The 56,555-nt window shown below is 56.5% G+C and carries 60 protein-coding genes (1 of these 60 running past the window's edge); 49 read left to right on the top strand and 11 right to left on the bottom strand.

Features of this window, described 5'->3' with window-relative positions:
• The 10 genes from F0155_RS16640 to tolA form a co-directional block, all read left to right on the top strand.
• Positions 1-717: the 3' portion of a metal ABC transporter substrate-binding protein gene (locus tag F0155_RS16640; protein ID WP_150525674.1), read on the top strand. Its footprint begins 186 nt before the window's first position; only the last 717 of its 903 coding nucleotides appear in the window; the start codon falls outside the window, past its left edge; its stop codon occupies positions 715-717.
• A gap of 55 nt (positions 718-772) precedes the next feature.
• Entirely contained in the window at positions 773-1,645 is an 873-nt protein-coding gene (locus F0155_RS16635) for a manganese/iron ABC transporter ATP-binding protein (RefSeq protein WP_150525673.1), read from the top strand.
• Positions 1,642-2,532: a metal ABC transporter permease gene (locus F0155_RS16630; protein WP_150525672.1), complete on the top strand. Its 891-nt coding sequence runs from the start codon at positions 1,642-1,644 to the stop codon at positions 2,530-2,532. Before F0155_RS16635 ends, F0155_RS16630 begins: the two co-directional genes overlap by 4 nt.
• Entirely contained in the window at positions 2,533-3,381 is an 849-nt protein-coding gene (locus tag F0155_RS16625) for a metal ABC transporter permease (protein ID WP_150525671.1), read from the top strand.
• Positions 3,382-3,507: 126 nt separating this feature from the next.
• Positions 3,508-3,828 carry a DUF2218 domain-containing protein gene (locus F0155_RS16620; protein ID WP_204934510.1) on the top strand — a complete coding sequence of 107 codons (321 nt, stop codon included), beginning with the start codon at positions 3,508-3,510 and terminating at the stop codon, positions 3,826-3,828.
• A complete protein-coding gene (locus tag F0155_RS16615; RefSeq protein WP_150525670.1) occupies positions 3,825-4,295 on the top strand; it encodes a hypothetical protein in 471 nt (156 codons plus the stop codon). Before F0155_RS16620 ends, F0155_RS16615 begins: the two co-directional genes overlap by 4 nt.
• Before the next feature lie 9 nt (positions 4,296-4,304).
• Positions 4,305-5,024, top strand: coding sequence for a MotA/TolQ/ExbB proton channel family protein (locus F0155_RS16610; protein WP_150525669.1), 720 nt, complete (start codon positions 4,305-4,307; stop codon positions 5,022-5,024).
• A complete protein-coding gene (locus F0155_RS16605; RefSeq protein ID WP_150525668.1) occupies positions 5,014-5,394 on the top strand; it encodes a biopolymer transporter ExbD in 381 nt (126 codons plus the stop codon). Before F0155_RS16610 ends, F0155_RS16605 begins: the two co-directional genes overlap by 11 nt.
• 4 nt (positions 5,395-5,398) lie before the next feature.
• Entirely contained in the window at positions 5,399-5,809 is a 411-nt protein-coding gene (locus tag F0155_RS16600) for an ExbD/TolR family protein (protein ID WP_150525667.1), read from the top strand.
• The gene (gene tolA / locus F0155_RS16595) at positions 5,806-6,768 is read left to right on the top strand and encodes a cell envelope integrity protein TolA (RefSeq protein ID WP_150525666.1); all 963 of its coding nucleotides are present in this window, start codon (positions 5,806-5,808) and stop codon (positions 6,766-6,768) included. The genes F0155_RS16600 and tolA overlap by 4 nt, the downstream gene beginning before the upstream one ends.
• Before the next feature lie 19 nt (positions 6,769-6,787).
• Here the strand turns inward: tolA and F0155_RS16590 are convergent, their stop codons facing one another.
• Genes F0155_RS16590 through F0155_RS16580 form a run of 3 tightly spaced genes read right to left on the bottom strand, consistent with a single transcriptional unit; the run spans position 6,788 to position 9,127 of the window.
• Positions 6,788-7,810, bottom strand: a complete 1,023-nt coding sequence (locus tag F0155_RS16590) for a LacI family DNA-binding transcriptional regulator (RefSeq protein WP_150525665.1) — start codon at positions 7,808-7,810, stop codon at positions 6,788-6,790.
• A 37-nt stretch (positions 7,811-7,847) separates the two neighbouring features.
• On the bottom strand, positions 7,848-8,348 hold the full coding sequence (locus tag F0155_RS16585) for a gluconokinase (RefSeq protein ID WP_150525664.1): 501 nt from the start codon (positions 8,346-8,348) through the stop codon (positions 7,848-7,850).
• A 5-nt stretch (positions 8,349-8,353) separates the two neighbouring features.
• A complete protein-coding gene (locus F0155_RS16580; RefSeq protein ID WP_150525663.1) occupies positions 8,354-9,127 on the bottom strand; it encodes an SDR family oxidoreductase in 774 nt (257 codons plus the stop codon).
• Positions 9,128-9,268: 141 nt separating this feature from the next.
• Between F0155_RS16580 and F0155_RS16575 the strand changes: the two genes are divergently transcribed.
• Entirely contained in the window at positions 9,269-10,300 is a 1,032-nt protein-coding gene (locus F0155_RS16575; protein WP_150525662.1) for an L-idonate 5-dehydrogenase, read from the top strand.
• A gap of 7 nt (positions 10,301-10,307) precedes the next feature.
• Here the strand turns inward: F0155_RS16575 and F0155_RS16570 are convergent, their stop codons facing one another.
• Positions 10,308-11,975: an amidohydrolase gene (locus tag F0155_RS16570; protein WP_150525661.1), complete on the bottom strand. Its 1,668-nt coding sequence runs from the start codon at positions 11,973-11,975 to the stop codon at positions 10,308-10,310.
• 123 nt (positions 11,976-12,098) lie between these two features.
• Here F0155_RS16570 and F0155_RS16565 point away from each other — a divergent pair, with 123 nt between their 5' ends.
• The 8 genes from F0155_RS16565 (at position 12,099) to F0155_RS16530 (ending at position 23,134) form a co-directional block, all read left to right on the top strand.
• Positions 12,099-13,205: an ABC transporter ATP-binding protein gene (locus F0155_RS16565; RefSeq protein WP_150525660.1), complete on the top strand. Its 1,107-nt coding sequence runs from the start codon at positions 12,099-12,101 to the stop codon at positions 13,203-13,205.
• A gap of 3 nt (positions 13,206-13,208) precedes the next feature.
• Entirely contained in the window at positions 13,209-14,135 is a 927-nt protein-coding gene (locus F0155_RS16560) for an ABC transporter permease (RefSeq protein WP_150525659.1), read from the top strand.
• Positions 14,128-14,928: an ABC transporter permease gene (locus tag F0155_RS16555; RefSeq protein ID WP_150525658.1), complete on the top strand. Its 801-nt coding sequence runs from the start codon at positions 14,128-14,130 to the stop codon at positions 14,926-14,928. Before F0155_RS16560 ends, F0155_RS16555 begins: the two co-directional genes overlap by 8 nt.
• A 33-nt stretch (positions 14,929-14,961) precedes the next feature.
• Positions 14,962-15,993: an ABC transporter substrate-binding protein gene (locus tag F0155_RS16550; protein ID WP_150525657.1), complete on the top strand. Its 1,032-nt coding sequence runs from the start codon at positions 14,962-14,964 to the stop codon at positions 15,991-15,993.
• Between the two features lie 324 nt (positions 15,994-16,317).
• Positions 16,318-18,207, top strand: a complete 1,890-nt coding sequence (locus F0155_RS16545) for an ATP-binding protein (RefSeq protein ID WP_208999325.1) — start codon at positions 16,318-16,320, stop codon at positions 18,205-18,207.
• On the top strand, positions 18,204-19,547 hold the full coding sequence (locus F0155_RS16540) for a sigma-54-dependent transcriptional regulator (protein ID WP_150525656.1): 1,344 nt from the start codon (positions 18,204-18,206) through the stop codon (positions 19,545-19,547). The genes F0155_RS16545 and F0155_RS16540 overlap by 4 nt, the downstream gene beginning before the upstream one ends.
• A 262-nt stretch (positions 19,548-19,809) precedes the next feature.
• The gene (locus F0155_RS16535; RefSeq protein ID WP_150525655.1) at positions 19,810-20,793 is read left to right on the top strand and encodes a TAXI family TRAP transporter solute-binding subunit; all 984 of its coding nucleotides are present in this window, start codon (positions 19,810-19,812) and stop codon (positions 20,791-20,793) included.
• A gap of 100 nt (positions 20,794-20,893) precedes the next feature.
• Complete coding sequence (locus tag F0155_RS16530) at positions 20,894-23,134, top strand: TRAP transporter permease (RefSeq protein ID WP_150525654.1); 2,241 nt, start codon at positions 20,894-20,896, stop codon at positions 23,132-23,134.
• An 88-nt stretch (positions 23,135-23,222) separates the two neighbouring features.
• On the opposite strand, the gene phnF is transcribed toward F0155_RS16530, so the two are convergent.
• Positions 23,223-23,960: a phosphonate metabolism transcriptional regulator PhnF gene (phnF, locus tag F0155_RS16525; protein ID WP_342212480.1), complete on the bottom strand. Its 738-nt coding sequence runs from the start codon at positions 23,958-23,960 to the stop codon at positions 23,223-23,225.
• Positions 23,961-24,075: 115 nt separating this feature from the next.
• On the opposite strand from phnF, the gene phnG reads away from it, so the two are divergent.
• The 14 genes from phnG to phnN all read left to right on the top strand — a co-directional run bounded on the left by phnG (position 24,076) and on the right by phnN (position 36,379).
• Positions 24,076-24,537 carry a phosphonate C-P lyase system protein PhnG gene (gene phnG / locus F0155_RS16520; protein WP_150525652.1) on the top strand — a complete coding sequence of 154 codons (462 nt, stop codon included), beginning with the start codon at positions 24,076-24,078 and terminating at the stop codon, positions 24,535-24,537.
• Complete coding sequence (gene phnH / locus F0155_RS16515; protein WP_150525651.1) at positions 24,537-25,166, top strand: phosphonate C-P lyase system protein PhnH; 630 nt, start codon at positions 24,537-24,539, stop codon at positions 25,164-25,166. The genes phnG and phnH overlap by 1 nt, the downstream gene beginning before the upstream one ends.
• Complete coding sequence (locus F0155_RS16510; protein ID WP_150525650.1) at positions 25,150-26,247, top strand: carbon-phosphorus lyase complex subunit; 1,098 nt, start codon at positions 25,150-25,152, stop codon at positions 26,245-26,247. The genes phnH and F0155_RS16510 overlap by 17 nt, the downstream gene beginning before the upstream one ends.
• On the top strand, positions 26,244-27,128 hold the full coding sequence (locus F0155_RS16505; protein WP_150525649.1) for an alpha-D-ribose 1-methylphosphonate 5-phosphate C-P-lyase PhnJ: 885 nt from the start codon (positions 26,244-26,246) through the stop codon (positions 27,126-27,128). Before F0155_RS16510 ends, F0155_RS16505 begins: the two co-directional genes overlap by 4 nt.
• Positions 27,129-27,142: 14 nt before the next feature.
• On the top strand, positions 27,143-27,964 hold the full coding sequence (phnK, locus tag F0155_RS16500; RefSeq protein ID WP_150525712.1) for a phosphonate C-P lyase system protein PhnK: 822 nt from the start codon (positions 27,143-27,145) through the stop codon (positions 27,962-27,964).
• A gap of 3 nt (positions 27,965-27,967) precedes the next feature.
• Positions 27,968-28,669, top strand: a complete 702-nt coding sequence (phnL, locus tag F0155_RS16495; protein WP_150525648.1) for a phosphonate C-P lyase system protein PhnL — start codon at positions 27,968-27,970, stop codon at positions 28,667-28,669.
• A 1-nt stretch (position 28,670) separates the two neighbouring features.
• Complete coding sequence (locus F0155_RS16490) at positions 28,671-29,285, top strand: DapH/DapD/GlmU-related protein (RefSeq protein WP_150525647.1); 615 nt, start codon at positions 28,671-28,673, stop codon at positions 29,283-29,285.
• 105 nt (positions 29,286-29,390) lie between these two features.
• Positions 29,391-30,269: a phosphonate ABC transporter ATP-binding protein gene (gene phnC, locus F0155_RS16485; protein WP_150525646.1), complete on the top strand. Its 879-nt coding sequence runs from the start codon at positions 29,391-29,393 to the stop codon at positions 30,267-30,269.
• 70 nt (positions 30,270-30,339) lie between these two features.
• Positions 30,340-31,248: a phosphonate ABC transporter substrate-binding protein gene (gene phnD / locus F0155_RS16480; RefSeq protein ID WP_150525645.1), complete on the top strand. Its 909-nt coding sequence runs from the start codon at positions 30,340-30,342 to the stop codon at positions 31,246-31,248.
• Positions 31,249-31,347: 99 nt separating this feature from the next.
• The gene (gene phnE, locus F0155_RS16475; RefSeq protein WP_150525644.1) at positions 31,348-32,337 is read left to right on the top strand and encodes a phosphonate ABC transporter, permease protein PhnE; all 990 of its coding nucleotides are present in this window, start codon (positions 31,348-31,350) and stop codon (positions 32,335-32,337) included.
• Entirely contained in the window at positions 32,337-33,929 is a 1,593-nt protein-coding gene (phnE, locus tag F0155_RS16470) for a phosphonate ABC transporter, permease protein PhnE (protein WP_425299982.1), read from the top strand. The genes phnE (F0155_RS16475) and phnE (F0155_RS16470) overlap by 1 nt, the downstream gene beginning before the upstream one ends.
• Positions 33,930-33,931: 2 nt before the next feature.
• Entirely contained in the window at positions 33,932-34,597 is a 666-nt protein-coding gene (locus F0155_RS16465; RefSeq protein ID WP_150525642.1) for a DUF1045 domain-containing protein, read from the top strand.
• 2 nt (positions 34,598-34,599) lie between these two features.
• On the top strand, positions 34,600-35,778 hold the full coding sequence (locus F0155_RS16460; RefSeq protein ID WP_150525641.1) for an alpha-D-ribose 1-methylphosphonate 5-triphosphate diphosphatase: 1,179 nt from the start codon (positions 34,600-34,602) through the stop codon (positions 35,776-35,778).
• Positions 35,771-36,379: a phosphonate metabolism protein/1,5-bisphosphokinase (PRPP-forming) PhnN gene (phnN, locus tag F0155_RS16455; RefSeq protein WP_161599823.1), complete on the top strand. Its 609-nt coding sequence runs from the start codon at positions 35,771-35,773 to the stop codon at positions 36,377-36,379. The genes F0155_RS16460 and phnN overlap by 8 nt, the downstream gene beginning before the upstream one ends.
• 122 nt (positions 36,380-36,501) lie before the next feature.
• Here the strand turns inward: phnN and F0155_RS16450 are convergent, their stop codons facing one another.
• The 3 genes from F0155_RS16450 to F0155_RS16440 form a co-directional block, all read right to left on the bottom strand.
• Complete coding sequence (locus F0155_RS16450; RefSeq protein WP_150525639.1) at positions 36,502-37,221, bottom strand: hypothetical protein; 720 nt, start codon at positions 37,219-37,221, stop codon at positions 36,502-36,504.
• A gap of 98 nt (positions 37,222-37,319) precedes the next feature.
• Entirely contained in the window at positions 37,320-38,381 is a 1,062-nt protein-coding gene (locus F0155_RS16445; RefSeq protein ID WP_150525638.1) for a hypothetical protein, read from the bottom strand.
• A gap of 280 nt (positions 38,382-38,661) precedes the next feature.
• A protein-coding gene (locus F0155_RS16440; protein WP_150525637.1) for an IS3 family transposase occupies positions 38,662-40,013 on the bottom strand; the annotation gives its coding sequence in 2 pieces (ribosomal slippage) (positions 38,662-39,677 and positions 39,677-40,013; 1,353 coding nt in all).
• A 22-nt stretch (positions 40,014-40,035) separates the two neighbouring features.
• On the opposite strand from F0155_RS16440, the gene F0155_RS16435 reads away from it, so the two are divergent.
• From F0155_RS16435 to F0155_RS16420, 4 genes are read left to right on the top strand one after another with little or no spacing between them, the layout of a single operon-like run.
• A complete protein-coding gene (locus tag F0155_RS16435) occupies positions 40,036-40,848 on the top strand; it encodes a metal ABC transporter solute-binding protein, Zn/Mn family (RefSeq protein WP_150525636.1) in 813 nt (270 codons plus the stop codon).
• 52 nt (positions 40,849-40,900) lie between these two features.
• Positions 40,901-41,773: a manganese/iron ABC transporter ATP-binding protein gene (locus F0155_RS16430; RefSeq protein WP_280177009.1), complete on the top strand. Its 873-nt coding sequence runs from the start codon at positions 40,901-40,903 to the stop codon at positions 41,771-41,773.
• Positions 41,770-42,657, top strand: a complete 888-nt coding sequence (locus F0155_RS16425; protein WP_150525634.1) for a metal ABC transporter permease — start codon at positions 41,770-41,772, stop codon at positions 42,655-42,657. The genes F0155_RS16430 and F0155_RS16425 overlap by 4 nt, the downstream gene beginning before the upstream one ends.
• Positions 42,658-42,660: 3 nt before the next feature.
• On the top strand, positions 42,661-43,509 hold the full coding sequence (locus F0155_RS16420; protein WP_150525633.1) for a metal ABC transporter permease: 849 nt from the start codon (positions 42,661-42,663) through the stop codon (positions 43,507-43,509).
• A 3-nt stretch (positions 43,510-43,512) separates the two neighbouring features.
• Here the strand turns inward: F0155_RS16420 and F0155_RS16415 are convergent, their stop codons facing one another.
• Together F0155_RS16415 and hpaR are read right to left on the bottom strand one after the other, a co-directional pair.
• Positions 43,513-43,713 carry a hypothetical protein gene (locus tag F0155_RS16415; protein ID WP_150525632.1) on the bottom strand — a complete coding sequence of 67 codons (201 nt, stop codon included), beginning with the start codon at positions 43,711-43,713 and terminating at the stop codon, positions 43,513-43,515.
• A gap of 250 nt (positions 43,714-43,963) precedes the next feature.
• Complete coding sequence (hpaR, locus tag F0155_RS16410) at positions 43,964-44,416, bottom strand: homoprotocatechuate degradation operon regulator HpaR (RefSeq protein ID WP_150525631.1); 453 nt, start codon at positions 44,414-44,416, stop codon at positions 43,964-43,966.
• Between the two features lie 103 nt (positions 44,417-44,519).
• Between hpaR and F0155_RS16405 the strand changes: the two genes are divergently transcribed.
• The 12 genes from F0155_RS16405 (at position 44,520) to F0155_RS16350 (ending at position 56,089) form a co-directional block, all read left to right on the top strand.
• A complete protein-coding gene (locus tag F0155_RS16405; protein WP_150525630.1) occupies positions 44,520-44,906 on the top strand; it encodes a 5-carboxymethyl-2-hydroxymuconate Delta-isomerase in 387 nt (128 codons plus the stop codon).
• 3 nt (positions 44,907-44,909) lie between these two features.
• Positions 44,910-46,424, top strand: coding sequence for a 5-carboxymethyl-2-hydroxymuconate semialdehyde dehydrogenase (gene hpaE, locus F0155_RS16400; RefSeq protein WP_150525629.1), 1,515 nt, complete (start codon positions 44,910-44,912; stop codon positions 46,422-46,424).
• A 37-nt stretch (positions 46,425-46,461) separates the two neighbouring features.
• Positions 46,462-47,316 carry a 3,4-dihydroxyphenylacetate 2,3-dioxygenase gene (gene hpaD / locus F0155_RS16395; RefSeq protein WP_150525628.1) on the top strand — a complete coding sequence of 285 codons (855 nt, stop codon included), beginning with the start codon at positions 46,462-46,464 and terminating at the stop codon, positions 47,314-47,316.
• Positions 47,317-47,336: 20 nt separating this feature from the next.
• The gene (hpaD, locus tag F0155_RS16390; protein ID WP_150525627.1) at positions 47,337-48,317 is read left to right on the top strand and encodes a 3,4-dihydroxyphenylacetate 2,3-dioxygenase; all 981 of its coding nucleotides are present in this window, start codon (positions 47,337-47,339) and stop codon (positions 48,315-48,317) included.
• A gap of 12 nt (positions 48,318-48,329) precedes the next feature.
• Complete coding sequence (locus tag F0155_RS16385) at positions 48,330-49,796, top strand: NAD-dependent succinate-semialdehyde dehydrogenase (protein ID WP_150525711.1); 1,467 nt, start codon at positions 48,330-48,332, stop codon at positions 49,794-49,796.
• A 6-nt stretch (positions 49,797-49,802) separates the two neighbouring features.
• Entirely contained in the window at positions 49,803-50,654 is an 852-nt protein-coding gene (locus tag F0155_RS16380) for a fumarylacetoacetate hydrolase family protein (RefSeq protein WP_150525626.1), read from the top strand.
• Entirely contained in the window at positions 50,651-51,451 is an 801-nt protein-coding gene (hpaH, locus tag F0155_RS16375; protein ID WP_150525625.1) for a 2-oxo-hept-4-ene-1,7-dioate hydratase, read from the top strand. The genes F0155_RS16380 and hpaH overlap by 4 nt, the downstream gene beginning before the upstream one ends.
• A 9-nt stretch (positions 51,452-51,460) precedes the next feature.
• Positions 51,461-52,279 carry a 4-hydroxy-2-oxoheptanedioate aldolase gene (gene hpaI, locus F0155_RS16370; protein WP_150525624.1) on the top strand — a complete coding sequence of 273 codons (819 nt, stop codon included), beginning with the start codon at positions 51,461-51,463 and terminating at the stop codon, positions 52,277-52,279.
• The gene (locus F0155_RS16365; protein WP_150525623.1) at positions 52,279-53,313 is read left to right on the top strand and encodes a TRAP transporter substrate-binding protein; all 1,035 of its coding nucleotides are present in this window, start codon (positions 52,279-52,281) and stop codon (positions 53,311-53,313) included. The genes hpaI and F0155_RS16365 overlap by 1 nt, the downstream gene beginning before the upstream one ends.
• Positions 53,313-53,834, top strand: coding sequence for a TRAP transporter small permease (locus F0155_RS16360; RefSeq protein ID WP_150525622.1), 522 nt, complete (start codon positions 53,313-53,315; stop codon positions 53,832-53,834). The genes F0155_RS16365 and F0155_RS16360 overlap by 1 nt, the downstream gene beginning before the upstream one ends.
• A gap of 1 nt (position 53,835) precedes the next feature.
• A complete protein-coding gene (locus F0155_RS16355) occupies positions 53,836-55,191 on the top strand; it encodes a TRAP transporter large permease (protein WP_150525621.1) in 1,356 nt (451 codons plus the stop codon).
• Between the two features lie 307 nt (positions 55,192-55,498).
• A complete protein-coding gene (locus F0155_RS16350) occupies positions 55,499-56,089 on the top strand; it encodes a histidine phosphatase family protein (RefSeq protein WP_150525620.1) in 591 nt (196 codons plus the stop codon).
• Positions 56,090-56,285: 196 nt separating this feature from the next.
• Here F0155_RS16350 and F0155_RS23660 read toward each other — a convergent pair.
• A partial coding sequence (locus F0155_RS23660; protein WP_204934508.1) for a hypothetical protein occupies positions 56,286-56,555 on the bottom strand: 270 nt, incomplete at its 5' end.

Here is a 56,555-nt window from a genome sequence, read left to right as displayed (position 1 = left end):
GGATATCAACCGACTCCTCGGGATATTGTCGGGGCCGTTGACGCGGACCTGGTGCTTCGCAACGGAATGAACCTGGAGCTCTGGTTCGAACAGTTCCTGCGCAATTTGGGGGATGTTCCCTCCGTGACGCTCACAGACGGGATCGAGCCGATTGCAATCCGCTCCGGATCCTATGAGGGCAAGCCCAACCCGCACGCCTGGATGGGCCTGGAAACCGCACGGATCTATATCGACAACATTGCAAGGGCATTCGCCGAGCAGGATCCGGACAATGCGGCGCTCTATCAGCAGAATGCAGCCAACTACAAGAAGAAGGTCGAAGAGACGATTGAGCCCTTGCGCCAGAAGGTTCAGGCTCTCCCGGAGGACAAGCGGTGGCTTGTGACATGTGAGGGCGCATTCAGCTATCTTGCGCGCGATTTCGGGCTGAAGGAGCTTTATCTCTGGCCGATGAACGCCGATCAGGTTGGCACGCCGCAACAGGTCCGCAAGGTCATTGACGGGGTGAAGGAAAACGCGATCCCGGTCGTCTTTTGCGAGAGCACGGTGAATACCGCTCCGGCTCAGCAGGTCGCGCGGGAAACCGGCGCGTCCTATGGCGGTGAGCTTTATGTGGATTCCCTCAGCGAGGCCGACGGCCCCGTGCCGACCTATCTCGATCTTTTGCGTGTGACGTCCGAACGGGTCGCGAACGGCCTTGCATCCACTTCCAATTGACAAGCATGATGATGGTTCGGGAGATGCCTCTCCAGGCTGCAAGCAGGAAAATTCGGTGAACCAGACACATACTGACCCGTTGGATGGGATACGGGCGCGAAATGTCACCGTCACCTATCGAAGCGGGCTCACGGCCCTCCATGATGCAAGTTTCGAGATCCCGAAGGGGTCTGTCACCGCCCTTGTGGGTGTGAATGGCGCCGGAAAGTCCACGCTTTTCAAGGCAATCATGGGCTTTGTGCCCACCTCGCAAGGCGAAATCACCCTGCTTGGCAGGAGTGTTCCCGAGGCGCTCAAAAGCAATCTGGTTTCCTATGTGCCTCAGTCCGAGGAAGTGGACTGGAGCTTCCCGGTGCTGGTGGAAGATGTCGTCATGATGGGACGCTACGGCCATATGGGCTTTCTGCGGCGTCCTTCTGCGCGTGATCGCAAGGCTGTCGATGACGCTCTGGCGCGCGTCAACATGCAGGACCTCCGAGGGCGCCAGATCGGCGAATTGTCCGGTGGGCAGCGCAAGCGTGTGTTTCTGGCGCGCGCGCTGGCTCAGGACGGACAGGTGATCCTGCTTGATGAACCTTTCACGGGTGTCGATGTGAAAACCGAAGAGCAGATCATTGCCCTCTTGCGGGAACTACGCAGCGAAGGCCGGGTCATGCTGGTGTCCACCCACAATCTCGGTTCCGTGCCGGAGTTCTGTGACCGGACGGTGTTGATGAAAGGCACTGTTCTTGCCCACGGGCCAACCGAAAAGGTGTTCACGCCAAAGAACCTGGAAAAGGCCTTTGGCGGGGTGCTGCGTCATTTCACCATCGGCGGCTCCGACCTGCACGACGATGACGACACGCGCCAGATCACCATCCTGACCGACGATGAACGCCCATTGGTGCGCTATGGCGAACGCACGGTCCACAACGAGGGGCGCGAATGACAGCTGCGCTTCTTGAGCCATTCACCTATTCCTACATGGTCAATGCCATGTGGGTCTCGGCACTCGTCGGCGGGGTCTGCGCGTTTCTCTCTGCCTATCTGATGCTGAAGGGCTGGTCCCTGATTGGCGATGCCCTTTCGCATTCGGTGGTGCCGGGGGTCGCGGGCGCTTACATGCTCGGCCTGCCGTTCTCCGTTGGTGCCTTTCTGGCGGGGGGGCTTGCCGCCGTTGCCATGCTCTTTCTGTCGGAACGATCCGGGCTGAAAGTCGATGTCATCATTGGCATCATCTTCACGTCCTTCTTCGGGCTCGGCCTTTTCATGGTGTCGCTCAGCCCGACCTCGATCAGCGTTCAGACCATTACAATGGGCAATATTCTCGCCATCACGCCGGAAGACACGCTGCAGCTTGCAGTGATCGGTTTTGTGTCTCTGGCTGTCCTGCTCCTGAAGTGGAAGGACCTGATGGTGACATTTTTCGACGAGAGTCACGCCCGCTCGATCGGCCTGAACACGCCGTTGCTGAAGGCTGTGTTTTTCGTTCTCCTGTCCGCGTGCATTGTTGCGGCCATGCAGACGGTCGGCGCCTTTCTGGTCATTGCCATGGTCGTGACACCGGGAGCTACGGCCTATCTGCTCTGCGACCGGTTCTCGCGGCTGCTGATCCTGTCTGTTTCCATCGGCGCCGTGACGAGTTTTACCGGGGCCTATGTCAGCTATTTTCTGGACGGAGCCACCGGCGGCATCATCGTGACGCTGCAGACACTGGTCTTCCTTCTGGCCTTCGTGTTTGCCCCAAAGCACGGCCTTTTGGCGGCGCGCAGGCGTGCTGCCCAAGCGCTCTCTCCCGCGGTAGACGGGCAGTCTCTTGGCAGGGAGGGCCGCTAGATGGGTATCGACGCGCTGCTGCTGCCGTTCCGCTTTCCCTTCATGCAGGATGCCTTCCTGATCTGCCTGATCGTTGCAATTCCGACCGCGTTGCTGTCCTGCTATCTCGTCCTCAAGGGCTGGGCATTGATGGGCGATGCGGTCAGCCACGCGGTTCTTCCCGGTGTGGTCCTTGCCTATGTACTGGGTATGCCGCTGATCATCGGGGCCTTTGCCGCGGGAATGGGAAGCGCGCTCCTCACCGGTTATCTGGCAGAGAACAGCCGCGTGAAGCGCGACACCGTGATGGGGGTGGTCTTTTCCGGCATGTTCGGCATTGGTCTGGTTCTCTATGTCTCCATAGACACCAATGCCCATCTTGATCACATCCTCTTCGGCAACATCCTCGGCGTTGGGTCGCAGGACCTGTGGACGGCAGGGTTGATCTCGCTTCTGGTGTCCGGACTTATCCTGCTGAAATGGAAGGACCTGCTGTTGCACAGTTTTGACCCCGCGCAGGCCAGAACTGCGGGCTTGCCGGTCAATGCCATGCACTACGGACTGTTGGCTGCACTCTCGTTGACGATCGTTGCGACCCTGTCTGCCGTCGGACTCATTCTCGCTGTCGGCCTGTTGGTGGCCCCCGGCGCCATTGCCTTTCTGCTGGTTCGAAGCTTCGGCTGGATGCTTGTTGTTGCCGTTCTGGTCTGCGTGGGTTCAATGCTGGCAGGAACCTATCTCAGTTTCTTCCTGGACAGCGCTCCCGCCCCGACGATCATTCTGGTCATGACGGTTGTATTCATCGCTGCATTTATTCACCGTCAAATAAGGATCAAGGCCGCGACCGGCACTCCTCGGCTCGGGTTCTGATCCGTTAGCGTCCCTTGCAAACTCCCGCAATTCCGCCAGCTATGGGCGAGAAAGCGGGAGGCGCTTGCCATTCACTTAAAACTTGAGTATTTGAATCAAGTATAAGCTTGGGCCAGCTGGCTCGGCATGTTTGATAGTGAAGGATTGATCATGGGCGCTCAGGCCTTCCAGGGCACGGTCTCCACCGGTTTCGCTTCAAAATATCTCCAGCAATTGTGCAAGCATTTTGCCCACAAGGTGCCTGCCACATGGTCGCCGGACGCGGGCACAGTCGAATTTCCGTTCGGAGACTGCCAAATCACGGCAACGCAGACGGATCTGCGCTTTGCCTGCAAAGCAGAGCCGGGCGAACAATCCGAGCGGCTGAAGCAGGTCGTTGAGAGCCATCTTGTGCGTTTTGCCTGGCGCGAGACGCTCACCATAAATTGGGATGGAGGCACAAAATGAGCCTCCCAAGCGTGACCTGCCGGGGGGAAGGTCTGCCCCGGTTTGCCAAGGTCCTACCGCTCGTTGCGATGCTGGCAGCAGGAACGGCCTGCCTGCCAGCGGCCGCGGAACCGGCAGAGGGACGCCTGACCATTCAGCTGAACAAGGCCGAAACCATCGCCGGGTCCTGCCGCATTACCCTTGTAGCCCGAAACGGCATGGCAGGGGATCTCGCCGGACTGGGGCTCGATCTCGTGGTGTTCGACAAGGCGTCGGCGGTGGTCGGCTATGCGGCGATTGATATCGGCGTTCTGCCGGAGGGAAAGACGCGTGTTCGCCAGTATGACGTGGCGACGTCCGAGTGTTCGGCCATCGATGGCATTCTCGTCAATGAGGTACGGCACTGTGGCAGCCCTGATGCACCTTCAGCGTCATGCCAGTCCGCCTTGTCGGTCTCGTCCCGCTCGGAAATCGATTTTTTCCTATGAGGTCCTGCAATGAATATCGGCACGCTTTCCCTGCCCGTAGACCGCTTTGACTCGCTCTTGAGCCTGTTGGAGCAAGGTGGTCCGGTCGTGACCCTTCTTCTGGGGCTTTCGATCATTGCGGGAGGCCTCGTCATTACAAAGCTCGTCCAGTTCCTGCGAACCGGCGTCGGGCGATATCGGTGTTCAAGCGAAGCGCTTTCCCTTTGGCTGTCCGGTCAGCGATCGGAGGCAGAAGCAATGGCGGCGTCCTCCGATGCCTTGATGGCGCGGACACTTCTGCAGCTGATGCGTGCCAGTCAGAAGTCCGGTTGGGAGGAGAGGCAGTTGAAGGAGGACATCGAGCGGGTCTGTGCCCGCGAGATCCTGATCCTTCGTCGGTTCCTGAAACCGTTGGACATGATCGCCCAGACTGCCCCGCTCATCGGGTTGTTCGGGACGGTTCTGGGGATGATCGAGGCCTTTCAGGCCATGCAGGGAGCAGGCGCTGCTGTGGATCCGTCAGTCCTTGCCGGGGGCATCTGGGTTGCTCTTTTGACCACTGCAGTTGGTCTTGCTGTCGCAATCCCCGTGTCTGCGATCCTCGGCTGGCTGGACGCTCGGGTGGAGCGGGAACAGGCTGAAATGGAAAGCGTTGTGACGGCGTTTTTCACCGGTGCGCCCCTGGGCGAGCCGTCATCAGGACAAAACGCATTTGTCCTTGCCCGGTCAGGTGCGGCACATGCGCTTTGAACCAACACCCCAGCGCAAGGCGCTCGGTCTGACATCATTGATCGATGTCATCTTCTTGCTGCTGCTCTTTTTCATGCTTGCCTCCAGCTTCACGCGTTATCAGGCAACACAAATGGCAAGCGGGGCGTCGGGTGGAGGGGCCGAAGTTCGCCCAACCTATCTCCGTCTTCATGGCGACGGTCGCATGGACCTCAACGGGCGAAGCGTTTCGCCGGACGAATTGGAGGAACGCACGAGAACACTGGCTGAAACCAAAGGTGCCCTGCTGGCGATCTGGAGCGGGCCAAACGCAACCATTCGCGATGTTGTCATGGTGACTTCTCTGGCGCGTGCCGCCGGATTGAAGACCGTTCTGGTGACCGGGAACTGAGCCGATGAAACTGTCCGCAAAACCGGAAAGACGCCCGCCGGAAAACACCATTCCCCTCATCAATGTCGTTTTCCTGATGCTGATCTTCTTCCTGTTTGCAGGGTCGATCGCACGCGATGACGCCAGACGGGTCGAGCCACCAATCGACATGGTCGAGGATGAGGTGATCCGCTCCACAGATGCCTTGGTTATCGATCGCGGTGGCGAGCTTTATTCCCGCGGCGAACCGGTCGAGCTGGAAAGCTGGGTGTCGGAAGCAAAAACCGCGGACGGGCCTATGGCTCCTGAAATGCCCATCAAGATTGCGGCGGACGGCGACCTGCCAGCCGACAGGCTTGAGGAGATCATGAAGCAACTCAAACAGGACGGACTTGAGGATATCGTTCTCATCACCCGGCGGGGGACAGGCCAATGAAACTGCATCGCTTACTGGCTCTTGGGCTCGTGGTTTCCTTCAGCGCCCATGCTGCCGGTTTCAGCTATTTCGGTGAAGCCGATCACGAAGCCGATGCAATCGTTGCCCAAGGCGGCGAAGTCTCAATTGTCGGCTCTCTGGAAGACTTGATGGTTGGTGCAACTGCATCTGTGGTCACTCACGTCACCACGCTCCCGACTGTGCAACCCGTCCAGCCGAATGTTCAGCTTGCCGCCATTGCTCCGATGCAGGTTCCAGCCCCCGCCGTCCAAAAGGTGATGGCAAAAGGCGTTACGGATATCGCCCCGGCAAGTCCTGAACCTGTCGTGGCGCTCCAAAGCGCAAGCATCCAGCCAAATGTGCGGGGCAAGGTGTCACCCCTCCCGGTTCCTTCAAATACAGCCAGCCTTCCGAAAGCCCTGCAGGTCATGCCTGAGGCGGCAGTCATTGAGCCGGTTGGTGAGGCCGTCTCTTTAGCTCCGCGCCTGAAACCAGAGCTACGCCGCGAGACGAGGCGAGAGCTGGCGCAAAAGCCGACACCTGCGAAAGCTGAATCGAGATCAGCTCGTCAGGGTGCAGAACACGCGGCGAAAAGAGGTGGGGAGCAGATCACCGCCAAGACCGGGCGTTCCAACGCCAACGGGCATTCCAAGGCCAAGGGGAGTGATGGCGGCAAGGCGGCAAGCTCGAAATATGGCGGCGTGGTGCGAGCCCGGGTTAATCGCGCAAAGAGATACCCGGGCGGAGCCGGTCAGCGTGGCGGTACCGCCGTGCTTCGTTTCACGGTCAACAAGTCGGGCGGAGTTTCGGGGGCAAGCGTTGTTCGATCATCCGGCAGCCCGGTCTATGACCGCGAAGCACTTGCCACCCTCAAGCGCGCCAAACTTCCACCGATCCCAGATGAAATCGGCCGTGCATCGCTCGTCTTCACCCTGCCGATCCGCTTCGGAAAAGGGTGAGCACGGGTGTCCTGAAAACCTACACACATCCGCTGGTGCTCTCGCGGATCAGCAGCTCATAGCGGGTCTCGTGATTGATTGGCACTTCTTGCGCAGCTTCGCCCGCCAAAAGTGCGGCAATAAGGTCTGCAGTTTTTTGGCCGATTTCTGAAGGTTTGGCATCAACGGTCGTAAGTGTCGGGCAGGTAAAGGGCGCAATTTCAAATGCGCCAAATCCGGCAATCGACAGATCGTTCGGAACCTTGATCCCGGCACGCTGACAGGCGCTGAGCACTCCGAATGCATAGAGATCAGAGGCACAAATAACGGTTTTCACTTCGGGAAACCGGCTTCTGAGCTCCTGAAAGGCGCGATGCGCTTCCTTGATGGAGAAGTTTGTGCTTGTGGTGTCAATCAGCCGCGAGGCATCCAGTCCATGGCCGGACACCGCGCGGATAAATCCGTTTCGTCTATCTTGCGCCCGTGTGTCGCTTTGCGGTCCCCCTCCAATAAAGCCGAGCTCGTGGTGGCCAAGGCGCACCAGTCTGTCAGTAAGGTCATGCATGGCGCGGGCGTTCGAAAATCCGACGCTGTAGGCAACCGGGGCCTGTGGTTGGTCCCACATCTCGATGACCGGAATCCTTGCCTTTTCCAGAAGCTGCCTTCCGCGATGCGTGTGTTGCCCTCCGGTGACCACGATGGCTTCGGGCTTGCGCCTGAGAAACTGTTCGATCAGCGCCTCTTCTCTCTCAACGCAGTAGTTCGTGTAGCCCAGCAGCGGTTGCAGACCATGTTCTGCAAGGTCATCGGATATGGCCGTAACCGTGTCCGCAAAGTTGGAGTTGTTCAGAGACGGGATGGTGACTGCCACAAATCCCGTCTTTTGGCTGCGCAGGTTCGAGGCCGTGCTGTCAAACACATAGCCGAGCTCGTCGGCAGCCTTGAGGATGTTTCGGCGGGTTTCTGCGTTGACAGAGGCATCTTCCTTGAAGGCGCGCGAGACGGTCATTGGCGAAACGCCAGCCCTTTCCGCAACGTCCTTCATGGTGATGGCTTTGGTCATGCAGCCCGTCCAACCGCAGGGGAAAAAAGCGGCTCCTTCATTGTCCTTGATCCTTGATGAAGGCGGCCAGCTCGGCGACGATTGCTCCAATCGGTTGGTCAATGTCGACGACTGTTCCCTGCTCGTCATCCGCCAGCGGTTCAAGGGTGGCAAACTGGCTGTCGATCAGGCTCACGGGCATGAAATGCCCCGTTCTTTGCGCCATACGTGCGGTGATCACGTCTCTGCTTCCACAAAGGTGCAGGAACATCACGTCGTCACCTGCAGCACTGCGGATCTGGTCCCTGTATTTCCGCTTCAAGGCCGAACAACCGACCATATAGCGGTCTTGAGCCGCTGCGAGTTCGCGCCCCACCAATGCAAGCCAGGGGGCCCGGTCATCATCGGTCAGGGGAATGCCAGCCGACATCTTGTCGACATTGCTCTTCGGGTGCAGGTCGTCGCCATCCCGGTAAGATGCGCCTGTAACCTTCGAAAGCGCCTCTCCCACCGTCGATTTGCCGCATCCGGCAACGCCCATGATGACAAATTTCGCCATTGAATTCAGAGCGACGCCGTAATGCCGCCATCCACGTAGAGCGTATGGCCGTTGACGAAACTCGAAGCGCGGCTGGAAAGGAAGACGCAGGCTCCTACAAGTTCCTCCACCTCGCCCCATCGTCCGGCTGGTGTGCGTTTTTCCAGCCAGGCGCTGAACTCCGGATCAGCGACAAGGGCGGCGTTCAATGGCGTGTCGAAATAGCCCGGCGCAATGGCGTTGCACTGAAGCCCGTATTTGGCCCAGTCGGTGGCCATGCCCTTGGTGAGGTTGCCGACCGCGCCCTTGGTGGCCGTGTAGGGTGCGATGGACGGGCGGGCCAGCGAAGTCTGCACCGATGCAATATTGATGATCTTGCCCCGCCGCCGCTCGATCATGTGGCGGGCGCAGGCTTGACCCACGTTGAACACGGTTGCGACATTGGTGTTCAGGAGCTCGGCAAACTTGTCGGCAGGAAAGTCCTGAAGCTCGGTGCGAAACTGCATGCCGGCATTGTTGACCAGAATGCTGATGGGACCGTGTTCGGCCTCAAACCCGTCAATCGCCTTGCGAACGGCGGCGTGATCGGTCGCATCAAACGTCAGTGCGCTGACCGTGTGGCCTTCGCCGCGCAGACTGTTTGCCGCAGTGGCAAGTTTGGTCTGGTCACGACCATTGAGGACAATTGTGGCACCGGCCTGAGCCAGTCCGCGCGCGAGCGCAAACCCGATACCCTGCGAAGACCCGGTGATCAGGGCACACTCCCCTGTCAGGTCAAAAAGCTCCCGTCCCTGAGCCATCAGCGCATCTCCCTTTGCTCTCGACAAGCCGTTACGTCATGTTATGTTATCGATAACATCGAGCCTCCGGACTGGCAACTGCCATGTCCGATCCGGACCGTCGGCGGGGTTCGCATATGCTGATGCTGCGAGGATTGTTGCATGAAGACCATTGTTATTCACGCAGCCAAGGATCTGAGGGTAGAGGAGCGCGATCCGGCCAGACCGGGCGACGGTGAGGTAGAGATCGAGCTGGCTGCGGGCGGGATCTGCGGATCCGATCTGCACTATTACAATCATGGCGGTTTTGGCGCGATCCGGCTGCGCGAGCCGATGATCCTCGGCCATGAGGTCTCTGGCTATATTCGGCGACTTGGACCAAGTACAAGCGGACTGGAGGTCGGCCAGCTGGTGGCGGTTTCTCCCTCCCGTCCCTGTGGAACTTGTTCCTATTGCCAGAAGGGTCAGCACAATCACTGTCTCAACATGCGCTTCTACGGATCCGCCATGCCGTTTCCGCATATTCAGGGGGCTTTCCGGCAGACGCTGATTGCAGATGCTGCGCAAATTGCCGTCGCCGATGGGCTGACCGAAGGGGAAGCAGCCATGGCCGAGCCATTGGCCGTGTGTCTTCACGCAGCGCGGCAGGCGGGAGACCTTCTTGGCAAACGGGTCCTGGTCACAGGATGCGGGCCGATCGGGGCCCTTTGCATTCTTCTGGCCCGCCGGGCCGGGGCTGCGGAAATTGTGGCCACCGACCTGTCAGATTTCACGCTTTCCCTCGCCAGAAAGGTTGGGGCTGACCGCGTCATCAACATGACCTCCACGCCGGACGGGCTCGCCGGTTATGAAAGGGACAAGGGCAGTTTCGATGTGCTTTTTGAATGCACGGGCGCGGCTCCGGCATTGGCTGCAGGAGTGAATTGCCTCAAGCCGCGCAGCACACTTGTTCAGCTGGGTCTCGGCGGCGACATGACCGTTCCCCTTCAGGCAATAACGGCCAAGGAGATCACCCTTCGTGGTTCCTTCCGGTTCCACGAGGAGTTTTTCACTGGAGTGGACTTGATGAAAAAGGGTCTGGTCGACGTCAAACCCCTGATCTCACACAGCTTGCCGCTTGATGACAGCATAGCCGCCTTTGAACTGGCATCCGACCGCCGTCAGGCCATGAAGGTCCAAATCAACTTCCGCTGAGCGCCCATCAGGCTTGATAGGTAACACGCCCGTCGCAAATGGTGAGGCCCACTTTCAAGCCGGTGATTTCTTCCGGAGCCGTATTTTCGATATTCCCTGAAAGCATCGTGATGTCGGCCAGCATGCCGGGGCGCAACTGGCCGCGTTCGTGCTCGGCAAACTCGGTATAGGCGGCGTCGGTTGTATATCCGGCAAGAGCATTCATCAGGCTTGACCGCTGATCGGGCGCGCCAGTGTAGAGGGGCTTTCGGGTCATTGCGGTCTGAATGCCGAGCAGCGGGTCGAGCGGGGCAACCGGCCAGTCGCTCGCAAAGGCGATCCTTGCTCCATACTGGCGCAGCGTCTCCGTCGCATAGGCGGTTCTGAGCCGTTGCTCGCCGAGCATCGTCGCAATCGGTTCCATCGGATAGTAGCCGCCCGGCGCGTGGGTTGGCTGGACGGAAGCAATAACGCCCAGTTCGGCAAAGCGCGGCAAGTCTGCCGGGTCCAGGGTCTCGATATGTTCGATCCGGTGGCGGCTATCTCGTTGACCATTGCGCCGTCTGGCCTCTTCATAGGCATCGAGTGTCCAGCGCACACCCGCATCGCCTATGGCATGAACGGCGACCTGAAAGCCGAGCCGGTCTGCCTCGACGATCTGTTCAATGAAATCCGTACGATCAAACAGCGGCTCGCCCTTGATGCCCGGTGTGTTGGAATAATCATCCAGCATGAAAGCCGTTGTGGCCTCGATCACCCCGTCGATGAACATCTTCACGAAACGCATCTTCAAACGCGGCGTGTCATAGCGACGGCGCCAATCCTCCGCCATTTCATAGTCTGAAAGCGGATATCCCGGCAGCATGCGGAAGGGCATGAAGGCGCGAACGGTCAGCGGCGAGGCTGCATCCATTTCGCCCAGCAACTCCATTTGATGGGGATCGCTGTCCATATTATGGAAGCTGGTGATGCCAAGGGACGCGCAATAGTCAAAACCGCGGCGGAGCGCAGCAATGTCACCGGCCCGCTCTTCGGCGGAAACCGGCACACCGAAGTAGCGGCCACTGGACAGTCCGTTGGCTTCGCGTCCGCGCGTTTGCGTCATCATGACGATGGGCTGATAGGCTTCGAATTCGCGCAACTCGCCGTTGGCAAGTCCGTCGCTGCCCATGACAACTTCGCAGCCCTGCGAGACCTTCTTGCCGTGAATGAGCCCGGACGCTTCAAGCGCCGCCGTGTTGGCCCACATCGTGTGATGGTCGCCTGCATAGAAGCACATCGGCCGATCCGGCAGAATCTCGTCCAGCACATGACGATCCAGCGAAATGTGATCGCCCAAAATGTTGTAATGCGCCTGTTCCACGACAAGGATTTCATCTGACGGTTCAGTGGCAGCACGTTCGCGAACTGCTTTCGTGATGTCCTCAAGGCCATGCATGCCCGCAAGCGATAACCGGTCGATCTGCGCCGAGCCCGGATAAATATGCATGTGGCTCTCGATGAAGCCCGGTATCACAGAAGACCCATTGGCATCAAAGACTTGAGTTCCGGAGCCCTTGCAGGACGCAAGATCGGCCCTTGTGCCGACGGCCATAATCCGGTTCCCCGAAATGGCAACTGCCTCGGCGGTGGGAGCCGAAGGATCCATGGTCAGGACAGCAGCGTTCTCGATGACAATGTCAGCGTTGAGGGTCATGTCTTTTCCTGAAGAACAAAAATTGCAGCCAGTTGTGATCACATCTTGCCGCAAACGTTGATAGACCGTAAGCTTTTTTTACAAGGTGCCTGAAACGCCTATCTTCTGGAGGGGCAGGATATCGTGACGGACTTACCTTCTACGCAGGAATTGGCGATTGACGTTTCGGGCGTCAGCAAGGTTTTCGGTGGCGAGCCCGGCGGATTTCGGGCGCTCGACAACATTTCAGTCGGCATCCGGAACAATGAGTTCTTCACCTTGCTCGGCCCATCCGGCTGCGGAAAGACGACGCTTCTGCGGCTGATTGCCGGGTTTGAGTATCCGACCAGCGGCAAGATCCTTCTTCATGGCGAAGATATCGGCCTGTTGCCGCCATATAAGCGGCCCGTCAATACGGTTTTCCAGAGCTATGCGCTTTTCCCGCATTTGACTGTGGCGCAGAACATCGCCTTTGGTCTGGAAATGCTTGGCCGTCCGGCTGCGGAGGTTCGCGACACCGTTGATCGCATGCTGGCGCTGGTCAAGATGGAGCCGATGCGCGATCGCCTGACCAACCAGATTTCAGGTGGCCAGCAGCAGCGCGTTGCCCTCGCCCGTGCTCTTGCTCCAAGTCCAAAGGTTCTCCTGCTTGACGAACCGCTCTCTGCGCTGGACTACAAGCTGCGCAAGGAAATGCAGATCGAGTTGAAGCGTCTTCAAAATGAGACCGGCATCACCTTTATCTTCGTGACCCATGATCAGGAAGAAGCTCTCACCATGTCCGACCGGATCGCGGTGATGAGCGCTGGTCTTATCCGACAGGTCGGAACTCCGTCCGAAATTTATGATCGCCCGGCTGATCGCTTTGTGGCGGACTTTATCGGGGAGACCAATTTCCTCAGCGCAGAGATCGATAGCGTTCTGGAAGATCATGCAATCCTGAGATTGCCCGGCGGTGGTCTTGAGAAGGCATTCCTGCCGAAGGGAGCAAAAACAAGCGGCAAGGTCACGGCAGCCATACGTCCGGAACACGCGGATCTGGTGCCGGAGGGCGCTGACGGGGGACTGCGCGGCACACTGTCCAACATCATCTATTCCGGCAGCAGCACCCACTATCACGTGCGCCTTCATGATGGCCCGGACTTTGTTGTCCGTACCCAGAACTCTCCCGACAACAAGCTTGAATTTTCCGTGGGGCAGGCCGTTGGGGTTCGGGTGCATGACCGCTGCGTTCAGGCGCTTGAGGACTGATCCATGAGCGCATCCGACACCCCGGCCCGGATCGCCCAGCGACAAAAAACCCGCAACAGATGGCTTCTGTCCTCGCCCGCGCTGCTGATCGTGTTTGTCGCTGCCATTGGTCCGCTTTTCGTCATGCTGGCCTATTCGTTCATGGCCAAGGGCGACTACGGGGGCGTGAAGCCCTGGGAGTTTTCGACCGACGGCTGGTTCGGTGTCTTCTTCTCCCGCGACATATTCGATGACACGCTCACGATCGCCGATGCAAATGTCACGATCTTCCTGAGATCCCTTCGCCTTTCGTTGCTGACGACGCTGATCACCTTGGCGATCGGGTTCCCGACGGCCTTTTTCATTGCGACGCGCCCGGCGAGAATGCGCGATGTCTGGGTGTTCCTGATCACCATTCCGTTCTGGACCAACATCCTGATCCGAACCTTTGCCATGCAGGAAGTCATCCGCAACGAGGGCATCATCAACACCGTGCTCGTTGCTACCGGCATCACCAGCGAGCCGGTGCAGATCCTCTATACCGATTGGGCCATCCTGTTCGGCATGACTTACGTGTACCTGCCGCTGATGGTCCTGCCGCTGTATGCGAGCATGGAGAAGCTGGATTTCCGTCTGGTGGAGGCAGGATACGACCTTTATGCCAACCGGATTCAGGTCCTCAGGCGCATCATCATTCCCATCGTCAAGCCGGGCATGATTGCCGGTTCTATTCTGGTGTTCATTCCCTCTCTTGGCGCCTATGTCACGCCGCGTGTTCTGGGTGGCGGCAAGAACATGATGCTGGGCAACCTGATCGAGCTTCAGTTCGGGGCAGGGCGCAATTGGCCGCTTGGGGCTGCCATATCCATCACACTCATGGTGTTGGTCATGGTCGCCCTGCTGGTTTACGTGCGTTATGCGGGACGCTCCGGAGGCCAGCATCATGGCTAGATCCTTCGATGTGAAAACCCAGCCCGGATTTGCGCTGATCGCAGCGTTCTGTTTTGCCGCGCTCTATCTGCCGATTGCCGTTCTGGTGATCTACGCCTTCAATGCCGGGGAATCCATCGCTGTCTGGGAAGGGTTTTCACTCCGCTGGTTCGTGACCGCAATGTCGAACACGGCCGTGCAGGAGGCGGCTCTTCGGTCAGTGGTGATTGCCGTCTTTGCGGCCTCCATTGCAACAGTGGCCGCAACCATGGCCGCTCTTGCCACCACACGCCAAGGGACCTATCCGGGCCTCTCCTTCAAATATGCGGTGTTGAACCAACCCTTGATGATCCCGGAAATCGTGACGGCGGTCGCTCTGTTGATCGTCTTCTCGCGGATCAAGGTCTGGACCGGGTATACCGGACTTGGATACCTGATTGCCGCGCATACGGCCTTCTGCATTCCCTTTGCCTATTTGCCGATCCGAGCAAGGCTGGAGAGCATGGACAGTGCTCTGGAGGCGGCAGCCGCCGACCTGTACGCCTCGCCATGGCAGGCTTTCCGGCGGATCACTCTTCCCTTGCTGAAGCCGGGCATCATGGCCGGTTTCATGCTCGCCTTTGTCATATCGCTTGATGATGTTGTCATCACCGAATTCGTGAAGTCGGGCGGCCAGGAAACCTTGCCGACGTACATGCTGGGGCAGCTTCGGCGGGTCGTGACCCCGGAAATCAATGCGATCGCCACCGTTTTTCTGGCGTTTTCGGTGCTGATCGTGATCATGTTCTTTTTCGTCAACCGCAGGAAAGCCTGAGGGTTGGAACGAAGGATTGGGAGGACAGGTGCAATGAGAGTGAAACGACTTTTGTCCGCAGTGGCGGCAATTGCTTTGTTGCCTGCGGTGGCACAGGCGGAAGGTGAGCTGAACATCTACAACTGGGGCAATTACACCAGCCCGGAGATGATCAAGAAGTTCGAGGACACCTACAACGTCAAGGTCACGATCACCGATTACGATTCCAACGACACCGCCCTGGCAAAGGTACGTGCCGGCGGGCACGGGTTCGACATTGTGGTTCCGTCCGCAAACTATGTTCCGATCTGGGTGAATGAAGGGCTGTTGCTGGAGGCGCGCCCCGACCAGATGGAGAATTTCAAGAACGTTGACGAGCGCTGGGTCAATGTCCCCTGGGACATGGGCCGCGATTACACCGTGCCGTGGCAGTGGGGACTGACCGGCATCACGGTCGATACCTCCGTCTACAAGGGGGACATCAACACGTCCTCCATCTTCCTCGATCCACCCGCTGAACTCGTTGGCAAGATCAACGTCGCGCCGGAAATGAATGACGTGCTCTTCGCCACAATCCGCTATTTCGGTGGTGAGTGGTGCACCACGGACAAGGAAGTCCTCAAAAAGGTGCGCGACAAGCTGGTCGAAGCCAAGCCGAAGTGGATTGCGATGGACTACGGCACCATCGAAAAATTCGCCTCCCGCGACTATGCGGCGGCCTATTACTGGAACGGTGCCGCCATGCGCGCGCGGGAAAAGAACACCGATGTGCGCTTCGGCTTTCCGAAGGAGGGCTTCCCGTTCTTCATGGACAGCGTCGCCATTCTGGCTGACGCAAAGAACCCGGAAAACGCCAAATTGTTCATGAACTTCATTATGGATCCGGAGAATGCGGCGATGATCTCCAACTTCGCCAAATACTCCAACGGCATCAAGGGATCGGAAGCCTTCATGGATCCGGCCATGAAGGATGCGCCGGAACTGGTCGTTCCGTCCGAATTTCAGGAGGCGGGCGCTTTCCTTCAATCCTGTGCGCCGGAGGTCAACGAGTTCTATGCAAAGATCTGGACGGACGTGAACAAGTAGGACACGGCTCCATCTGAAACAATTGCCCCTCCCGGCGGCGCTTTTTATGGGGAGCCTTCCCCTGAAGTGTGCAGCCGGGAGGTGTTTTTTGTGTGCTGGATTCTCAGGCCCTTGTTGATTGACCACGTTAATTTCCAATATGAGGGGAAAACCGGGGTTCCACGGAAACACGGGGGCATCTTGTCACTAGAACGTGGAATGGCAGCTGCCGGTTCGCGCCCTGGTTTTCGTTAGGACGCCGCATGTGCGCCACAAGATTGGGGAACCGGAAAGCGAACGGAAAGTGAAGCGGAACATGAAGATCCGACAAGGGTGCCAGCCGACGTGGATATAGCAGGTATAACGCGGTCGAGAAACAAGGGGTTCCGGATTACGACGAGCGCCCTTCTCTCCCTTTTTGTCCTCGCATCGATCCTTGTTTCACTCGTCGCGGCTCCTGTTCTGGAGCGGTATTTTCAGATGCAGGTGGGCCTGCGCAGCAAGGACACGCTGAAACTGACGGTCGCGGGCCTCAATGGTGCCCTGCATCGTTATGAAGCTCTCCCCTTTCTCATTGCCAAGAAGTCGGTTCTCGTCGATCTCCTGAACGCTCCGGATGATGAAGCACTGGTAATGGCGGTGAACGAGGAATTGCGGCTCTCCGCTGACCGCCTCAAGGCTTCGGATGTCTACGTCATGGATGTGTCCGGGACGACGGTTGCAACCAGCAACTACCAGAAGGAGCGTTCATTCTACGGTCGGAACTTTGCCTATCGTCCGTATTTCACCCAGGCCCTTGAGGGGGGAACGGGTCGTTTTTTTGCCCTTGGTATCACCTCCGGAGAGCGCGGGTATTTCTTCGCAGCTCCCATAGAATATGAAGAGCGGATTATCGGCGTCGTTGCCCTGAAATTCACCGTCGACGGGTTCGAGCAAGCCTGGAGGGATGCCGATCATCAAATGATGGTTTCCGACGTGAACGGTGTCGTGTTCATGGCCAGTCGGCCGGATTGGCATTTCAAGACCCTGCAGCCCCTGACTGCCGAGCAGCTACGGGAAATCGGAACCAACCGTCAATACCCGATCGGGGAACTTGAGCCGTTGGACAACAAGGTGACACCTCTTGGCGGGACTGTCGAAAGGGTGCTCATAACGGATGGCGGGATCACGAGCGAGTATGTGAGCACAGCGATCTATGTCGCAAATGCCGCATGGACTGTGCGTATACTTGTCCCCGCGACACAGGCGCGGACACATACGCTGGCCACCCTGCTGATTGTTGTTCTCGTGATCATGCTGATTGGCCTGGCGGCCGCCTTTTACCTTCAAAGAAGGGCGCAGCTGCTGGAGCGTCTGGAAACCCAAAAGGCGGCCCATGATCAGCTGGAAGCACGGGTTGCCGAGCGCACCGTTGATCTCCATCGAAGCAATGAACAGCTCATGGGGGAAATCGTGGAGCGCAAGGCTGCCGAAAATCGCTTGAGAGCAACGCAGGCCGAGCTGGTGCAGGCAGGAAAGCTGGCAGCTCTTGGCCAAATGTCAGCGGCGCTCAGCCATGAATTCAACCAGCCGCTCGCAGCAGTGAAGTCCTACGCCGACAATGCGGTCAAATTGCTCGATATCGGCCGGACAGCAGAGACCCGTGAAAATGTTACGCGCATTTCGGACATGGCCGACCGAATGGCGCAGATTTCGAGGCATTTGAGAAACTTTGCGCGCCGTCCGGGGGAAAAGACCCGGCCGGTTCTTGTGGCGCAGATCATCAATGATGCAAAGGCGCTGGTGCAACCCCGTTTGAATTCGGTCAATGCGACTCTGGCATTCGATCCCCCGGACAAAGACATTCAAGTGTTGGGCGGCCATATCCGCTTGCAGCAGGTCATCGTGAACCTTTTCTCCAATGCACTCGATGCAATGAATGATCAGCAATATCCGCAGATTGAGGTGGGACTTGAAGATCTCGGGGACCATTGCAAGGTCACGGTTCGTGACCATGGGCCGGGAGTGGCTGAGGAAGATCTCGAAAGGGTCTTTGATCCCTTTTACACCACCAAGCAGCCCGGTGAGGGCATGGGGCTCGGGCTCTCGATTTCCTACAATATCATCAAGGATTTTGACGGGGACCTGAAGGTTTCCAACCATCCCGATGGAGGTGCGGTCTTTGAATTGGTGCTGCGCAAGGTTACAGGAGAGGCGACGAGCGAGGCAATGAAGCTGGAAGACGTGGCCAGATGAACGACCAGAAAATCCTGTTTGTCGACGATGAGGAACATCTTCGCTTCACGGCCAAACAGAGCCTGGAGCTGGAAGGCCTGAACGTCGAATGCTTCAGCGAAGCGCTTCCCGCGCTGGATCGTATTTCAAGGGATTTTTCCGGAATTCTGGTGACCGACATTCGCTTACCCGGCATGGATGGCGTGGAGCTGATGCAAAAGGTCCTCCAGATTGACAACGAATTTCCGGTTATTCTGGTGACCGGGCATGGGGATGTTGAGCTGGCCGTCAGCTCGATGCGCGACGGCGCTTATGACTTTCTGGAAAAGCCGTTTGCTCCAAGTCGTCTGGTGGACACCGTGCGCCGCGCGCTCGACAAGCGACGTCTGACTGTCGAGAACCGCAGTCTGCGCGAAACGGTGGGCGCTCGTGATGCCGTTGAAGCCACGCTACATGGCCGAAGCGCGGTGATGGAAAAGCTGCGGGATCAGATAAGGGCGGTTGCTGCTGCTGACATAGATCTTCTGGTTACCGGGGACACCGGCGTTGGGAAGGAAGTGGCCAGCCGCGCCATCCACAATGCCTCCTCAAGGGCAAGGATGCCCTTCATTCATATCAATTGCGGGGCCCTGCCGGCCAATCTCGTCGAAAGCGAGCTCTTCGGACACGAGGCCGGGGCCTTCCCCGGCGCCATGCGAACAAGGGTTGGCCGGTTCGAAGGCGCACGGGGCGGAACGGTTCTGCTGGACGAGATCGACAGCCTTTCCCCGCCAATGCAGACCAAGCTTCTGCATGCCATACAAAACAGGGTCGTGACGCGCCTCGGCTCCAATGATCCGATTGAACTCGATGTGCGGTTTATCGGGGCGACCAAGAAAAACCTTGAGTACGAAGTGCAGCAGGGCACGTTCAGGCCTGATCTCTTGTATCGGCTGAATGTCGTGACCCTTCATGTTCCCTCGCTGAACGATCGCAGGGAGGATATTCCGCTCCTGTTTTCGCGGCTGCTTGCCGAGGCTGCAATCCGCTATCACCGCGAGGCGCCACAAGTGCCGAACTCCGTTTTGGCCGATATTGCGGGACGGGAATGGCCGGGCAATGTGCGCGAGCTGAGAAACGCTGCAGACAGGTTTACGCTCGGTTTGGGGCTTGGTTGGGGCAGCAGCGAGGAGGACGGATCAGATGGTGACCTTGGATTGTCCGACAGGCTCGCCCTGCATGAAAAGTCCCTGATTGCCGCCGCCCTTGCCGCTTCATCGGGTAATGTCACCGAAGCCCATCAGTCTTTGAGGATTTCCCGCAAGGCCCTGTATGAAAAAATGCAGAAATACGGACTTTCTCGCAAAAACTATCAAGAATAGGCACAATTCGCGATCAGCTCCAGAATGTGCAGCATCTGAAACAGTTCTATTCGCGTTTGTCACCGAAGTGACCCATTCCTTGAATGACGGGGCAAGTTTCTCCCCTTTCACATCGCTTTCTTCTTGAGAAAGCCCGGCTCGCCTTGTTTTAGGCAAGGGGAGCGCTTTGGGAGGAGCGTCCGCCAATCAAACAGACAGGCGGCACGAGCACCCCAAAAAGGCGCCTCGGTTCCCGACAGGGACAGATATTCAGGAGGATTTGATGAAGATTGCTTCCATGACGAGCGCAGCCATCGCACTGGCGATGTCCGCTACTGTCGCCATTGCTGAAGACCGTACCGGTTGGCCGGAAAGCTTCACGGTCGGCACCGCATCTCAAGGCGGCACCTATTTCGCCTATGGCTCTGGCTGGGCAAACCTTGTTGCTGAAGAGCTGGGTCTTTCCGGCGGCGGCGAAGTGACCGGCGGTCCGATGCAGAACATGGCGCTGGTTCACACCGGTGATGCGCAGTTCGGCATGACCACCATGGGACCGGCTGCAGAATCCCTGGCAGGCACCAATCCGATTGCACCGGGCCTGCCGATGACCAATGTCTGCGCCATGTTCCCGATGTACCAGACGCCATTCTCCATCACCGCGCTGACATCTTCCGGCATCAAGTCCATTGCGGACATTCCGGAAGGGGCAAAGATCGGTTTTGGTCCGGCGGGGTCCACCTCCGACACCTACTTCCCGCGCATGATGGAAGAGCTTGGTGTCAAGTTCGAGCGTCGCAACGGCGGCTGGGCGGACCTCGGTGGTCAGCTGCAGGATGGCCTTCTGGACGTGATCGCCTTTGCCGCAGGTGTTCCGGTTCCCGCTGTCAGCCAGCTTGAAGTCCAGACCGACATCAACATTATCGAGTTCACTGAAGAAGAGCAGGCCAAGATCCTGAAGGCCTTCCCGGTTTACGACTTTGCGATTGCCGAAAGCACCTATTCCACGCTGAAGGCTCCGGCTCGTTCCGTATCGATGTGGAACTTTGCGGTCGCAAACTGCGATCTGCCGGCGTCCTTCGTGAAAGCTGCCGTCAATGTGGTGATGTCCGACAACGAGCGGATGGTGAACATCCACAAGGCTGCCCGGTCCACGCTGCCTGAGAACTGGAACAAGAACACGGTCCTGAAGTGGCATCCGGGTGCTGCCGAATGGTTCAAGGAAAATGCTGGCGCGGACATTCCCGCCGACATGATCCACGGCAACTGATCCACGTTCATAATCAACAGTTTGCGCCGCGCTCTATGCGCGGCGTTTTTTCCAAAGACGCATAACAATCGCGGAATTTAAGCCGGGACTGCGGGGACACATGACCGACAAGACAATCAAGGCGGAAGACGACGATCATCTGATTGCCCATGGCGTCGATGAAGAGCCGGTCGAAATCAACAGACGTTTGTTCGAAGGACGGGACCTTCTGCTTGTTGCAGGGTTCGCAGCCTTCTATGCCGCGTTTCACATGGCAGCCCTGAACGGATTGTCCATCTCCGGATTGACCGGGATCAACATTCCGTTCCTGCCAACGTTCCCCATGGAAACCTGGAACTTCCGCATTGTTCACATAGCCGGCGCTCTGGCGCTTGGTTTTCTTCTCTTCGCAGGTCGGCTGGACTTCCCTGAGGACGGCAAGGAGACCAAGGTTCTCGGCTATCTCGCCTATGCGTTGATGATCCCGGCGCTTTTGTCTGTCGGTATGGCCTTTTCCTTTGCTGCCGAAATTAGTGGCGGCAAGATGTGGAACGGCATTGATGCCGGTATCAAGTTCAGCGAAACCTACCTTTTCGGCGTGCCGCTGCTGGTTGCGACGCTGGGCGGGATCGTCCTGTCCTGGTTCCACAAGCGGGCCCGGTCCGGGTTCGCTGCGCCCGATGTCGTTCTTGCTGTCTGCGGCGTAGCCGTTGCCACATATCTGATCACGATCTACGGCACCTTGATGCGCAATTCCACGGGCACTCCATTCGCCCCGATCGGCATCTCGATTGCCGCGCTTGCAGGAACGGCTCTGATCATGGAATTGACGCGCCGTGTTGCAGGCATGGCGCTTGTCGTGATTGCTGGCGTCTTCCTCGTCTATGTATTTGTTGGCGACAAACTGCCCGGCTTCCTGAATTCGCCCGCCATCACCTGGCAGCGCTTCTTCAGCCAGGTCTACACCGATGCAGGTATTCTCGGGCCTACGACAGCCGTGTCCTCCACCTACATCATTCTCTTCATCATCTTTGCTGCGTTCCTTCAGGCGTCAAAGGTGGGAGACTATTTCGTCAACTTCGCCTTCGCAGCTGCCGGGCGTGCCCGCGGTGGTCCTGCAAAGGTTGCCATCTTTGCTTCCGGCCTGATGGGCATGATCAACGGAACCTCTGCCGGCAACGTCGTGTCGACTGGGTCCCTGACCATTCCGCTGATGAAGAAGGTGGGCTATCACCGCAAGACCGCCGGTGCCGTTGAAGCAGCTGCCTCAACGGGTGGCCAGATCATGCCGCCGATCATGGGGGCCGGTGCGTTCATCATGACGGAGATCACCGGTATTTCCTACACGGACATCACCATCGCCGCCGTCATCCCGGCCATCCTCTATTTCGTGTCCGTGTACTTCATGGTCGACTTCGAGGCGGCAAAGCTCGGCATGCGCGGGATGCGTTCCGACGAGTTGCCGAAACTCGGCCAGATGATGCGTCAGGTCTATCTGTTCGTTCCGATCCTGATCCTGATCTACGCGTTGTTCATGGGCTATTCGGTCATTCGGGCAGGCACATTGGCAACCATCGCCGCCGCCGTGATTTCCTGGCTGACACCTTACCGCATGGGACCGAAGTCAATCTTCAAGGCATTCGAGATCGCGGGAACGATGTCGGTGCAGATCATCGTGGTCTGTGCATGTGCCGGCATCATCGTTGGCGTGATTTCGCTCACCGGCGTAGGGGCACGGTTCTCGACCCTGTTGTTGAACCTTGCTGACACCAGCCAGCTGCTGGCGCTGTTCTTCGCGATGTGCATTTCCATCCTTCTGGGAATGGGTATGCCAACCACGGCAGCCTATGCAGTTGCAGCATCGGTCGTTGCCCCCGGCCTCGTCCAGCTTGGCATCCCGCTTCTGACAGCTCATTTCTTCGTCTTCTACTTCGCGGTGCTGTCAGCGATCACGCCTCCGGTCGCGCTGGCAAGTTATGCAGCTGCCGGTATTTCGGGCGCGAACCCGATGGAAACATCGGTCACCTCGTTCAAGATCGGAATTGCCGCCTTCATCGTGCCGTTCATGTTCTTCTACAACTCAGCACTGCTGATGGACGGGACGATCCTTGAGATCTTGCGTGCAGGCATCACGGCCGTCGTGGGTGTGTTCCTCTTGTCCTCGGCCGTTCAGGGGTGGTTCCTCGGAGGCGTAGCCCCCTGGTTCCTGCGACTTGGTCTGCTTGCTTCAGCGCTGCTCATGATTGAAGGAGGGCTCGTGTCCGATCTTATCGGGCTTGGGATTGCAGGGGCGGTCTTTGCGATCCAGCGGATCTTCCATCCCAAGGAGAATGCCAGCATCCCGGTTCGCGGCGCAGATTGATCTAACGCGAACGACACTCATGGAAAACCGGGCAGAAGTGATCCTTCTGCCCGGTTTTTTGCACTTTACGCCGACCATCTGCCCCAAATCAGAACCAGTCGCGATCTGACTGCACGGTCAGGGAGATCCGATCTGCCGGAAACTGGGAGATGGAATATTCAACGGGCACACCATTCCGATCCGTGTTGATCGCCTTTGTCACCAGAACGATCGCGCCTGCAGAAAGCCCAAGGCGGTCGGTTTCTGTTTCGCTGGCATGCCGTGCCTCGACTGTGGTGGATTGGCGGACATAATCGTCCACACCCTGACGCCGGAGGGATTCGGTGATCGAGCCACAATCCCGATAGATTTCGGCCATCTCGCTAAAACGCACAGCGTCAAACCAGCTGTTGGACAGGGCAAGGGGGACGCCGTCGGCTTCGCTCAGGGTTTGGAGGCGGACGAGGGGAGCTCCGACGCTCACGCCGAGCGCAGTGGCGAGTTGTCGATCTGCTTCTTCGGTCAGGCTTTCCAGCAGCACGCCACGCTTTGACCGTGCCTGCGCGCCGACCCCGTCGGAAAACCGGGTCCGACGGCCAAGCGGATAGATGATACGCGGTGTGCTGATGACATAGGTTCCATCGCCGTGCCGCGTTTCAACAACACCCTCATCGGCCAGCGATTTCAAGGCGGAACGGACCGTATGCCGATTGACGTTGAAACGCGCCGCCAATGCCATTTCACCGGGAAGCTTGCCCGCAGCGTCAACGAGGCCGGCTGCAAGGCCAAATCGGATTTCTTCGGCAATCTGGCGCCACAACGCCACACCGGACCGTCGACGAAGCACATTTTTCAATCGGGTGTCTCCCTCGGTCATAACTTTGTCATGCAGGTGGGCTACCGATAAGTCAAACATGTACAGTTGTCTACATTAATAGACAAATAGGGCGACGAGGTTCCGAATGACTTCACAGGCGATTGAACCGCCCACGGACCGGCAGGAAAGGTCCGCTGTTTTGGCCACTGCACCGGCAGCAGACCTTCTGCGTCATTGGCAGGCTCTGGGACTTGATCCGGATTTCCGCTTCGTGCGCGGGCCGGAAATCGGTCTTGTTTCCCTGCGCGGTCGCATTGGCGGAGGCGGTGCGCCCTTTCCGTTCGGAGATGCAACGGCGACGAGGGCGACCGTTCGGCTGGATGACGGCCGCGTTGGACATGCAATGACCCTCGGCCGTGACAGCCAGCGTGCAACGATTGCCGCGGTTGTTGATGCGCTGTGTCAGGACGCCGGAGAGAGAAACCGGGTCCATGAACAGCTGATAGCCCCGCTTCAAGAGGCAATTCGCAAACGCGATGACACCCGGGCCGCCGAAACGGCAGCCACGCGGGTCGATTTTTTCACCATGGTTCGCGGAGAAGACTGATGTTGGCAACCGGCACCGCCGTGGACGGCGGATTTTCCAATCAGGTTCTTGACGCGCAGATCGGCTTTGCAGCGCTCATGAATGCACTTTCAAGGCCCGGAACGTTGCAGTCTCCCGGCATCCACGTTGTCCCGCCGTCACCTCTGAGCGCCATGACAGCGATTGTCGCTCTTACGCTGTGTGACGCCGATACGGTCGTTTGGCTGGATGAAACGGTGAACACTTCAGCTGTTCGAGACTGGCTCGCCTTTCATACCGGAACAGCGATCACGGCTGAAAAGGAATTGGCGCAGTTTGCCATTCTTGATGCTGTCCGTTCAGTCGCGGACTTGCAGGGATTTGCCGCAGGTTCTCAGGAATACCCGGACCGTTCAACCTCGATCATCCTCCAGGTCGCCGGGTTTTCGAGCGCGCAGAAATTCCAGCTCTCGGGACCGGGCATCAAGGAAGTGGTGTCATTTGCGCCGGAAGGACTGCCTGAAGGGTTCCCGGATTTCTGGGCTGCGAACAGGGCCCTATTTCCGCGCGGCGTGGATTTGATCTTCACCTCGAAGGACCAACTCGCCGCGCTCCCGCGCACCACACGAATTGATGAAAAGCTTGGAGGCCACGATGTACGTAGCCGTTAAGGGGGGCGAAAAGGCCATCGACAATGCCCATCGGCTTCTGGCCGACCGGCGTAGGGGCGATCCCGAGATTTCCGAGCTTTCGCTCGACCAGATTTCAGGTCAGTTGTCTCTGGCTGTCGACCGCGTGATGAGTGAAGGCTCGCTTTACGACCGTGAGCTGGCCGCACTTGCCATCAAACAGGCGCGTGGTGACCTGATAGAGGCGATCTTTCTGGTCCGCGCCTATCGAACCACCTTGCCGCGCTTTGGTTATAGCGAACCGATCGATACCGGCGACATGAAGCTGGAGCGCCGGATCTCTGCAACCTACAAGGATCTACCGGGCGGTCAGATGCTCGGTCCGACCTTCGATTATACCCACCGCTTGCTTGATCCCGCCCTCGCCGGGGAGACGGTTCCTGATGCGCCCGAGCGACGGTTTGAGGAGGCCCCGGAAAAGCCTATGCGGGTGTCGGATATCCTTGCCGGGGAAGGCTTGATCGAGCCGGACGGCGACCCGTCTGGTCGCGACCCTGCCGACATCACCCGCACACCTTTGGAGTTCCCTTTGGAACGGGAAACCAGATTGCAGGCGCTGTCGCGCGGCGATGAAGGGTTCCTGCTTGCACTTGGCTACTCGACCCAGCGCGGCTATGCCCGCAACCATCCCTTTGTCGGCGAAATCCGCATCGGGGAAGTCGAGGTCGAGTTTGAGGCACCCGAACTGGGCGGGGCGTCGGTCCTTGGCCGTGTTCAGATCACCGAATGCCAGATGGTCAACCAGTTCAAGGGCTCGGCCAAGGCACCACCCCAGTTCACAAGAAGTTATGGACTGGTCTTCGGCCAGAGCGAGCGCAAGGCGATGTCCATGGCGCTCTGCGACCGTGCCCTTCGCGCCGGAGAACTCGGCGAAGACAGGGTTGCCGCCGCGCAGGACGAGGAATTCGTCATATCCCACAGCGACAACGTTCAGGCGACCGGCTTTGTCGAACACCTGAAACTTCCCCACTACGTTGATTTTCAAGCCGAACTTGAGCTGGTGCGCAAGATGCGCGCCGAACATGCACACCGCGCTGAAAACATGCAGGAGGCAGCGGAATGACCCTGCAGGACACAGGCCTTGCAGCCTACAATTTCGCCTATCTGGATGAGCAGACCAAACGGATGATCCGCCGTGCCATTCTCAAGGCGATTGCCATCCCCGGCTACCAGGTTCCCTTCGCCAGCCGAGAAATGCCCATGCCCTACGGCTGGGGAACTGGCGGGGTTCAGGTCACGGCATCCATCATCGGACCGGAGGATGTGCTGAAAGTCATCGATCAGGGCTCTGACGATACGACCAATGCCGTCTCCATTCGCAAGTTCTTTGAAAAAACGGCTGGGGTCGAGACGACCACGCGGACCGGTGAGGCCACGGTCATCCAGACGCGCCACAGAATTCCCGAAGCGCCGCTGAAGGAAGGGCAGGTGCTGGTCTATCAGGTTCCGATCCCTGAGCCGCTTCGCTTTCTGGAGCCCCGCGAAACGGAAACGCGGAAGATGCATGCGCTTGAGGAATACGGCCTCATGCACGTCAAGCTCTACGAGGACATCGCAAGGAACGGCCACATCGCCACGACCTACGCCTATCCGGTAAAGGTCGAGGGCCGCTATGTGATGGATCCTTCCCCGACCCCCAAATTCGACAATCCCAAAATGGACAATTGCGCAGCCCTGCAGCTTTTTGGAGCGGGCCGGGAGAAGCGGATCTACGCCATACCGCCCTATACCAGCGTTGTGTCGCTCGACTTTGAGGATCATCCCTTCGAGGTGAACCGGTTCGAGCAGCCTTGTGCCCTGTGCGGCGCGGAGGGCGTCTATCTCGATGAAATGATCCTCGATGACAAGGGAGGGCGGATGTTCTGCTGCTCCGACACGGATTTCTGCGAAGAGCGACGCGGTGAAGCTGAGTCCGTTTCGGCCTCGAACGGGGAGATCGTCTGATGGAGGCAAGAAATATGCAAATCCCGAATGGTCTGGATGGGCAAGGTGCCGAAAGACACGGGCGCGACAAGCCGCTTCTCTCGGTGAGCGGTGTCTCCCACTACTATGGGGACCGCATCGGCTGTCGGAATGTCTCCTTCACTCTCTACCCCGGCGAGGTTCTGGCGATTGTGGGAGAATCGGGGTCAGGCAAGACCACCCTTCTGAATTGCATTTCCACCCGCATGGAACCCACTACAGGCGAAGTGACCTACCGTTTTCGCGATGGATCCGTGAAAAACCTTTACCGGATGGGAGAAGCCGAACGGCGCTTTCTCATGCGCACGGACTGGGGTTTCGTACACCAGAATCCGGCAGATGGACTGCGCATGACGGTGTCTGCCGGAGCCAATGTCGGCGAACGCCTCATGGCCGTAGGGGAGCGCCACTACGGTCGCATCCGCGAAACGGCAACCGATTGGCTCACCAAGGTCGAGATCGCCGCTGACCGCATCGATGACCAACCGCGGGCGTTTTCCGGCGGGATGCGGCAGCGCCTGCAGATTGCCCGCAATCTGGTGACCCATCCCCGTCTCGTTTTCATGGACGAGCCGACCGGCGGCCTCGATGTCTCGGTGCAAGCCCGCATGCTTGATCTGCTGCGCGGCCTCGTCGCTGATCTCGGTCTCGCGGTTATCATCGTTACCCATGATCTCGCCGTGGCCCGGCTCCTGTCTCACCGCATGATGGTGATGAAGGACGGGGAGGTGATTGAAACCGGTCTTACGGATCAGCTTCTGGACGATCCGCAGGCTGCGTACACCCAGCTGCTTGTTTCCTCAATTTTGCAGGTCTGATCCATGGTTCCCCTGATTGTTTCCGAGGCTACAAAGTCTTTCACCATGCACATGCGCGGCGGGATGGAAATCCCGGTTGTCGCCAAAGTCGGTTTCCATGTTGGCAAGGGCGAATGTGCCGTGCTCGGAGGCCCGTCCGGGATCGGCAAGAGTTCGATCCTGAAGATGATCTACGGCAATTATCTCGCCGATAGCGGCCAGATTCTCGTGCAACACCATGGCGAAACGGTCGATATCGTCACGGCCGAGCCAAGAAAGATCATCGAGATCCGCCGCGAGTCCATCGGCTATGTCAGTCAGTTTCTGCGTGTTCTGCCGCGTGTTTCGGCGCTTGATGTCGTTGCCGAACCGCTGACGAGCAATGGAACTGAACAGGCACAAGCGTATGAGCGGGCATCTGTCCTGCTTGAGCGGCTGAACCTTCCGGAGCGGCTCTGGAGCCTTCCACCCGCAACCTTTTCCGGCGGGGAACAGCAACGGGTCAATATTGCGCGCGGTTTTGTCACCGACCACCCGGTTCTCTTGCTGGACGAGCCGACCGCATCTCTGGATGCGGCCAATCGCAAGGTGGTGATTGACCTGATCAATGAAAAGAAGGCGACCGGGGCAGCCCTTCTTGGCATCTTCCACGATCAGGATGTGCGCGAGGCCGTGGCCGACCGTGTGATCGATGTTTCGCGCTTTGCCGTTCAAAAGGCGGCGTGACATGCCAAAGCTCTCCGAAACGCCGCTGATCCACGAAACGGCCCGGGTGACAAGGTCGACCCTCGGTCGTTACACCGAGATAGACGAAGGCTGCATCGTCAGCGAATGCGAGGTGGGCGACTATTCCTACCTGATCCGCCAGACCGAAGCCTGGTGCGCCTCAATCGGCAAGTTCTCCAACATTGCCAGCCACGTGCGCATCAATGCCACCAACCATCCCATGTGGCGGGCAACCCAGCATCATTTCACCTATCGGGCAGGCGACTATTTCGAGGATGCTGAAAACGAAGACGGTTTCTTCGACTGGCGCCGCGACCACCGTATCCATATCGGCCATGATACCTGGATCGGCCACGGGGCAATCATCATGCCCGGAGTCACCATTGGAAACGGCGCGGTTGTCGGCTCCGGATCCGTCGTCACGAAGGACGTCGCTCCCTATGCCATTGTCGGTGGCTCGCCGGCCAGACTGATCCGCATGCGCTTTGATGACAGGCTGGTGACAAGACTGCACGACCTTTCCTGGTGGGAATGGTCACACAGCCAGCTTCACGAACGGATCGATGACTTCCGCAATCTTCAAGTCGATGAATTCGTTGAAAAATATGGTTCGTGACGCGTGATCGCGCCCAGATCGGCAATCTTCATAAAACTGCAGAAAAACTGACAAGTGAGCTTCATGGAACGCGGTTATGCATCGCTTCCAACAAGGAGATTCCAGATGCTCAAATGTGAAAATGTGACGAAGCGATTTGGTTCGAACACTGCTGTCAGGAATGTGAGCGTCGAAATTCCCGAGGGCCAGATGGTGGGCATCATCGGAGCGTCCGGTGCCGGAAAATCGACACTGCTGCGGATGATGAACCGTCTGACCACCACCACAGAAGGTGACATCATCTTCAAGGGGCGCAATGTGACCCGGTTGAGCGGCGCCGGACTTCGCGAGTGGCGACGCAGCTGCGCCATGATCTTTCAGCAGTTCAACCTCGTTCCACGGCTGGACGTTCTGACCAATGTTCTGCTTGGCCGTCTCAACCATCGGTCCACGATGACCAGCATCCTTGGCATGTTCGACCAGCGCGAACGGGCCATGGCGATAGCGGCGCTTGAACGCCTTGGCATCGAAAAGACGGCCCTTCAGCGTGCGGGCAGTTTGTCTGGCGGACAGCAACAGCGCGTCGCAATCGCCAGAGCTCTGATGCAGGAGCCGCAAATGGTGCTTGCCGATGAGCCGATTGCCTCTCTTGATCCGCGCAACGCCCAGATCGTCATGCAGTCCTTGCGAGACATCAATCGTCAGGAAGGCATCACGGTCATTACCAACCTTCACACGCTGGACACCGCACGCGCCTATTGCGACCGGATCATTGGCATGAAGGCCGGAGAGGTCGTGTTCGATGGTGTCCCCGCGGAACTGACCGAAGCCGCTGCCCGCAGCATCTACGGTGCCGACGGGCTGGATGATGCGTTTTCCGAAGCGATCACATCCACAAGCATTGGCAAACAGCCGATCCCGACCCGCATTCGCGTCCCTGCCGGGATCCCCGTCAAGCAGATGGGCGGATCCGCAAGTGCTGCTGTTGCGGCGCTGGACCGCTAACCCCTTCTAATTCTGCTGCTCGAGGTCGAGTGCAGCAGGCAATGCAAACGACCACACACAGGAGTGAGGCATGTTCAAGAAAGCCCTTCTAGCAACTACCACTGTCACCGCGATCATGGCCGGCATTGCGTCCGTTCAGGCTCGAGACGTGTTCCGCGTGGGAATCCTCGGCGGTGAAAATGAAGCCGACCGTCTGCGCAACAACCAGTGCCTTGTCGACAAGCTGCCGGAAGCTCTTGGGGTCAAGGAAGTCAAGCTCTTCCCGGCTGCCGATTATGACGGTGTGATCCAGGGTCTTCTGGGTGGTACGCTCGACTATGCCGAACTCGGAGCCTCCGGCTATGCCAAGGTGTATCTGACAGATCCGGCAGCCGTTGATCCGGTTCTCACCACCGTGCAGACCGATGGTGCAACCGGTTACTATTCGATCATGCTGGCCCGCAAGGACAGCGGCATCAAGACCCTTGAAGACGCCAAGGGCAAGAAACTCGGCTTTGCCGATCCGGATTCCACCTCTGGTTACCTTGTGCCGTCCGTTGCCCTTCCGTCGCAGCTCGGCGTGCCTGTCGACAGCTATTTTGCCTCCACAGGCTTTGGTGGCGGCCATGAAAACGGCGTTCTGGAAATGCTGAAGGGCAATTTCGACGTTCAGGTCACTTGGTCCTCAGGTGTTGGCGCGTTCGAGGACGGCTTTACGTCCGGCAACATCCGCAAGATGGTCGACAAGGGCCTGCTCGACATGGATGACGTCGTCGAAGTCTGGCGTTCGCCGCTTATCCCGAACGGCCCGATCGTTGTGTCCAACAAGCTGGACAAGGACATCCGCGCCAAGTTCGTCGACTTCATGAAGGCCCTGCCGGAAACGGACAAGGAGTGCTTTGCCGCGATCCAGGGCGGCGACTTCAAGGGTTTCACCGAAGTCGATCATTCCTTCTATGAGGCGATCGTGGCCGCTCGCAAGGCCAAGATCGGCTCCTAAGCCCACACTCACGACCGCCGCATTCCGTGCTTCACAGGATGCGGCGGTTTTCTTTTCCCCTTGCGTCATGGGGCGCAAAATCTGCCAGAGGCACCTCGCATGAATGGTGAAACACGTGTCGCCAAAGGTCCGGTGCCATTGCATCCGGCCCCTGCGGAAACTGCAGCCTATGATGTGGACCGTCACTATCGGGAGCTTGCCGCCAAGCGCCGCCTCTATTCCGTTGTTGGCTTTAGCGCCTTGTTTGCCGCGCTGTTCTTTTCCCTGTGGTTCGCCAACGAGACGAATGCTGGAAAGTTCTTCGATCGGCTGCCGCATCTGTTCGATTTTGCAGGCGACCTTGCCCCGCGCGACGGATGGGAAATCTGGCGCGCCATGTTCGACCTGCCAAGTCCCTATTTCGACGGCTCCCTGAAATACGACTATCCGGATGGCCGGATCTATCTCACCGAAACGTTCTACATTCCCGAATACATCTACAAAATGGTCGAGACACTCAATATCGCTGTGCTCGCAACGTTTGTCGGGTTCATTCTCGGCTTCTGTCTCTGCTTTCTGGCAGCTTCGAACATCACCACAAGCCGCTGGCTCCGGTTCTTTGTGCGCCGGTTCATGGAATTTCTGCGAGCCTTTCCCGAGATCGTCATCGCAGGCTTCTTTCTGGCGATCTTTTCGCTCGGCCCGGTGCCTGCAATCATTGCAGTGGCCATCCACACCGTCGGCGCCCTTGGCAAGATGTTCTTCGAGGTCGTGGAAAACGCTGACATGAAGCCCGACGAAGGCCTGCGGGCTGTCGGGGGAAACTGGCTTGAGCGGGTCTGGTTCGGGATTGTGCCCCAGGTCATGCCGAATTTTCTGAGCTACACCTTGCTGCGCCTTGAGATCAACGTACGCGCCTCGACGATCATCGGCGCGGTCGGGGCAGGCGGCTTTGGCGAAGTGCTGCGCCTGTCGATCAGCCGCGGGCATGAGGCCAAGACACTCGCCATCATCCTTCTCCTCTTCACCACCATCGTGGCGGTCGACCAGCTCTCGGCCTGGCTGCGCAAGAAACTCGTTGGCGAACATGCATTCGAGATGGGGGTCTGATCATGCAGCTTTCCGAACTCACCACCGCAGATATCGCCGCCATCCGCGCGCGCAATGCCGATGCCTTTCGCCCTTCCTTGTGGAAGCGGTTTGCAGTACCGATCGGCGTCACCATAGCCTGCGTCTACATCGCCTACTGCTCATGGTTCTTCTCGATCTCCAAGGTTGTCGAGAAAGCGAACTGGCAGATTGCCAGCGAATATCTCTATGACTGGTTTTCCTATGAAGTGAGGCCGGACATCGACTATCGGGACGGCGAAACACGCATCGATTTCCCGCGCTTTTCACCGCTTGGCGAGAACCCGGACCCGGACTGGATCGAGACCCGGGAGGGTACGGTTACGGTCGTGACGCAGAACAAGCCGAAGGCGCAGCAACCCGCGTCACAAGGCTCGTTCATGGCATCGCCAGCGGCCGGAAAGAAAGCCACAGAACCCGAAACCTCCATCCTGGACAAGGTCGGCGAACAGGGCTTTTCCTTCATGGCTCCGGGAGCCCAAGGTAGCGGGCAGGCAAAGGCGCAGGCGGCACATGAGGAACCGCAAGTTTCGACCGTAACCAGACTGGGTATCGCCGAAACCACCGTCCGCCTTGACCGTGGAACCGTTCTGCACATCACGCCGCAGATGGTAACCGTCACCCATGCGGGCGAGACCGTGGAACTGATGGTCAACGCGCAGGAAAACACCGTCAAGTCGCGCAGCGCATTGCCGAGCTGGGCCCTGCAGAAACGCGAGGATGCGAAGGTATTCCTTGATTTCGGGTTTTCCGGGCGTGCCGAGGTGCGGGCCCGCGAAACGAAGATTGCTCGGCGCTATCTTGGCTGGGAGAATTTCTTCTTTGACACCCGCTCACCCTATTGGGGCATGAGCTGGGGAGCCGTTGGCGAGCATCTCCTTGTCGGGCCGCAACTGGTCGATGGTCAGTCGAACTGGTCTGTCTTTTGGGATAGCATCGTCAACAACGCCGAATGGCAGCATGGCGATGTCTGGATCAAGCTGTTGCAGACCATCGTCATGGCCTTTGTCGGAACCCTGTTTGCGCTTCTGATCGCCTTTCCGCTGTCCTTTCTGGCGGCGCGCAACATCACTCCCAACGTCGTTCTCAACCAGGTCCTGAAGCGGTTCTTCGACTTCCTGCGATCCGTCGACATGCTCATCTGGGCGCTGTTCTTCACGCGGGCGTTTGGTCCGGGCCCGTTGGCTGGCATCTCGGCAATCTTCTTTACCGACACCGGGACTTTCGGGAAGCTCTATGCCGAGGCGCTTGAAAACATTGACGAGAAACAGCGCGAGGGTATCCGCTCGGTTGGCGCCAGCACCATGCAAATCCAGCGGTTTGGCGTAATCCCGCAGGTGTTGCCGATCTTCATTTCCCAGGCCCTCTATTTCTGGGAATCCAACACACGATCTGCGACCATCATCGGGGCTGTCGGCGCAGGCGGGATTGGCCTCAAGCTCTGGGAGGCCATGCGGACCAATCAGGATTGGGAAAATGTCGCCTATATGGTCATCCTCATCCTTATTGTCGTCTTCATTTTCGACAATGTTTCAAACGCGCTTCGTTCGCGATTGATTGGAAAGCAGGGATAGGCATGAGAGCAGCTATCTACTACACGCCCGAACAGGACGGTGATCTTGCCCGCAATGCCGCCGACTGGCTCGGTCGCGATCCGTTCCGAAAGGAAGGTGTTGGAGAAGAGCACCGGTTTTCCTCTCAGGTGCAAAGCCCCGCCCGCTATGGATTTCATGCGACCCTGAAAGCGCCGTTTCGCCTGAAGGACGATGCATCGATTGATGACCTCAGGCTGTTCTTTCGCGAATTTGCGGCCCGCACTTCGGGTCTCACGATCCCCTCACTCGTGCTTCAGCGGATTGGCAGGTTCTTTGCGCTTGTTCCCGCTCAGCGGGTCCCCGAACTCGATGCGCTTGCCGCCAAAGTGGTGGAGGCTTTTGAGCCTTTCCGGGCTCCCTTGACACCGTCCGACCGAGCCCGGCGCAATCCGGACGCCTTGTCAGACCGCCAGCGGGAACTTCTTGATACATGGGGCTATCCCTATGTGATGGATGAGTTCCGCTTTCACATGACGCTGACAGGTCCGGTGACCGGCGCGCAGGCCGATGAAATAGAGACTGAACTCCAGACCCGCTTTGCCAGTCACCTTGGCAACCCGCACCCGATTGCCGCCCTTGCGCTCTTTGTCGAGCCTGAGGAGGGTGGCCCCTTTTTCGTTGATAGCTATTCGAGGTTGGGAACATGAACATGCAGGACGTATCAGCAGGCCTTGCAAGATCGCAGCGCAATTCGTCGGAGCTCATCCTGACCAACGCCCAGCTGGTTCTGGAAGATCAGGTCGTGCGAGGAACGGTTGTCGTCGAAGATGGACTTATCCGCGAGTTCGACAGCTCGATCAGTGCGCATGGGCACGACATGGAAGGGGATTTCCTGATCCCCGGACTGGTCGAGCTGCATACCGATCACCTTGAAATGCACTATTCGCCGCGCCCCTCGGTGCGCTGGAACCTGACAGCGGCAATTCAGGCACATGATGCGCAGATCGCAGCGTCCGGCATCACAACTGTCTTCGACTGCCTGCGCATAGGCGCAGATGAGGATGGCGGTTTCGGCGAAGGCGAAATGCGCGCCATGTCTGCCGCCATCGAGAAGGCCCAGAAGGCGGGCCGACTGCGCGCGGAGCATATGATCCATCTGCGCTGCGAGGTTTCTGCGCCCGATACTGCAGAACGGTTCCGCGAGTTTGATGACGATGACAGCGTGCGTCTGGTTTCCCTGATGGACCACGCGCCCGGGCAGCGTCAGTTCCAGACGATGGACCAGTACACACTGTACTACAAGGAGAAGCGCGGGCTGTCGGAAGAGCAGTTTGCGGCCTTTGTTGAAAGACGGCAAAACCAGAGCAACACCTATTCAGCCAAACATCGTGCCTTGCTGGCCGAGGCCTGCAAGGCACGTAAAATTGCCGTGGCCAGTCACGACGATGCAACCTTGGCCCATGTCGAGGAAGCCCGGCAATACGGCACGACTGTTGCGGAGTTTCCAACGAGCCTGGAAGCGGCCCATGCCTCGCATGACGCGGGAATGGGCGTGTTGATGGGCGCGCCCAACGTGGTGCGCGGCAAGTCCCACAGTGGCAATATCGCGGCCCGTGATCTGGCGACGGCGAATGTTCTGGACATCCTCTCCTCGGACTATGTACCCGCCAGTCTTATGCATGCTCCATTCGTGCTTGCCGAAACGGTCGACCACATTTCCCTACCACAGGCCATCGCCATGGTAACGAGCAATCCTGCCCGTCAGGTTGGTTTGAGGGATCGTGGCAGGATCGCGAAAGGCTGCAAGGCGGATCTGGTGCAGGTGCGCTATCACGACAGCTTGCCGCAAGTGCGCACGGTTTGGCGCGATGGGGTTCGCGTTGTCTAGTTTCGCGTCACAGTCGATCGACACCGGTGCCGGCAGACTGGTGCTTATCGTCGGGCCAAGCGGGTCCGGCAAGGATACGTTGATATCCTGGTTGCAACAGCGCCTGCGATCAAATCCCGAAGTGCTCTTTGTCAAACGAACCGTCACACGCAAGGCTGATGCCACAAGTGAAGATCATGACAGCCTGAGCGAACAGGACTTCTTTGAGGCGGAAGACAGAAGTGTCTTTTCGGTGACCTGGTCCGCACATGGTCTGCGCTACGGGTTGCCGGCGAGTTCTCTGCGCCATGTGAACTGCGGCGGAATTGCCATTGCCAATGGATCAAGACGGGCTCTGGCCGAGATTTCAGCCGTTTATCCGAATGTCGTTGTCGTCAACCTGACTGTCCAGCCACAGGTGTTGCGGCAGCGTTTGCTTGATCGCGGGCGGGAGACGCCCGAGCGGATCGAACAAAGATTGAATGACGCCGGCCTCCCCTTGATCACTTCGCTACCGGTGTTCGAGCTCGACAATTCAGGCCCGATAGAAAGCGCAGGCGAGAAATTGGTCGAAATGCTGTTGCAGGACAGAGCCGCGCCGGAGCGGGCCTCCAATTCCTGAGTGAGCGCAACAAAAAGCCTTTGACCGGCAACCAAAAGCAGATGAGTTGCGCAGTTCCGAGCCGGGCATCCTGAGAAAGTTCATGGCTTGGCAGCGCAAGTCCATGTCAAACCCGGTGGCGATCAATTCAATTCAGCTGGAAGAAACTGCAATCCGCGAAGTTTATGCCTGTCACAGACGTCTTTGAAACGTTGCGAAACGATGATTTCCTGAAATGCATTGCCGCCGCTGCCGACCCATTCACAGGCGCGCACAATGTCGGACTTGTCTGCAAGGGCGCTGGCATCAAGCGTATATCGCGCGTTGGAGTTCCCATCGGTGGGCACCTGGTATTTTATCCTGCCACAATAAGGACCATCCTCCCATTTCGGGTTGATCCCACGCAGAAACCGGACCGTATCTTCGGGAGGGCGCTCGCAGCGCTCTGCGATCAGGTCGACAGGACGGATAAGAGGCAAAGGATCGCTGTCGGGTTCCAACTGGAACCAGTGCTCAAGCGGTTCTCCGGTTTTGTGAATCACCGGACTCAAAAAACGCAGGCCCGAGATGCCGCTGTCTTCAAGGGCTTTTCGCCCCATGTCGGTCACGAAGATCTGCCCGAATACCCAGTTTAATCCGGTAAATGCCTTGTTGGAGACCTTTGGCTCCTTTTGAAAGCGGATGGGAGCAAATTGCCGTTTGCCGATACCGCATCTGGTGCAGCCATCGGTGTAGTCGAACGTATCGGGCAGCCGCGGATCATCTGCAGGCTGAGGATAACCAAAATGCCCGGTTCGAATGATATACCTGTTCATCTCCAGCAGCTTGCGCTGAATGCCCGTCGAAAGTCCACCGAATGGCATCGCTCGAAATTCGTGGTCCAGAACATTTTTCAATTAAGGGAGAAATGGCGCGCCTCGGCTGATTTTGTTCGAACTTGAATTGTGAACCCTAACCTGTCCTAAGAGCCCAACAGTCCTCGGGTCAGTTCTTCTTCATTCGGCAACAAGCCCCTGTCAAGAACGGCTTCCAACGCTCTGCTAAGCAGTAGCCAAGCTCGCAACCATTGCTGGAGCGATATCTCTTTTTCCGAACCATGAGCTATGCGGCTTCGGTCTTTGTAGCTAGCACGGGAAGCTTCATATGTCTCTGCACGATTCTGCAAAGGCGAAATTAGCTCAGCCAGAAGAAGAGATGTCCTAAATGTGATTTCGGTGCTCACAGTAGGAAAAAGACTCTCGATGCCCTGCCAGATATGCAAAATTGAACTGCCTAAGTCGGGCATCAACGGCGCATTTATAAAGGCTCTTCGGGCGGCGCGAATACTGCCTTGAGCTTCTTCAAGGCCTAACCACTTTTCACTATTTTTTGCAGCTCTAATGATCAGAGACTCTGTCAACGTGCTTTTTAGGTTTTCATTATTAGCGCCGATACAATTAAATGAAAGTTCGTTGGGCCACATCTCAATTTGTCCATCCTTGTGGGTTATTCCTTCCCTCAGGCCTTCATGCATTGTCGCTTGATTTCCTGCGGATCTGGAATTGATACCAGCGTATTTATTTAAAGAGATATTTGCCGCAAACGGAGAGATTGAAGGATGAATTCCTTGAAGACTAAGCATTGCGCGAAAGACATCAAGGCGATCCCTAGCCGCGGTGATATCATTGGCTAGAATCGAAAATTCCAAATTAGCTTGAGGAAGAAAAATCTGAAGCAATTCAGCAGGCATACGGATCGGGTGTTTTTGTGCGACCAACGAATACAGATCGAATATCGATACATCCCACTTGCGTTTCAAAACAGAAAAACAGCCTTCCTCTACCAAGTCGGCATCAAATTCAGGTATTAGCCACAAGATTGGGAAATAGCAATTTTTTTGCATTTCGGAATGATATTTTGAATCCGCTAAAAATGCACGTCTATCGAGTTGATTGGTACACAACCTAAGTGCGTTGTTGGCCGGCTTGAGGGATGCAACGGTAGCGCGCAGCGTCTCCCTTTCCAAGATGGTGTTGTCTGACAACACACATCTTGCGGTTAGCGATAACTTCCTACTTCAATCAATTTCAGACGGAAATCCAACCCTTGAGGCTGGTTCAATCCGCAAAAGTTCGAACGTTACAGTAGCGCGGCACAATCCCAATCAAAACAAGGGATTGGGTTGTGCGCGCTCATTTAACCTGCTGGTGAAACCTCGTGCAGGCTTGAAAAATCGCAGGCAGTTTATTCTGTCCGTCGTCATATGTTTCTGGACAGCTTGGGTTTGGATTTAGAGGAGTGCCCGGCTCATCTGTTTGTCGATGTTAGGCGGCCTGCTTGCGATATTGCAAGCGCCGTTCGTTGATGGTGTTTTGTTTGATCCTTTCTCGTTGTTGCAGGATTTGGTCACCACGCCCGAGGTAGACGTCGGCAGGTGTGAGATTGTGCAGGCTCTCATGGTAGCGGTGGTGATTGTAGTGATCGATAAAGCCGCCGATCCGTCTCTCAAGGTCACCCGGCAAGAAATGGTTTTCCAGCAGGATGCGGTTCTTGAGCGTCTGGTGCCAGCGCTCGATCTTGCTTTGGGTCTGGGGATGGTATGGTGCGCCACGAGTATGCTTCATACCCTTGTCCTCGAGCCATTCAGCCAGTTCGGTGGCAATGTAACTTGCGCCATTGTCCGACAGCAATCTTGGTCGATGTCTGACATTAACCTGATCACAACCTGACGCCTGCAGAGCCAGTTCCAGAGTGTCGGTGACATCGCTGGCCTTCATCGTCGTGCACAGCTTCCAGGCAATGACATAACGGCTGTAGTCATCAAGAATGGTGGACAGGTAGTACCATCCCCAGCCGATGACCTTCAGATAGGTGAAGTCGGTCTGCCAGAGCTGGTTGGGTGCGGTGGTCTTGTCCTTGAACTGATCGGCCGCCTTGATCACAATGAACGCCGGACTGGTGATCAGGTCATGGGCCCTCAAAAGCCTGTAAACACTGGCTTCCGAGACGAAGTAGCGCCTTGTGTCGGTAAACCGGACGGCCAGTTCCCGCGGTGACAGCTCCGGTTCTTGCAATGCCAGATCAAGGATCTGCTGACGGATATCGTCAGGGATCCGGTTCCACACGCGCTCCGGCACGGGAACCTTGTCTTTGAGGCCGTCCACACCACCCGTCTGATATTTGTCGTACCACGCGTAAAAGGTCGAACGTGGGATGCCCAGCCTGTCGAGTGTCTGTTTGGCTGGCAGGTGCGACTGCTCCACCAGCCGGATGATCTCGAGCTTTTCGGATGCGGGATATCTCATGCGTCGTCTCCCCCATCCCCGATCATGCTTTTTTTGAGAAGCCGCAGTTCCAGAGCCTGTTCGGCAACAACTTCCTTCAGATCGCGGGCTTCACGACGAAGCCCTTTCACCTCATCGGAATTGGCTTCACGCATCGTGTCTCCGGCCAGCCGTTTCTTGCCAGCCTCCATGAATTCCTTGGACCACGAATAGTATTGGCTCTGGGCTATACCTTCCTTGCGGCACAACTCGGCGATGCTGTCTTCACCACGAAGACCGGCAATCACGATCCTGATCTTTTCTTCGGCGGAAAACCGGCGCCTGGTCTGGCGTTTGATATCCTTGACGACCCGCTCCGCGTCATCGCCAACTTGTTCGTTATTTCGTCTCATCTTCGCTCCTTGAAGGGCTACGATGAGCCAAAATCACTCCCTTATCCAATCAATCCAAGCTGTCCATCAGGCCCTGACGGCGGACACTCCTGAAGAAGCTGAAGTCCACTTGAATCTTCATTTCAACAAAGCGAAACCCTTAGATGATTGGACTGTCGATGCTGACCTGATCCTGCGCAATGGCATGAACCTGGAACTCTGGTTCGAGCAGTTTTTGCGCAATCTTGGGAATCTTCCCTCCGTGACGGTTTCGGAAGGAATAGAGCCGATATCCATCCGCTCCGGATCGTATGAAGGCAAGCCCAATCCGCATGCTTGGATGGGGCTGGAAACTGCCCGCATTTATATCGACAACATTGCAGAAGCGTTTGGCAGCCACGATCCGGCCAATGCTGCCGTTTACCGGCAGAATGCGGATGAATACAAGCGGCAGCTGGAAGAAACTATCGAGCCCTTGCGCCAAAAAGTCCTCGCGGTACCCGAAGACAAACGGTGGCTGGTGACCTGCGAAGGGGCGTTCAGTTATCTGGCGCGGGATTTCGGGCTGAAGGAGCTTTATCTCTGGCCAATGAACGCCGATCAGGTCGGCACACCGCAGCAGGTTCGCAAGGTTATTGACGGTGTGAAGAAAAACCGGATTCCCGTGGTTTTTTGCGAAAGCACGGTCAATACGGCACCGGCAAAACAGGTCGCCAGGGAAACTGGCGCGACGTACGGCGGAGAACTTTATGTGGATTCCTTGAGTGAAGCGGATGGACCAGTACCCACCTATCTGGACCTTTTGCGCGTTACGTCAGAGCGTGTTGCCAGCGGATTGACCTTGAATTTCAACTGAAATGGCAGATGACTGTTGGGTGGATAGTTCAGATTGCAAGCAGGACAACACGGTGAACCACAATCACGATGAGCCGTCTGAAGGGATTCGGGCGCACAGTGTGACCGTTACCTATCGAAACGGCCATACGGCGCTTCATGATGCGAGCTTCGAGATCCCGCGAGGGTCGGTAACAGCGCTTGTTGGTGTCAACGGCGCGGGTAAGTCGACCCTTTTCAAGGCGATCATGGGGTTTGTCCCGGCCTCGCAGGGGGAGATTACGCTGCTTGGAAAGGGTGTTTCCGAAGCACTGAAAAACAATCTGGTTTCCTATGTTCCGCAGGCCGAAGAGGTCGACTGGAGCTTTCCCGTGCAGGTCAAAGACGTCGTCATGATGGGGCGTTTCGGGCATATGGGGTTCTTGCGGCGCCCATCGGCGCAAGACCACAGGGCAGTGGACGAGGCACTAGACCGGGTCAACATGCGGGATCTTCGCAAACGTCAGATCGGCGAGTTGTCCGGCGGCCAGCGCAAACGTGTTTTTCTGGCACGGGCAATTGCGCAAGACGGGCAAGTGATCCTTCTTGATGAGCCTTTCACCGGGGTCGACGTCAAAACCGAGGAGCAAATCATCTCCCTTCTTCGTGAATTGCGCAGCGAAGGGCGGGTCATGCTGGTCTCGACGCACAATCTCGGATCGGTGCCCGAATTCTGTGACCGCACCGTCCTGATCAAGGGCACGGTCCTGGCATATGGCCTGACCGAAAACGTATTCACGCCAAAAAATCTTGAAATGGCCTTTGGCGGTGTCTTGCGCCACTTCACCATTGGCGGGTCCGAACTTCACGACGATGATGACAGCCGCCAGATCACCATTTTGACGGATGATGAACGGCCACTCGTTCGCTATGGAGAGCGCACTGTACACAATGAGGGGCGGGAATGACCGCTCTTCTTCTGGAACCTTTCACCTATTCCTACATGGTCAATGCCATGTGGGTGTCCGCACTTGTCGGCGGCGTCTGTGCCTTTCTTTCTGCCTATTTGATGCTCAAGGGGTGGTCATTGATCGGCGACGCCCTGTCCCATTCGGTGGTGCCGGGGGTTGCAGGGGCTTACATGCTTGGCCTGCCGTTCTCCATCGGAGCTTTTCTGGCAGGTGGGTTGGCGGCGGTCGCCATGCTGTTTCTGTCAGAACGCTCAGAACTGAAGGTGGATGTCATCATAGGCATCATATTCACGTCCTTCTTTGGCCTTGGTCTCTTTATGGTGTCGCTCAGCCCGACCTCCATCAGCGTGCAAACCATCACGATGGGCAACATACTTGCCATCACCCCGGAAGATACGCTGCAGCTGGCGGTAATCGGCTTCGTTTCGCTGTCGGTTCTGCTCCTGAAATGGAAGGACCTGATGGTGACCTTCTTTGACGAGAGCCACGCAAGGTCCATCGGACTGAACACGCCTTTGCTGAAAGCCATCTTCTTCGTCTTGCTGTCGGCAAGCATCGTTGCAGCAATGCAGACCGTCGGCGCTTTTCTGGTCATAGCGATGGTTGTGACACCCGGCGCGACTGCCTATCTCCTCTGCGACCGGTTCTCACGTCTTTTGCTCATGGCTGTTGCCATCGGCGCGGCAACGAGCTTCTCGGGCGCTTATGTCAGCTATTTTCTGGATGGGGCGACCGGGGGGATCATCGTGACCCTTCAGACACTGATCTTTCTTGCAGCTTTTGTGTTTGCTCCAAAACACGGGCTTTTGGCCGCGCGCCGAAGAGCGACGAAGACACAGCTCCCGAATACCGGCCAGCGGGCCATGGGTGATGGGGAGTGACAAATGGACTATGAGACCCTGCTCCTGCCTTTCCGGTTCCCCTTCATGCAGAACGCCTTCCTGATCTGCCTGATCGTGGCTATCCCGACGGCTCTTCTCTCCTGTTATCTTGTGCTCAAGGGCTGGGCCTTGATGGGCGATGCGGTTAGTCATGCCGTGCTTCCGGGTGTGGTATTGGCCTATATCCTTGGCATTCCGCTGATAATCGGTGCTTTTGCGGCGGGAATGGGAAGTGCGCTTTTGACCGGATATCTGGCGGAAAACAGTCGTGTGAAGCGGGATACCGTGATGGGCGTTGTCTTTTCCGGCATGTTCGGCATTGGTCTGGTTCTCTATGTTTCCCTGGATACGAACGCGCATCTGGACCATATTCTCTTTGGCAATATTCTGGGTGTCGGACCGGAGGATCTCTGGACCGCGGGTGTCATTTCCCTGCTGGTTTCCGCCCTGATCCTTGTGCGATGGAAGGATCTTCTATTGCACAGCTTCGATCCGGCACAGGCGCGAACGGCGGGCCTTGCGATCAATCTCATGCACTATGGGCTGCTGGCCGGCCTGTCGCTCACCATCGTGGCGACGCTGTCTTCTGTGGGATTGATCCTGGCTGTCGGCTTGCTGGTTGCTCCCGGCGCGATTGCCTTTCTTCTTGTCCGCAGCTTCGGCTGGATGCTTGTCGTCGCCGTTCTGGTTTGCGCGACCTCAATGGCGTTTGGAACTTATCTCAGTTTCTTTCTGGACAGCGCCCCGGCGCCAACCATCATCCTTGTCATGACGGCGATTTTCATTGGGACCTTTGTGCGCAAAATGTTAAAAAACCGCGCCAGAACAGACCGGCTACCGCAGAATATATGACGGCTAATTCAAGACCTTTCGAACGCAACAGCCAAACCTGCAAACAACATGCGATGTGGCGTTGGCAAGGCCTTCCAGAATATTTCCTGTTGCACCAAGTGCGATGAGCGCCGCATTCGGGTCAGCGATAGCACCGATCTGCTCGTCGAGGGCGTAGCAGGGGGCCCCAAGCAGCGCAATCCGGGAATTGGCGCTGCGACCCATCGCTTTTCAGTCGCTCGCTCCAGCTCGCCGGACAGTGTTGCGCATCTCGAACGGCCAGTCAGGCCGTCCGGCGCAACACGCTTGGCGGCCAAGCCGGATCAGGTTGAATCCGGCAGCGCTCAACAGCACCGTTGCCGACGGGGGGGAGCACAAAACAGCCAGGTAAACTGCTAAGTGTTTGACTCAGAATTCTCCGGAGAATTTGCTCGCGGCATTGCGAAGTACTCTCCGTTTCCGAAAAAGGTAAGCGTCATAATTTCTGGAATTCTTCTAGAATATCAAGAAGTTGGCGAAGCTTTTCTTTGCCAATCACTTCTTCAATTCGTTTGGCGATTAATTGCGCGTCCTTCAGCTTGCTTTCGATGAAGTGCCGCCCTTCGCCAGTAATCGCGACCGTTTGTTTACGGCGGTCTTTTTTGTCGGCCTGGCGTGTAACGAGCCCCTTTTCCAAAAGGCTTTGAACAATCCTCGTTTGGCTGGGTAGTAACAGGCAAGCTCGCTCAGCCAAAGTCGACGCGTCCAGCGGACCGTTTTCCTCCAATACCCGCAGAATACGCCATTGTTGCTCGGTGATACCGCTGTTGGCCAGCATCTCACGGATCGGAACCATGACCTTTTCGCGTGCGCGGATCAAGGCAATGGGAACAGAGCGTCGTGTTGATGGCAGAGCCGTGCTGTCTTCTAGTTGCATATCTTCAGTCATTGGACGTCCATAACGAATTGGTGGGCCATTTGTCACTTTTAAATTGACAAATGTGTGCGCATGGTATTTAACATCACAAATATTGCTTTGTTAAGGAAAATCGATGCCGCACATATCCTTCGAGTATTCCGCAAATTTGGACGACAGGGTAGATATGCAAGCTCTGTGCGAGTGTTTGCGGGAAGAGGCGGCCAGGATTAAGGCTTTGCCGTTGCCCGGACTGCGGGTGCGGGCATTGAAGGCAGAGAGCTTTTCAATCGCCGACGGTGATCCCAAACATGCCTTCATCGATATTTCCGTGCGTTTACGGGGTGGGCGGGCGATGGGCGTCAAGGCGGACATCGCGAAACGTATTTTTTCTGCCGCCAAGGCCTTTCTGGAACCGGTCCTGGAGTCGAGTTCGCTCGCGCTGTCTTTGGAGATACGTGACATCGATCCCGACCTCTCGCCCAAAACGGGCACCATTCGCGATCATTTGGAGAGTGTATAACCGATGTCTGACCTTCAGCAGAACATTCAAAAGCTAGACGGATATCTGGCTCGTTTCCGGGAAACCGGAATCTTGAATCAGATCGCCGGGGAAGCTGTTCCGGCGTTGTCGGGCGAAATATTTGAAACACGGTCACCCGTAGATGAGAGTTTCATTTGCAACGTTGCCAAGGGAAATGGTGCGGATGTCGATGCAGCAGCGAAGGCGGCGAAGGCGGCGTTTCCGGCTTGGCGAGACATGCCGGCAGTCGAGCGCAGGGAAATTTTGCATAAAATAGCCGACAAGATTGTCGAGCGTGCGGACGAAATCGCGTTGTGTGAGTGCTGGGATACCGGTCAGGCACTCCGTTTCATGTCCAAGGCCGCGTTGCGCGGTGCGGACAACTTTCGCTTTTTTGCCGACCGGGCTCCTGGCGCGCGCGATGGTCAAGCGTTGCAGTCTTCAACCTTGATGAACGTTACGACCCGGGTTCCAATTGGTCCTGTTGGCGTGATTACTCCGTGGAACACGCCTTTCATGCTGTCCACCTGGAAGATCGCTCCGGCCCTTGCTGCTGGGTGTACAATCGTACACAAACCGGCAGAATTCTCACCTTTAACCGCGCGCATTTTGGTTGAGATTGCTGAAGAAGCCGGGTTGCCGAAAGGTGTTTGGAACCTGGTCAACGGCATGGGCGAGGACGCTGGCAGGACGTTGACCGAGCATCCCGATATCAAGGCGATAGCATTTGTTGGTGAAAGCAGGACCGGCTCCCTCATCATGAAGCAGGGTGCTGATACGCTGAAGCGGTTTCATTTTGAATTGGGTGGGAAGAACCCCGTCGTGGTCTTCGATGATGCCGATCAGGATCGTGCTCTCGATGCGGCGATATTCATGATCTATTCCCTGAATGGCGAACGTTGCACTTCATCTTCGCGCTTGCTGATACATGAGCCGATAGCCGACGAATTTGAAGCCAGGCTGATTGAGCGCGTAAACAACATCAAGGTGGGTCACCCTCTGGACCCCGAAACGGAGATTGGGCCGCTTATTCACAAGACCCATTTCGATAAGGTCACCAGCTACTTCAAAACTGCACAAGATGACGGAGCGACAATCGCAGCTGGCGGAAAGCGTGTGGGCGAGGAAGGGTACTTCGTTCGCCCAACTCTTTTCACTAACGCCGCCACTTCTATGACCATTGCTCAAGAAGAGATTTTTGGCCCGGTTCTGACCTCCATTCGGTTCAGTGACGAGGCAGAGGCTCTACAGATCGCCAACGATGTTGACTATGGCCTGGCCGGTTATGTCTGGACGAACGATCTCACGCGCGCCCTGCGTTTCACCAAAGAACTCGATGCCGGCATGATTTGGGTGAATTCCGAAAATGTCCGCCACCTGCCAACTCCTTTTGGTGGAATGAAGGCGAGTGGAATCGGGCGCGACGGCGGCGATTGGTCTTTTGAATTCTTCATGGAGCAGAAGAACATAGCGTTCGCCACCGGTCAGCACAAAATTCCACGTTTAGGCGCCCTATGACAGCCGCCAATTCAATTATCGCTTCTCGGAGGTAGACATGGGTGAAATAGTTCTCGCAGCCAAGGTCACACACGTCCCGACTATGCTGATGTCCGAACAGGATGGACCAGTTAAAGGTAAGCGTCAGCCTGCCATCGACGGACACTATGAAATCGCGCGCCGAGCTAAAGAGCTCGGAGCAACAACCGTGGTAATTTGTGATACGCATTGGGTGATAAACGCCGGGTACCACATTAACGCGAACCATCGTTTCGAAGGCCTGTTTACCTCGAACGAGTTTCCGCACTTCATTCAAAACCTCCCGTACTCCTATGCCGGCAATCCAGAGCTTGGAGAAGCGATTGCCAAGGCGGCGTCCGCGAAGGGTACATACACGCTTGCCCATCAGCTGGACAGCCTGGAACTTGAATACGGTACACTCGTGCCGATGCGGTTCATGAGCAGAGAACACGACATGAAAGTCGTCTCTATTGCTGCCTGGTGCACCGTCCACGATCATCAGGAAAGCCGAAGCATCGGGGAGGCTATACGCGAGGCGGTCGAAGCAAGTTCCGAAAAGGTGCTGCTGATCGCTTCCGGCTCCCTTTCGCACAAGATTTGGGCAAACAAGGATTATGCCGCCAATAACGGCACCTTCACCATCTCTTCTGAATTCAATCGGCAAATGGATCTGCATGTCCTCGATATGTGGAAACGAGGCGACCACGCCGCATTTTTGAAAATGCTCCCCGAGTACGCGGAGTATTGCTGCGGTGAGGGTTCGATGCACGATACCGCCATGCTTTATGGCGCACTCGGCTGGGGCAAATACACGGCTCAGTGCGAGGTAGTGACCGAGTACTTCCCGAGCTCAGGAACTGGTCAGACGAATGTCATTTTCCCGGTTCAATAAAACCCTGGCAGGACAAGCACATGCCCGTTCCAGCACCCAACCTCTATCCGCCGTTTAATATCATCCGTCTCAGCCATGTCGAATTGGCGGTTACGGATCTGGCCAAGAGCCGAGCGTTCTACACTGACACGCTCGGCATGCAGCTCACGGCAGTAACCGGTGACAAGGTTTATATGCGTGCCAGGGAAGAGCGTGGTCATCACAGCATTGTACTGCACCAGCAGTCGCAAGCTTGCGCAAATTTCCTTGGTTTCAAGGTGTATGACGAAGAAAATCTCGACAAAGCTGCGCACTTCTTCAACTCACGGGGGCTTCCGGTTGACTGGGTAGATCGCCCGCAACAGTCACGAACCTTTCGTACTCGTGATTTGCACGGCATTCCTCTTGAGTTCTATTGCCAAATGGAACGCTTGCCGCCGATTCATCAACAAAGCGGTCTCCATAAAAGTGTGAAGCCGTTTCGGATCGACCATTTCAATTGCATCTCGCCGGATGTCGACGCGTCGATTGCGTTCTATAAAGAACTCGGATTTCGGGTCACCGAATATGCGGAAGACGAGGAAACCGGAAGTCTCTGTGCTGCGTGGACCCACCGAAAGGGTGGTGTGCATGATATGGCGTTTACTAACGGCCATGGACCACGCCTTCACCATACCGCGCTTCGGTTCTCGACACCGTCTAACATCATCGACTTGCTCGATTTGATGTCCTCGACTGGTTGGTCATCAAACGTTGAACGTGGGCCAGGGCATCACGACACCTCCAACGCATTCTTCCTGTACATCCGAGACCCGGACGGCCACAGGATTGAGATTTATTGTTCTGATAACCAGACAGTTGATCCCGCCTTTGAACCGATTAAGCGGGGTCTCATGGACCCGCAATGCCAAACGCTCTGGGGCACGTCAGCATCAAAAAGTTGGTTTGAAGAAGGAGCAATCTTTGCGGGTTCTTCTGTTCAGGCCCCCAGCCTGTCGGCTCAGCCAATCGTTGCGCCATAGGAAGGTAGTATGCTGAAACTTAAGGACAAGGCGCTGTATCGCGAAGCGGCTCTGGTGGGAAGAATCTGGATTCCTGCCGATGAACGCAATGCAATCGAGGTCAAAAATCCCGCAACCGGAGCTGTCATCGGCCTTGTGCCAAACCTTGGTGCAAGCGAAACCGAGGCTGCCGTTGCCGTAGCCGAAATGGCACGCCATGCCTGGGCGCGCCGTACCGCAAAAGAGCGGTCAGTTGTTTTGCGGAAATGGTTCGAGCTGATGGGGGAGCATCAGGATGACCTTGCCTCCATTCTCACGGCAGAACAGGGAAAACCCCTTGCGGAGGCAAAAGGCGAAATCGCTTATGGTGCCAGTTTCCTTGAGTGGTTTGCAGAGGAAGCCCGGCGAGCTTATGGCGACATTACTCCCGGTCATTCGCCGGACAAGCGGATACTGACAATTAAACAGCCGGTTGGTGTAGTTGCGGCGATCACCCCCTGGAACTTTCCAAACGCCATGATCGCGCGCAAGGTCGGTCCGGCGCTGGCTGCCGGTTGTTCAATGGTTCTCAAGCCAGCCGCCCAGACGCCGTTTTCTGCGATTGCCATGGCCGTTTTGGCGGAACGCGCTGGTCTTCCGCCGGGCCTCTTCTCGGTTGTTACCGGTTCGGCGCGCGAGATTGGCAAGGTCATGACCGGCAGTCCCCTGGTTCGGAAGCTGACCTTTACCGGCTCAACTGAGGTTGGGGCGAAACTGTATGCCCAGTGCGCACCAACCATCAAGAAACTCGGCCTTGAACTAGGCGGCAACGCACCGTTTGTCGTATTTGACGATGCGGACCTGGACGCCGCTGTGGACGGCGCAATTATCGCCAAGTTTCGCAATAACGGCCAGACTTGCGTTTGCGCTAATCGTATCTACGTTCAGGAAGCCGTCTATGATGCTTTTGCCGAGAAACTGGCGGCAAAAGTTGCTGGCTTGCGAACAGGAAATGGCTTTGAGGAAGGGGTTTCATTTGGCCCGCTGATTGACAGTGCTGCTGTCAGCAAGGTCGAGGAACATATTGCAGATGCGGTCGGAAAAGGCGCAAAAATCGCGTTGGGTGGCCAGTCTCATCCCCTCGGTGGAACCTTCTTTTCACCAACGATCCTGACCGACGTCAGTGCTGAAATGGCGGTTGCAAAAGAAGAGACCTTTGGGCCGATCGCGCCTCTTTTCAGATTCCACTCTGAAGCAGAGGTAGTCGAAGCGGCAAATGACACTGAATTTGGACTGGCAGCCTACTTCTATACTCAGAACATGGCCCGAGTTTGGCGCGTTTCCGAAGCTCTTGATTTCGGGATTGTGGGTATCAATACAGGCCTGATTTCAACCGCAGAAGCTCCATTTGGTGGCGTCAAAACCTCTGGCCTTGGTCGGGAGGGGTCACGTCATGGTCTCGATGATTTCATGGAGCTGAAATACCTCTGCATGGGTGGTGTTGAACTGGCAAAGGGATAATTAACAATGCGTTTTGCAACCTACACGGCAGACGGAAAAACCTACTACGGCGCGGCTGCCGACAACGGTATGATCGCCCTCTCGCCACATTTTCCGGAATGGCCGACCCTCTATGACGTTATAGCGGCTGACGGCCTTGCTGCCCTGGGTAAGGCGGCGAATGGTAAGCCGGTTACGCACACCGAGTTTGCTTTCGAAATGGTGATGCCAAATGCGCCACGAATTCTCTGCGTCGGGGTCAATTTTCCTGACAGGAATGCAGAGTACAAAGATGGAAGCGCGCAGCCGAAGTACATGTCGCTGTTCCCGCGATTTGCAAGCGGGTTTACCGGTCACAACCGGCCACTGGTTCGTCCCCCGGAAAACCATACTCTCGATTACGAAGGCGAAGTCGCCATTGTAATCGGAAAGACCGGGCGCCGGATCAAACCCCAGAACGCGTATGATCATATTGCAGCATTGACACTTTGCAATGAAGGAACAATCCGTGACTGGGTGCGCCACGCCAAGTTCAACGTCACACAAGGCAAGAACTGGGACAATTCTGGTTCGATCGGTCCATGGCTGGTGCCGTTCACAGATGCAGCTCAGCTTGATGATGCGAGAATACAAACGCGCGTAAACGGAGAAGTCCGGCAGGATGACTGCCTGAAGCGCATGATGTTCCCGATCCGCGAAGAGATCGCATATATCTCGACCTTCATGACACTCCAGCCGGGCGATATCATTGTAACGGGCACCCCGGCCGGAGCTGGCGCGAGATTTGATCCGCCTCGTTATCTTAAGCCGGGGGATGTCGTTGAGATCGAAGTAGAGGGCATTGGCACCTTGATAAACAGCGTGGTGGACGAAAAATGACACCACAAGACCATGCCTGCGCTGCTGAAGAACTCTTCAACGCCGAAAAAACCGGCAAACAGATAGGCCTCTTGTCGCTGCGCTATCCAGATATCGGCATGGCCGACGCATATGCCATTCAAAATGAACTTCTGAAGCTAAAGCTGAGTGCCGGACGAAATGTAGTTGGGTGGAAGATAGGTCTTACTTCCAAGGCAATGCAGGATGCTCTCGGGATCGATATCCCTGACAGCGGCATTTTGTTTGACGATATGGCCTTTGAAAGTGGCGCTACTGTCCCCGGGGGGCGCTTCATTCAGCCGAGAATTGAAGCTGAGATCGCCTTTGTCATGAAAAGTGCCTTGGATGGTGCGGATGTGACAAGAGAAGATGTTCTTGCAGCGACAGAATGTATCGTTCCCTCAATCGAGATACTTGATACGCGGATCCATCGAACGGATGCAGCGACCGGCAAAACCCGCTCGGTCTTCGATACCATCAGCGACAACGCTGCCAATGCCGGTTTTGTGCTTGGACAGAAATGTCATGACCCTGAGGACTTTGACCTTAGGTGGATAGGGGCTCTGGTCTTCCGCAATGGCGAAATCGACGAGACTGGCCTTGGTGCCGGTGTCTTGAACGACCCGGCAGAATCCGTCGCATGGCTGGCCCGCCGCATGTCTGGTTACGGGCAACGGATTGAACCCGGCCACATCGTCCTGTCCGGGAGTTTTGTGCGCCCAATAGAATGCCCGCCAGCAACCGAAATCCACGCAGATTTCGGCAGCTTTGGGACGGTCGATATCGCCTTCGCTTAGGAAAAACAAATGCCTGCTCCGCACAACTCGTTCAAAAAGTCACTGAATTCCGGACATCCGCAAATGGGGTGCTGGCTCGGCATGGCCGATGCATATGCTGCTGAAATAGGCGCAGCCGCCGGATTCGACTGGTTGTTGATTGATGGAGAACATGCGCCGAATGACCTCAGGTCGATCATTGCTCAGTTGCAGGTGATTTCGGCATCGAAAAGTCATGCTGTGGTTCGCCCGGTCGTCGGCGAAACCTGGATGATCAAGCAGTTGCTTGATGCTGGTGCGCAAACCTTGCTGGTCCCGATGGTTGAAAGTGCAGCACAAGCGCGTGAGTTGGTGCGTGCGGTAACATATCCCCCAGTAGGAGTGCGTGGAGTTGGTTCGGCGCTTGCCAGAGCTTCGAACTTTTCTGGGATTCCGGATTATCTTCAGACAGCCGATAGAGAAATCTGTCTGCTTGTTCAGGTAGAAAACCGTAGGGGCCTTGACGCGTTGGACGAGATCCTCGCGGTGGATGGTATCGACGGTGTTTTTATCGGGCCGGCCGATTTGGCCGCTGACATGGGTCACATCGGGCAACCCATGCATCCGGAGGTCGTCGCGGCGATTGAAGCCGCGATGATACGCATAAAGGCTGCCGGGAAAGCTCCCGGCATTCTCACAACAAATCTCGATTTTGCGAAAACTTGCCTGGACTTTGGCGCCTTGTTCGTCGCAACGGCGATCGACGTCACGGTTCTTGCGAATGCTCTGAGGAAGTCCGCTGCCGAAAGCAATGAACTCAAAAATGGGGCGGAATCCAAAGATTCAACCATGACGGAGGAAGTGAAGTAATGAATTATTTCAAGAAAGTAGCGCTTGCGAGTGCTGTGTTCGCAGTCAGTGCAGTAACTGCTGCGGCCGCTGAATATGAATTTAAATTGCATCACTTTCTCGGAGAGAAGGCGCCTGCGCATAGCAAAATGCTTGAACCTTGGGCGCGCCAGGTTGAAGAAAACTCTGGCGGCAAGGTAAAAATCGAAATCTATCCTGCAATGACACTTGGTGGTCGTCCACCCGAGTTGATTAGCCAAGTGCGGGACGGAGTTGTCGACATCGTATGGACAGTCAACGGTTATTCACCTGGCTTGTTTCCGCGGACCGAGGTCTTTGAACTTCCCGGTATTCACACAAATGATCCTGTCGCAACAAATCTCGCACTAGCTGACCTGTACCACAGTGATTTGAAGGAAGAGTACAAGGGTGTTGAAGTCATGTTCCTGCATGTGCATGCAGGTCAGGCAATCCACATGCGCGATGCAGAGGTCAAGTCTCCTGCTGACCTGACCGGGAAGAAAATCCGGATTCCGACCAGAACCGGCGCCTGGATGATTGAGGCGCTTGGAGCGGCTCCGGTGGCTATACCTGTACCTGAATTGCCGACTGCGCTGCAAAAAGGCGTTATCGACGGGGCGTTCATACCGTGGGAAATCATTCCGCCATTGAAGATCCAGGAACAAACAGAATTCCAGATCGAAGGTGTGAACAAGGAACGCTTCGGCAATGCCACATTCCAGGTTTCCATGAACAAGGGGCGTTGGAATTCACTTCCTGAAGAAATTCAAAAAGCTTTCCGCGATGCTTCAGGACCGGCGTGGCTGAAAGAAGTCGGCATGATCTGGAAAAACGCCGACGATTTTGGCATTGGCCTTGCCGTCAAGGCGGGCAACAAACACATCGAGTTGAACGAAGAGGAAACTGAAGTCTTCCGTGAGGCGCTCGCCCCTGTCGTTGATCGTTGGGTCAAAGAAGTTGCCAGCAAGGGAATCGATGGCGAAGCTCTGGTTCAAAAGGCCAATGCCTCAATTGCAAAACATGCGGACGACTAATGTCAGATAATCTGCAAGCAAGCAGCCCTGGTTTTACCAGGGCTGCAATTCGCCTGATAAATGCCTGGGCCATCTGTGGCGGCTGCCTTTTGTTGGTGGTGGTGGCCATCAACATGTTTGCAATTGTCGGCTCTGCGTTTGGGACGCCTTTTCCCGGAGATTTCGAATTGACGGAAATGGGTGTCGCCATAGCGGTGTTTGCATTTCTGCCCTACTGTCAATTGGTCGGCGCGAATGTTGCCGCAGATATCTTTACATCAGGGGCATCCAGCCGAACCATTGCCATCTTTACACTGCTCGGCTCCTTGGTCGCGTTCTTCTTCGCATGTTTGCTGATTTGGCGCATGTACTTCGGAATGCAGGATCAAATGGAGTACGATTACACGACGACTATCCTTCAAATTCCGCACTGGATAGCGTTTGTTCCAATTCTCATCTCTCTCGCATTGCTGGCTTTGGCTGCGTTCGTAACCTTGTTGCGCGACGTCAACGTTCTGTCCGGTGGGCAAAGGATTAAATAGAATGACGGACACACTTGTGCTGGGTTTGGGCGCGCTGGTGGTTCTTATAGGGCTGATCGCAATTCGCATGCCTATAGCTTATGCGATGATTTTGGTAGGCGGCATAGGAACCATGATGCTGAATGGTCCTGCACTGGTCCTCAGTCAGCTTAAGACGCTCGCTTACGGTCAATTTTCCATCTACGATTTATCTGTAGTTCCGATGTTCGTCTTGATGGGCGCATTTGCTTCCAAGACGGGACTTAGTCAGGCGTTGTTCCGCGGTGCGAATGCTTGGCTGGGCTGGTTACGTGGCGGTACAGCTATGGCTGCTATTGCAAGTTGTGCCGGTTTCGGGGCGGTCTGCGGTTCATCGCTTGCAACAGCGTCAACAATGGGCAAGGTGGCCCTGCCAGAACTCAAACGCTATAAGTATTCTGGTGCTCTGGCGACGGGAACACTGGCAGCCGGTGGCGTACTCGGCATCCTGATCCCTCCTTCTGTGGTCTTGATTATCTATGCCATAATTGTAGAGGCAAACATCGTCACGATGTTCATGGCGGCATTCTTGCCCGGCCTGTTGGCTGTCATTCTGTTTCTTCTCACCATCGCTGTATATGTCGCCATCAAACCGGAGTCCGCTTCCAGGGGAGGCGCGCCGAATGCCAGGGAATTCGTCGCAGCCACTGCAGGGATGATCCCGGTTCTGGTCATATTCGGATTGGTGATCGGTGGCATTTATCTTGGATTTTTTAACCCTACCCCCGCGGCGGCTGTCGGAGTTTTCCTGGTTCTGATCTTCGGTCTTGTACAGAGAAAACTCACGAGGTGGGACTTCGTTCAGGCGTTGAAGGAGACTGCATCTACTTCCGGAATGATCTATCTGATTATTCTGGGCGCAGAGCTCCTCAAGATCTTCATGTCCAGAGTCGGGCTCCCGCAGGAGATGGCAGCTTGGGTTGGTGGGTCGGGGCTGGAGCCGATGACAGTGCTCATTCTCCTGCTGGTGGCGTTGATTCTGTTGGGCTGCCTAATGGACAGTCTTTCGATGATCCTGTTGGTGATCCCATTTTTCTGGCCGGTACTGGTAGAAATCAACGGGGGTATCTATCAAGGCGCGGAAGGGGCCGGGTTCGGCATGAGTACCGAAGATCTGAAGATCTGGTTCGGTATACTCGCACTCGTTGTTGTTGAGCTCGGTTTGATCACACCCCCTGTCGGGATGAATGTTTTCGTCATCTCGTCTCTCGACCGGGAGACACCTATGATCGAAACATTCAAGGGAGTTACACCCTTCTTCATTGCAGAGATCCTGAGGGTCATCCTCTTGGTCAGTTTCCCGGCAATCACTTTATGGCTTCCATATATGCTCAAATAGGAAACACCAGACTGTGTGGACGAATTGGAGACGTATTTCGTGGATCAAACGGCTGCTGTCTGAAGGAAATGTCCCTTTGAACGTATGTTCAATACGTTCAGCAGGCCCCCTCCATCATCCATTGCCGTTTGACCCACGAAATACGTCTCCAATTCGTCCACACAGCCTGGGAGTCCGGCTTGATACCCTCGGCGACTTTCTTGCTGTATTGCTGACTGCTCTTCCGGTTGCCGCGATTGGCGTCCACGCATCAGATCGGGTCTTGCCTTCTGATGATGGTATCAGTCATCCGTAGTGGCACGGCGTAATGAACGAGTTGGACGGTACCTTGAAAATTGTTTTAATGAGACACGGCAAGCCGGATATTGACCTTGAGGATTTGCTCACACGAAGAGTTTCTGCCGCTCAGGTCGGCGAAATCGTCAGGGCGTACGAAATGAGCGGACTATCCAGGGACAGCACGCCCAACTTGTCCGCAATAGAAGAAGTGAAGGTCACCGGATTTGTCATATGTAGTGACCTTCCCAGAGCGGTGCAGTCTGTTGAATTATTGGGCGGTCGGCACAAGTCGTTGATTGATGAGAGTTTTCGAGAGTCGAGTCTGCCATATTTGAATTCACGATGGCCGAGGTTGTCGCTTTATGCCTATTTCATTTTGTTTCGCATAGCATGGCTCTTGGGGTTCTCGACGAATGGCGAGTCGGTCTGCGCCGCCAGAAGACGCGCCGCGAGGAATGCATCGAAGCTCATGGAACTGGCTCAGACCCATGGCAGCGTAGTCTTGCTTGGCCATGGAATAATGAACCGTCTGATCGCGCGAGAACTGAAGAAATCTGGATGGAGGCGTGAAACACGAAGCAATGAGGGGTATTGGTCCCATACGGTATTCGAAAAGTGAACAATTTGGACTATTTCGCTAACTACACCGCACAGTATTTTTTGAGGTAATGTCCGGAATTTATCGCACATTTAAAATACGATGACAGTTTATTATTAAAGGCAGCGGAGTTCGGCGCAAGAAATTGCAAATTGTCACGGTAGTACATAATGCTGGTTTTGACCCCGCTTACGAATGGTCGTCATCGTTCTCTCCGTCACTGTGACACCAGTTTGACAGATCGATTTTCGGAAGCTTTTCGGCTGGGGTGCCATAAGACCCAGTCATTGAGAAGACTTGAGTTATAATGGCGCACCCGACAGGATTCGAACCTGTGACCTCTGCCTTCGGAGAGCGAAAATGGGCCAAATCCACGTTTGATGGATTTGCTAACGCATTGATTGATAATCCATAATCGTTCATAGGTCAACATGTTGATTTTCACTGAGAACTGACCCGGTATTTTCACCGAGAATTGACCCACCTT

Source organism: Roseibium sediminis, assembly GCF_008711325.1.
Taxonomy (GTDB): domain Bacteria; phylum Pseudomonadota; class Alphaproteobacteria; order Rhizobiales; family Stappiaceae; genus Roseibium; species Roseibium sediminis.
The sequence above is the reverse complement of the archived record's forward strand: the minus strand, read 5'-3'. Positions and strand labels throughout refer to the sequence as shown.

Coding starts and splice junctions, on each gene's coding strand:
- F0155_RS16630 (WP_150525672.1), top strand. CDS start 1,642: ATGACAGCTGCGCTTCTTGAGCCATTCACCTATTCCTACATGGTCAAT.
- F0155_RS16625 (WP_150525671.1), top strand. CDS start 2,533: ATGGGTATCGACGCGCTGCTGCTGCCGTTCCGCTTTCCCTTCATGCAG.
- F0155_RS16620 (WP_204934510.1), top strand. CDS start 3,508: ATGTTTGATAGTGAAGGATTGATCATGGGCGCTCAGGCCTTCCAGGGC.
- F0155_RS16615 (WP_150525670.1), top strand. CDS start 3,825: ATGAGCCTCCCAAGCGTGACCTGCCGGGGGGAAGGTCTGCCCCGGTTT.
- F0155_RS16610 (WP_150525669.1), top strand. CDS start 4,305: ATGAATATCGGCACGCTTTCCCTGCCCGTAGACCGCTTTGACTCGCTC.
- F0155_RS16605 (WP_150525668.1), top strand. CDS start 5,014: ATGCGCTTTGAACCAACACCCCAGCGCAAGGCGCTCGGTCTGACATCA.
- F0155_RS16600 (WP_150525667.1), top strand. CDS start 5,399: ATGAAACTGTCCGCAAAACCGGAAAGACGCCCGCCGGAAAACACCATT.
- tolA (WP_150525666.1), top strand. CDS start 5,806: ATGAAACTGCATCGCTTACTGGCTCTTGGGCTCGTGGTTTCCTTCAGC.
- F0155_RS16590 (WP_150525665.1), bottom strand. CDS start 7,810: ATGACCAAAGCCATCACCATGAAGGACGTTGCGGAAAGGGCTGGCGTT.
- F0155_RS16585 (WP_150525664.1), bottom strand. CDS start 8,348: ATGGCGAAATTTGTCATCATGGGCGTTGCCGGATGCGGCAAATCGACG.
- F0155_RS16580 (WP_150525663.1), bottom strand. CDS start 9,127: ATGGCTCAGGGACGGGAGCTTTTTGACCTGACAGGGGAGTGTGCCCTG.
- F0155_RS16575 (WP_150525662.1), top strand. CDS start 9,269: ATGAAGACCATTGTTATTCACGCAGCCAAGGATCTGAGGGTAGAGGAG.
- F0155_RS16570 (WP_150525661.1), bottom strand. CDS start 11,975: ATGACCCTCAACGCTGACATTGTCATCGAGAACGCTGCTGTCCTGACC.
- F0155_RS16560 (WP_150525659.1), top strand. CDS start 13,209: ATGAGCGCATCCGACACCCCGGCCCGGATCGCCCAGCGACAAAAAACC.
- F0155_RS16555 (WP_150525658.1), top strand. CDS start 14,128: ATGGCTAGATCCTTCGATGTGAAAACCCAGCCCGGATTTGCGCTGATC.
- F0155_RS16550 (WP_150525657.1), top strand. CDS start 14,962: ATGAGAGTGAAACGACTTTTGTCCGCAGTGGCGGCAATTGCTTTGTTG.
- F0155_RS16540 (WP_150525656.1), top strand. CDS start 18,204: ATGAACGACCAGAAAATCCTGTTTGTCGACGATGAGGAACATCTTCGC.
- F0155_RS16535 (WP_150525655.1), top strand. CDS start 19,810: ATGAAGATTGCTTCCATGACGAGCGCAGCCATCGCACTGGCGATGTCC.
- F0155_RS16530 (WP_150525654.1), top strand. CDS start 20,894: ATGACCGACAAGACAATCAAGGCGGAAGACGACGATCATCTGATTGCC.
- phnG (WP_150525652.1), top strand. CDS start 24,076: ATGACTTCACAGGCGATTGAACCGCCCACGGACCGGCAGGAAAGGTCC.
- phnH (WP_150525651.1), top strand. CDS start 24,537: ATGTTGGCAACCGGCACCGCCGTGGACGGCGGATTTTCCAATCAGGTT.
- F0155_RS16510 (WP_150525650.1), top strand. CDS start 25,150: ATGTACGTAGCCGTTAAGGGGGGCGAAAAGGCCATCGACAATGCCCAT.
- F0155_RS16505 (WP_150525649.1), top strand. CDS start 26,244: ATGACCCTGCAGGACACAGGCCTTGCAGCCTACAATTTCGCCTATCTG.
- phnK (WP_150525712.1), top strand. CDS start 27,143: ATGCAAATCCCGAATGGTCTGGATGGGCAAGGTGCCGAAAGACACGGG.
- phnL (WP_150525648.1), top strand. CDS start 27,968: ATGGTTCCCCTGATTGTTTCCGAGGCTACAAAGTCTTTCACCATGCAC.
- F0155_RS16490 (WP_150525647.1), top strand. CDS start 28,671: ATGCCAAAGCTCTCCGAAACGCCGCTGATCCACGAAACGGCCCGGGTG.
- phnC (WP_150525646.1), top strand. CDS start 29,391: ATGCTCAAATGTGAAAATGTGACGAAGCGATTTGGTTCGAACACTGCT.
- phnD (WP_150525645.1), top strand. CDS start 30,340: ATGTTCAAGAAAGCCCTTCTAGCAACTACCACTGTCACCGCGATCATG.
- phnE (WP_150525644.1), top strand. CDS start 31,348: ATGAATGGTGAAACACGTGTCGCCAAAGGTCCGGTGCCATTGCATCCG.
- F0155_RS16465 (WP_150525642.1), top strand. CDS start 33,932: ATGAGAGCAGCTATCTACTACACGCCCGAACAGGACGGTGATCTTGCC.
- F0155_RS16460 (WP_150525641.1), top strand. CDS start 34,600: ATGCAGGACGTATCAGCAGGCCTTGCAAGATCGCAGCGCAATTCGTCG.
- F0155_RS16450 (WP_150525639.1), bottom strand. CDS start 37,221: ATGCCATTCGGTGGACTTTCGACGGGCATTCAGCGCAAGCTGCTGGAG.
- F0155_RS16435 (WP_150525636.1), top strand. CDS start 40,036: ATGAGCCAAAATCACTCCCTTATCCAATCAATCCAAGCTGTCCATCAG.
- F0155_RS16425 (WP_150525634.1), top strand. CDS start 41,770: ATGACCGCTCTTCTTCTGGAACCTTTCACCTATTCCTACATGGTCAAT.
- F0155_RS16420 (WP_150525633.1), top strand. CDS start 42,661: ATGGACTATGAGACCCTGCTCCTGCCTTTCCGGTTCCCCTTCATGCAG.
- F0155_RS16415 (WP_150525632.1), bottom strand. CDS start 43,713: ATGGGTCGCAGCGCCAATTCCCGGATTGCGCTGCTTGGGGCCCCCTGC.
- hpaR (WP_150525631.1), bottom strand. CDS start 44,416: ATGACTGAAGATATGCAACTAGAAGACAGCACGGCTCTGCCATCAACA.
- F0155_RS16405 (WP_150525630.1), top strand. CDS start 44,520: ATGCCGCACATATCCTTCGAGTATTCCGCAAATTTGGACGACAGGGTA.
- hpaE (WP_150525629.1), top strand. CDS start 44,910: ATGTCTGACCTTCAGCAGAACATTCAAAAGCTAGACGGATATCTGGCT.
- hpaD (WP_150525628.1), top strand. CDS start 46,462: ATGGGTGAAATAGTTCTCGCAGCCAAGGTCACACACGTCCCGACTATG.
- hpaD (WP_150525627.1), top strand. CDS start 47,337: ATGCCCGTTCCAGCACCCAACCTCTATCCGCCGTTTAATATCATCCGT.
- F0155_RS16380 (WP_150525626.1), top strand. CDS start 49,803: ATGCGTTTTGCAACCTACACGGCAGACGGAAAAACCTACTACGGCGCG.
- hpaH (WP_150525625.1), top strand. CDS start 50,651: ATGACACCACAAGACCATGCCTGCGCTGCTGAAGAACTCTTCAACGCC.
- hpaI (WP_150525624.1), top strand. CDS start 51,461: ATGCCTGCTCCGCACAACTCGTTCAAAAAGTCACTGAATTCCGGACAT.
- F0155_RS16365 (WP_150525623.1), top strand. CDS start 52,279: ATGAATTATTTCAAGAAAGTAGCGCTTGCGAGTGCTGTGTTCGCAGTC.
- F0155_RS16360 (WP_150525622.1), top strand. CDS start 53,313: ATGTCAGATAATCTGCAAGCAAGCAGCCCTGGTTTTACCAGGGCTGCA.
- F0155_RS16355 (WP_150525621.1), top strand. CDS start 53,836: ATGACGGACACACTTGTGCTGGGTTTGGGCGCGCTGGTGGTTCTTATA.
- F0155_RS16350 (WP_150525620.1), top strand. CDS start 55,499: ATGAACGAGTTGGACGGTACCTTGAAAATTGTTTTAATGAGACACGGC.